Below are 57671 nucleotides of genomic sequence, written 5' to 3' on the forward strand. Positions count from 1 at the left end.
CTCAGGTCGGCTACGCATCGTCGCCTTGGTGGGCCGTTACCCCACCAACTAGCTAATGCGCCGCAGGCCCATCCTCTAGTAGCAGATTGCTCCGCCTTTCATCCTTCCTTCAGGAGAAGGAAGGAATTATCCGGTATTAGCTACCGTTTCCGGTAGTTATCCCAGTCTACAGGGTAGGTTGCCTACGTGTTACTCACCCGTCCGCCGCTAAGCTTACCCCGAAGGATAAGCTCCGCTCGACTTGCATGTATTAGGCACGCCGCCAGCGTTCGTCCTGAGCCAGGATCAAACTCTCCAAATTGGTATTTAGAAAGAGCGATTCGCTCATTTTGAAACATCTGACGAGAATTTGCATTCTCTTGACTAGATTCCAAAAGCGTGAAACACGCTGTGAAATTCATCGTTTTTGGACTTCACTTTCGTGAAATCCCACTCACTCGTTGTTCAGTTTTCAAAGATCAAGTTCTCGTTTTTCTTCGTCGTCGCTTGTCAGCGGCGACCTTTATAATATATCATAGCGCCGGTGCATTTGGCAAGAGTTTTTTTGAAAAAAGTTTTTTTCATTTCTTCTTGCCTTCAGCAACTCTTCAAAACATTGAAAAGGAGCGCGAGATATAATGTATCACAGCGACTCCCTTTTAGTCAACCTATTTAATTAAAAACAAATTGCTCAGTGTTTGAACTGCGAATAACGTCCTCCCCACGCATACTTGGAAAGCTCCTTCTGAGGTGCGAAACGCGCGTACATACGGAATACCGTTTTATATCGGTTGGCGATGGCATGCCTGATATTTTGGTCCAAGCGTTGATCACTTAAATCAAGGAGCATTTCATCAAGTTCTTTACGCAAAACATAGTCCAGCTCCTTGCACTCCTTCTCGTTGAACAACATTCCCAACATATGCTTGGCCTCCTTCATTAAATTGAAAATAAACAAGATCCTCAAATGCCGCCGCAATAGAAGATAGTCCATTTGATGGGGAAAGCTGTGTGCATATCCACTTACACTAGATTAACCGGAGCACAGTATCTGTAACCATAATTATAAAAAACTCTTTATGGCCTCGCCCGAAGTCATACGCAAACTTGCCTCACAATCCCTGAAACTGACGGCTTTACTGTTATGCTCATTTCTTTGTTTTTTTATGATAAAAGAGAAAATGTAATTGTGCTTTCGATGATCGCTGCTATGAGCAGAAGAATAACTGTCCAGATGGATGCTCTCAATGTCTGACGCATGAAGGCCGGCCATTCGCCGACTCTTTGCTCTCTTGTTGCAGCGGAGCTGAAGAGATCTTTGAGGACCTTCATACCAAACTGCAGACCAAATGCGCAAGCAATGATGATTGCCGGGATTTCAATAATTCCATGCGGCAGCAGTCCCTTCACGATAAGGTCAAATAAATCCAGTCCCTGCAGTGACGACACATGAATCAGATAGCCGATCACTGCACCATTAATCAACAGGAATAACGCAGGCAATACGCCAAATAAAGCGCCAAGAAAAATAATTAGAACGCCTTTAATGCTGTTGTTCAAAAATATAAATTGAAAAAAGCTCCACTGCGGATGTGCGGATTCTCTGAGGCTGCCGCTGATTTTACTTAATCCCTCGAGCTGCCCGGACAACAGCTTTTGCAGACTGCCGGTGCCAATCCAGCCGATCACCCCTCCCGCCACAAATAATATGAGAGCGAGCAGTAAAGCTTTGCGTATCGTGGTTAAATCTTTGGCGAAAGCGAAAAACGACAAGATAAAAACCTCCTAAAAATAGGGTTGGACATATATAAGGTCATAAGCGCCCTGTCCCAGCATACATTTAGAACAAACAAGCATTTCGCATGGGAGAGGAGCGCTGTCATTATGAATTCTTTTTATGTATTCAGCGGCAAAAAGATAAAACGGTTCATCTATATCTTTGCCGCCGCGCTTCTTGCCGCCGGTGTCATCTATGTCGAGAGGGGCAACATTACCGTTTTTTCCCAAACGGCCCCTTCCGCCATTTACAGTGTGCCGACGGAGAAGAAGCTCATCGCTTTAACGTTTGATATTAGCTGGGGAGAAAAAAGGCCTGAACCGATTCTGAAGGTGCTCGAAGACAAAAAAGTCGATAAGGCAACATTTTTCCTGTCTTCTCCCTGGAGCAAAACGCATCCGGAAATCGTTACGAGCATTAAAGACGCAGGGTACGAAATCGGCAGTCATGGCCACAAGCATGTGAACTACAGTACGCTCAGCAATGAGGAAATACGCAACCAGATCTCAACTGCACATACCGTGCTGACCGAGTTAACCGGCAAAGAGCCGAAATTGATCCGCATGCCTAATGGCGATTTTGACAAAAGAGTGCTGCAGGTCGCAACTGATCTCGGCTATAAGGTGATCCAATGGGATACCGACTCGCTGGATTGGAAGAATATCGGTGTGGATAACATCGTAAACCGCGTGACAAGCAAAGCGCATCCCGGTGATATTGTGCTTTTGCATGCCAGCGATTCCTGTAAGCAGACTCATGAGGCACTTCCGATTATTATTGATAAATTGCGCGCTCAGGGCTACGAATTCGTCACTGTATCCGAGCTGATCAGCCAAAGCAGCGCCGAAGGCAAAGAGGTCCGGGATTCCGCTTCCCTGAATGAAAGCCTGGAGGATGCTGCAGGAATGTAACAACCCGCTCCAGGCCGCAAAAGGAACATTTAATAGCGTGGTGAGATAAGCTTAGAAATGTCAGGTGTAGGGGTGTCCAGCTTCGGATAGCTGAGATCAAGACCCTCAAGCGTCTTTACAACGATAGCTAAGGCCAGGTAATTACGGTACCACCGATGATTGGCCGGAATCCAGTACCAAGGAGCGTTCTCAATGCTGGTCTCTTGAAAAACATCTTCATACGCAGCCTGATAGTCATCCCAGTATTCCCGTTCCTGCAAATCGCTCGCATCAAATTTCCAGTGCTTGGTCGGGTCCTGCAACCGTTCCTGTATCTTTTCAAGCTGCTTTTTCTTGGAGATATGCAAGAACAGCTTGACGATCGTAGTTCCTTCTTCCGCCAGCATTTCCTCAAATTCGCGGATATAGCGGAAGCGGCGCTTCAACTCTTCTTTCTCCAAGCTGCCATGCACACGGGGCACCAGGACATCCTCATAATGCGAACGGTTAAAAGCGGCAATATAGCCCTTCGGCGGTGTTTTCATGTGAACTCTCCACAGGAAATCATGAGCTTCTTCCTCCAGGGAAGGCTTCTTGAAGCTGGTCACCATAAATCCCTGAGGATTAATCCCGGAAAAAATATGTTTTACCGTGCCATCCTTTCCGCTGGAGTCCATGCCTTGGAGAATAACCAGCAGTGAGTGCTTCTTCTGAGCGAAAAGAATATCCTGCAGCTCGGCAAGCCGTTCCTTAAGTTTTACCATTTTGGCTTCGGCTTCTTCCTTGGATTCAAAGTCGCCGCTATCATCGGGGTCGAGCTTTTTCAGGACAGTTTCGCTTGTGTCTTTTATCATATAACGCTTGATGTTCATATATTCCCCTCCTGTTCGGATTGCTTCCGGATTATGTAGGCTGTTCTTAAAGATTAACCCGCTGCTTCTGGTTTTAATCGTAAAATTGAGGCAAAACCCCGTCTTCTGTTCCACCAGAGGAGCGGGGTTTTTCGTTGTCAAGATGATGCAGGCTTCAGGATACGGTGCAGCATCAGAATTTGGAATGCATTGCAAGCAATAAGTGGAATTACAATAAATACTGTGGCACTGTCCACACCAATTCGGAGGACGCCTATAATTTCTGCTATGGTGATGGCTGTCATAAAGAAAAATGTCGGAATCCAGGCTGAGGCGTTCGTGCTGCGCACTTTGAAGTAAGCTACGATAATGGCGGTAAGCAAAATTCCAATGCCCAGAAGCAAATCGGAAATTACGTTTCTGCCGTTCCCTACAAAGGTACGCAGGAAAATAAGTTCAAGCAAGGCGAGTACGGAAAGCACCAGTTGAATGTATTGCCAGATCTTCCGTTGAAAAACACCCGTTCCCATGTAATTCAGAATTAGGTAAGCGAAAAATCCAAGCTGAGCGTACACACTTACAAGCATACCGTAGCCAAAAAGAATCAGCGGGTAGAGCAAGAGATCGGCTGTGCTTTTGAAATCAATCTGCCCATTAACTGTCTGCAGCGCCAGGCCGGCAATGACGGCCCCTCCCGCCCCGATCAAAAGCGTGGTCCAGAATAAATAAAACCATTTTCTTAAATTCAGCCATTTCACCTCCCCGTGTCATATTTATTTTACCAAGCTTACCGTTAAAAAACCATTGTACTGCAACATAAATGCCTTCCCGTGCGGCATACTACAATCAGGAATCCTATAAAGGAGGGCAGCGCCAATGAAATGGAGGACTTTGTGGACTGGAATCCTGGTGCTCTGCATGATTACGGCCTTAACAGCCTGCGGAGGCGAACAGAGCAGCTCCTCTTCCGGACAAGTCAGCTATAAGGAAATGAAGACCATGGTTGTAGATATATTAAAGAGTGACGAAGGAAAAAAGGCGGTTGAGGAGGCTTTGCAATCTCCCAGTTCGGGCTCTGGCTCTGGAGGAAGCAGTGCAAGCGGAATTAGCATGAAAATGATGCCGATGCAAACCGCAGAGCAAATCCGCATCGCTGTAAAGAATACCATCACTGCACCGGAGTACCAGAAAGAAATCGAAAAAATCATGACCGACCCGCAATTCGCCGGAGACTTCGCAAAGGCCATCAATTCGCAGAGCAAAGAGCTGCATCTTCAACTGATCAAGGACCCTGCATATCAGAAGTCTGTTGAAGAAATTATGAAATCACCGGAAATGATGAAAATGTTCCTTGATCTTACGAAAACATCCGATTACCGCAAGCAATCAATGACGATTATGCAGGAAGCGATGCAAAATCCTTTATTTCGTATGGAGGTACTCGATCTCCTGAAGACCGTGGTGCAAGATGAGCTTCAACCGAAGGTTCAGAAAAAAGGGGGAGGAAAAGAAGGCGGCAGCAAGAGTGGCGGAGGCGGAGGCGGCGGCCAGAAGCAAGGCGGCGATGAGTCAAGCTCCTAATTAGCTGAAAATACCAAAAAAAGAGGCCGATCCCGGTGAAGGGAAGGCCTCTTTGGAGTTTTTACTCCTGCTCATATTTAGCGATCAGCTTGTCAGCAATTTCGGCGAACAGCTTCGCGGTTCCTGTCTCAGCCTTATATACCGACGGTGAGAAATCCGGCTCGGAAATATGGTTGTCTGGAGCGCCCAGGGGGACTTGGGCCAGCAGTTCGGTATGCAGCGTCTCCGCTAATCTTGCTCCGCCGCCGCGGCCGAAGATGTAGTCCTTTTTGCCGCATGAGGAGCATTCATAATAAGCCATATTCTCGATAACCCCCAGAATCTCATGATCCGTTTGCAGCGCCATCGAGCCAGCTCTTGCCGCCACAAAGGCTGCTGTTGCATGCGGGGTAGTAACTATGATCTCTTTGCTGTGCGGCAGCATTTGGTGCACGTCCAGCGCCACATCACCTGTTCCCGGCGGCAGATCAAGCAGCATGTAATCCATCTCTCCCCAGCCGACATCGCTGAAGAATTGGCGCAGCATTTTGCCAAGCATTGGCCCTCTCCAGATCACAGGGCTATTCTCACGGATAAAGAAGCCCATAGACATGACTTTCACTCCGAACCGTTCTACAGGTATAATGGTTCCCTCTTCAACAATAGGACCTTCTTCGATTCCCATCATATCCGGGATGCTGAAGCCATAGATGTCGGCATCAATAAGCCCGACTTTTTTGCCTTTCCTTGCCAGTGCTACTGCCAAATTGACTGTTACTGTTGACTTGCCCACACCGCCTTTGCCGCTGGCAATCGCGATGAAGTTCACACCCGAGTTCTCACTGATCAGCTCGTGCCCCTCAAGGCCTGCTGCGTGCCCTTTTAGCTTCTCCCCTTGATCTGCCTGCGGCTTGTCCTCAGTGCTCTCTCCGCGAAGGATAGCGCGTTCATAGTCGGTAGCATCCCGCAGCCGGATGTGGATATCGTCCACTCCTCCTTCATTCAGCAGGGTGCGCACCTTCTGCTCCAGCTCCATGCGGCTTTTCTCTTCTTGATCCAGACATACGATGGAAAGCGAAACCTTGTTTTCCTTGACCATGATATCGCGAATTAACTGTAAATCAATAAGGCTTTTTCCGGATTCCGAGTCTGTGAGCGGCTGCAATAGTTCCTGAATTTGTTCCCTGGTCAGCATGGAAAACACCTCTTTATCTTCTCCGGACGGGTAAGGTCCTGGTATTTTTTTGTCTATTATAGCATTACAGGTTACCTTCCGCGAATGGGTTATCCTTACTCAAGGCTGCTCCGAGGCGTACCGCAGAATTCCACGGTATATGCTGGTGGCCACTTTCCGCTGATAGACATCATCTCCGAGCAGGGCCGCTTCCTGAGGATGGGACAAGAAACCAACCTCCACAAGCGCAGCAGGGATTTTCAGTGCTTTTAGCAAATAAACGGTATTCACGGTTTTGGCAACGCGGTCGGTGTTCTCAAGTGTGGCCTTTAGCTCCTCCTGCACAAAACCTGCTAACGCTTTATTCCCCTCGTTATTCGGGTAATAGAAGGTCTGCGCTCCGCTCCAGCGTCTTGAAGGCACACTATTCATATGAATGCTTATGAACAAGTCCGCCCGCTTCTCTTCAATGCTTCTCACTCTCATCTTCAAATCCTCCGTCTTGCGTTTGGAATAGCTTTTCGTATCCCGCTGGGCCAGATCATAATCCCCTTCACGGGTCATAACTACAATCGCGCCTGCTTGCTGCAAGTAATCCCGCAGATATAAAGAAACCGACAGGTTAATGTCCTTCTCGATCAGGCCGCCCCGGCTGACCGCGCCCCCGTCAGGACCTCCATGACCGGCATCAATGGCAATAACTTTGCCGGACAGCGGCAGACTCCAATAATTCAATGTTTTGGCGGTTGGCATATCATAGGCGATAATGCCGATCATCACCGCCAGCAGAATGGCGCCCAGCATACTTTTTTTAATGCTGCCCCACGAGATCCAGACCGAGACTTTACCCTGCTTTCGGCCAGACATAATAAAGACCCCCTCGTCCCGATAGATTCTACTCATCTATATGGGACAAGAGGGCCGAATAGTACTGGCTCTTTATTAGGCGGTGACTTCCGCAGACATACCTTCGATAAGAATCTCCGCTACCTCAGGACGCGTAAATTCAGGAGGCGGACACTTGCCTTCGCGCAGCAGCGCACGCACCTTTGTGCCGGACAATGTCAAATGCTGATCGCCCGGATGCGGACAGGTTTTGCTGGAAGCCATATTCCCGCATTTTACGCAGAAAAAACTGTGTTCAAAAAATAATGGAGTAATTCCGAGTTCCTCGGCTGTAAAATTCGAGAATATCTCCTGAGCTTCATACGTTCCGTAATAATCGCCCACTCCGGCATGATCGCGGCCGACTATAAAATGCGTGCAGCCGTAATTCTTCCGCACCATTGCATGGAATATCGCTTCTCTCGGGCCAGCATAACGCATCGCCGCCGGAAAAACGCCAAGAAACGTACGATCTGACGGATAATAGTTCTCCAGCAGCGCCAAATAGCTCTTCATCCGCACATTGGCCGGAACATCATCGGATTTGGTCTCACCAACCAAGGGATTGAGGAACAGCGCGTCCACAATCTCCATAGCACATTTCTGAATATACTCATGCGCACGATGGACCGGATTGCGTGTCTGAAAGCCTACGACGGTTCTCCAGCCTTTATCAGCGAAAATTCGCCGTGTCTCCGCCGGATCAAAGTAAAACTCTCCGAATTTCTCCGGCTGCGGACGATTCAGTACCGTAATTGGTCCTCCGACATAGGTTGCCGGCCGGGCCAGCAATTTGCTCACCCCAGGGTGTGCAGGATCGGTCGTTTTGAAGACATTCTGCGCTTCAAGCTGTTGATCGACGCTATAAATGCTCTCAATATCGAGCAGCCCATAAATTACTCCATCTTCCTCACCGATCAGCGAAACTCTGTCACCCACAGCAAGACCAGAGGCTACTTCGTCTTCCACAGCCAATGTAATGGGGATGCTCCAAACAGTGCCATCCGAGAGACGCATGCTTTTGACCACAGAGTGGTAATCTTCTTCATTCATAAAGCCGGAAAGCGGAGAAAACGCCCCCACCCCGATCAGATCCAGATCCGATAATGTCCATGTATTCACAGCAATTGATTTATAGCCGGAAGCCTGCTGCAGGAGCTGTTCTCTCTCTGCACCCTCTGCTACGCGCTGAACAAGTGTTCCTCCATGAGGAAGTATTGAAGTCATCTATGCTCTCTCTCCTTCTGGGCTTGACGGATTATGTCTTATTTATGCAGTCCACATTCTGTTTTGTCCGATCCGGACCATCTGCCCGCACGCGGATCTTCGCCTGGCATAACTGCCCGTGTGCATTGCTCACAGCCGATACTTGGGAAATTGCGGTCATGCAGCGGGTTGTACACTACATCATTCTCGCGAATATAGTTCCATACATCCTCGGAGGTCCAACCGGCAATCGGATTAAACTTTACAAGGCCGAACTTATTATCATATTCGACTTTTTTGGCATTAGCGCGAGTTGGCGCCTGATCACGGCGGATTCCTGTAATCCAGGCTTCATATTGCGATAGAATCCGGGTAAGCGGCTCTACCTTGCGGATCGCGCAGCACTGATTGGGATCGGTGCTCCACAGTGCCTCACCGTACTGAGCCGCCTGTTCCTCCGGGGTAATCTGCGGCGATACGCGAACAAATTCCATACCGTATTTATCAGCCATCGCATCTCTCGTCTCATAGGTTTCCTTGAAATGGAAATCAGTATCCAGATAGAAAACGTCAGTGGAAGGACTGACTTTCTGAAGCATATCGACAAGCACTACATCTTCGGCGCCAAAGCTGCAAGCAAAGGTGATATTAGGGAAGGTCTCAACAGCCCAGCGGATAATCTCCTCAGGTGATGCATTTTCTAATTCCTCAGCTTTAACTTTGATCAAATCCTCTTTTTCAAGCAGATTCATCTTCTTCTTCCTCCATCCTGGTATCTCATAAATCTAATAAACCATTTAAAAATCCGTTAATTCCAACTAATCTTATATGGAATAGTATAAGGCATTCAGGGCCGAAGTCAATGGGTTTTATCCATTTTGGAAGAAAGTATTGCCGGCAAGTAAAACAAAAGCCCCTGCCTATAAAGGCCAGAGGCTTGATTTCCTTGCACTGCAAGGAATATTAACGTTTCGAGAACTGTGGAGCGCGACGAGCGGCTTTGAGGCCATATTTTTTACGCTCAGCTTATGATGGCTAATTATACACAAAAAGGTACAACCTCTCCTAAAAAAAAGGCTCCATGTAAAGCCTTAAGGCTTTACATGGAGCACTTGCTGTCAACTGCTTACGCCCTCAGCCTTTTCCTGTCACAAAGGCCAGAATCGCCTTAACATCCGCCTCATCCACAACCCCATCATTATTAAAGTCCGCTGCCTTCAGTTGATCCGGCCCTAATGTGATTGTGCCCTTGAGATACTTCACCAGCAATTGGGCGTCCGCAGACGATACGCCGCCAGTGCCATCAAGGTCCCCTTTAATAAGCTGGACATAATACGCTGTATACGTGATCGGCCCGGTAATGACCTTCGCCTTCAACTGGTCGCTGCTCAGCTTCGTTATACCACCATCGCTGCTCCAGCCCATGAAGCGGTAGCCGTTATCCGGTGTAACGATCGGCACAGCTACCGGCTTGGTTCCGGCCTCGACATCCTCGCTTGCCACGCTGATTGTCCCGTGTTCGCCAGACAGGTAGCTCACCTTCACCTTAGGAATATTGACGGAAAGGGTAGCTTTTTCGGAAATCATTTGTTCCCCGGAGGCATCGGTAATGATGACGCGATACAGGTAGCCGTTCATGTCCTTTGATCCCGCATGAATAGTCAGACTGGTGCTTGTTGCGCCAGCTATATTCGTGAAGCTGCTGCCTGTACCCGTCATATCAACCTGCCATTGATAGGCAAGGTCATTGCCGCTGGCATTAACAGAAAAGGCAGCAGATGTATCAACATTCACTTGCGCATCCTGCGGCTGCTTAGTAATAACCGAGTTAGTTACTACCTGGTACAGGCCTTTATCCGTGCCGACAAGCAGCTTCCCGTCACCATACTCCATTGCACCAAAATAAGTTGAAGTATTATCGCTGCCTTTAGCAACGATTGGTGACCAGGTCGCTCCGGTATTGGATGACATGAGCACTGTCCCATCAGATCGTAAGGCATATACATTATTGTGTTCATCAACAGCTACAGCGTTGTAATTGCTGCCAGAGGGCAATAGCCTGCTTGCTATAGTCCCTACCAGCTTCCATACACCGTCCCTCCCGGAAATATAAGTTGTCCCTCCAGTCTGAACAAGGTCAGTTATGGCTGCCGAAGAAGAGGAATCCACCACGATTTTATTCCAATTAATTCCATCATCTTTGGAGTAGACAATATTATTCGCATCATCTGCTAATATCAATCTATTGTTAACCTCATCATATACAGCATTTTCATAACGGGAGCCGCTGGTCATGTTCTTGCTTGTAGTCCATGCTTTCTCCTGTATTCCCCCGGAAGATGAAGCTTGCCGGTAAATAACATTGTCATTGCCAGCTCCCATTACATAATTGCTTCCATCGGTAACAATGGGGCCAAGCAACAAGAATCCTGAAGGAAATGAGGATTGAGTCCAGCTGGAGCTGGTATTGGATGTATCATTCATATAGCCTAAAAATGAAGTAGTAGTATAATTTGGGAACGTAGTTGTAGACACAGTATGTCCTGTCGCATAGACTCTGCCACCAATGAAGGAGAGGGAATGCAAGTCAAATCTTTTGCTTGAACCAAAGGTGTTCGAGTCAATGATTCTGGTCCATGTCTTCAGATCCGTTGATTGGTTTGCGATGTTTAGGCCACCATTCAACTGAGACTTATAGTAAAAAACCCCATTATTGTAGTAGAGTTTCATCCCAGTGCCCATATTATCCTTGAGCAGCTTGTATTTATACGGCAGAGCCGCTGTTGAATTATCCGCCTGCGCCTCGTCCTTCGGAAGCACAAAGCTGCTGAGCAAGATGGAGATCAGTGCCAGGCATGAAGCAATTTTTCCTGCTTTTTTGAGCATCGGTTTTTCTTTCCCCTCTCGAAAATATGAAGTACACGAACACAGGGGGGCGAATAACGCCCCCTAGCTGATCAAATCAGACCGGATTGCTGCAAAAGTCTTTGAATAATCGTAGCTACCTCGGCGCGGGTCATATACTGCTTCGGTGCCAGCTCGGCAGCGCTTCTACCGGATACAATGCCTGCCTGCACGCTGTCGGCTACACTGCCTTGCGCCCAAGTCGATACGGCCGCTGCATCCTTGAATGAACCGAGCGCGGCAGCTGCGGATGCAGTAGACTGCTTGTCCTTCAGTCCAGTCAGCTTCATCGCTTTCGCAAGCATTACCATTGCCTGCTCACGTGTAATCTTGTCGTTCGGACGGAATGTGCCATCCTCATATCCATCAATCAGCCCGTATGCTTGCGCTGTGCTGACTGCCTTGTTGAACCAGTCCGCCTGCTTCATATCCGAGAACGTCGCGTCTCCTTGCCCGGAAGCAAGTCCCAGTCCCCGTACCAGGATAGCTGCAAATTCTGCACGGGTAATATCACGATTCGGACTGAACTGCTCATTACCAGTTCCCTCGATAATCATTCGTGAGCCCATATCATTCACAGCAGCCTTCGACCAATGTGAAGCGACATCACCAAACTCCACCGGATGCCATACCACCGAGTAGATACTGTTGGTCAGACTGTTGATCTGCGCATAATAGGTTCCACCATTATTCACGACCTTGGTCGGTACGTGCCGCACACTTCCGTCTGAAGCTACCACGACACCTGTCGTGATCTTGTTCGGATCTATTCCCCCCGGAATCACGATGTTACGCTGCACATAAGCATTGAACTTTGATAATTCGACAGTAGAATTCTCATACAAAGCTTTCACTGTAAAATCAAGCGGCGGCACGACAAGCGTGAACGTGCCTTTCACAGCCGCGTCCTCCAATACCTTCAACGTATTCGCTGTCGGCGCAGCGATCTCAACGCGCACCTTGATATCCTCCAGTGCGACTGACTTGCCCACCTTGTCTGCAATGGCGTCAATCTGGATTTGACGTGCAGGGAGCGTATATGTCGCCTGCGCTGTCTTGAGCTCGATCAGCGCTTGCTTGCTTTCCATGTTCTTGACCATTCGCCCGTTCAATTCACCAACAATCACATCCGCACCTGATCTGACAAGAATGGTAATGACCGCTCCTTGGCCTTCTGCTGCAAGCCGCTGTTCCAGCTTCTGCGGATCGACCTGAATCGTCGTTACCTTCTGACCATTGCGCTCGCCTGTGACAAGCGTACCCGCTTGCTCAGCCTTGCCATTGACTAAAATCTCTACGCCGCTGGCAGCCTGGGATGCCGTTGGCGTTGAAGCCGCACCGCTGCCATCTGTACCACTGCTGCTGGAAGAACCTCTTGGCACCACTGCATTGGATGCAGCAGAAGCTGCGCTCGCACCAATCTTATTCAGGGCCTTCACCGTGAACGTATAGCTTGTTTCGTTGCTCAAGCCAGTCACAACGATCGGACTTGCTGTTCCTTTCACAACCACTCCCCCCGGCTCAGCAATCACCTCGTAGCTAGTGATTGGGCTGCCGCCGTCGCTTGCCGGTGCTGTGAAGCGAACCGTTGCTTGTTTATCCCCTGCTATAGCGGTCACGTTCGTTGGAGCTGTCGGAACGGTTGCAGGCGGCGTGCTAGGTTCCGAAGTGCCTCCAGCACTCGGAGTTGCGTTCGCCTCATTCGAGGCACCGCTCATCCCCTGAGCATTGCCTGCTTTCACCGTAAAGTAATAGGCTTGACCATTGTTCAGATTCTCAACAGTGTAGGTAGACGCAGTTACGCTTGCGATTTTCTGCTCACCGTACGCCTGCGACTCTGTGGTCATATAAATGTTATAGTATGTCGCTCCTGTTACCGTATTCCAGCTCAGGTTAACCTGCCGGTCTCCTCCAGCTGCTGCAAGACCTTGCGGAGCAGCAGGGATGTCTGGCGTCGGAATATTCGGCAAGACTGTTAACGTCGCTGTGCCTTGCTTACTCGAATCTGCTGTTGAAGTAGCTGTGACAGTATACGTTCCCAACGGAGCATTTGCCGCAACAGCAACCTTGCCTGTATCGTCAATAGTTACTTTGTCGTTAGTGCCGCTAATGGTCCAGGTCACAGTCGTAGCCGCCCCTCCTGACGCATCGACTGTAGCATTGAACTGCTGACTGCCTCCAAGCTGTACGCCAATATTGGCCGGACTGACGCTCACACTGTTGACGGCCCCTGCAGCGCTGACAGTAATTTTCCCAGCCTTCAGTGTCTTCTCCATTTCAACCGCAGAAGCATCTGTGACAGTAAAGTGATTCAAGTCTGACGTCTGCACAGTCAAATCCTTGTCCCCGGTTGTCGCCCCGCTCTTGATGCGGAAGGTCACGGTGAACAGCTTGTCTCCGGCAGCAATCGGCGTATCTCCGCCGTCACTGTCTGCCCAGGCTGCCTTGAGCCAGCCTGCCGTATTAACATAGTTGAAGTCGAAGTAGTCGCCCGCTTCACCTTTAATTCCTGTCACTTCCAGCGCAGCGGCATCAAAGTCGATCTGCAGCTCATAGGAGCCGATGCCAGATATCGCACTAACTGCCGTTACCGGGACCTCGACCGTCGCTCCCGGTGCCCCTGTTACGCTGCCAATGGCAATCGTTGCAGCATGACGCAGCCATTTGGCGTAAAGTGTCGTATTTGCCATAACTCCTGCTGAGGAGAAATCCCATGCGGATGTCCCAGCCGAATCGGTGAACCAGCCCGCGAAGCTGTAGCCTGCTCTGGTTGGAGCCGGCGGCTCGCTGATGGTCGCTCCACCGCTTACACCCGTGATGCTCTCTACCGCGCTTCCGCCTTGCGAGTCGAAGGCCACTGTATATTGCGCTGCTTTGACAGTGATCTTGCCGCTTGAGGCATAGGACGGATCTGACGGATCGTCACCTTCATATATTACATGCTTGGTGACGCTTACCGTCACATCACCAGGCAGCACACCTTCCTTAATTTTGAAATTCAGTGTAGCGATCTTGGTTTTGCTAAAGAAAACTGTATTCGTAAGAACCGCATTGAGATTGACGGTTCCTGCCGTACTTGTATCTATGGTGTAGTTCTCCGTATCGGTTACATGAAGCTCGTCATTCGCTGATGCCAATTCAAGTGAACTGGCGTCGTATTGGAGCGAGATTTCAAATTTATGAATAAGATCCTGGGGCTCAGCGTACACCGGCATACTTACTGTATCTCCTGGATTACCCTCCGCACTCGTCAGCTCAACTGCGGGCAGTTCAACCGCAGGCTGGGAAGATTCAGCTTGAATCGTCGGACTGATGGAGAGCACCAGACAGATCACCAGCAATAACGACAACCATCTTCTCCATCCAGCTATTTGCTTCTTCATTACATTAATATTCATTTGCTCAACCCTTTCCTGTAAGCATAGCAAGAATCGCCTTGACATCCTTCTCATCCACAACTCCATCACCATTGACATCCGCTGCTTCCAGCTCCTCAGGCGACAATTGAATGCTGCCCTTCAGGTACTTCGTCAACAGCAGCGCGTCAGCCGCTGTCAGGATCCCGTCGCCATTGGCATCACCCTTCACAATCCGGGCGTAGTACACTGTGTAGGTGATCGCCCCGGTAACGACAGTTGCCTTCAGCTCGTCGCCGCTTAGCTTCGTCACACCGCCATCGCTGCTCCAGCCTATGAACCGGTAGCCGCTGTTGGGAGTGACGCTTGGCACCGCCGCCGGATGACCGCCACTTGCGACCGTCTCGCTCGCTGCACTGATCGTTCCGTGCTCCCCTGGCGCATAGTTCACTGTCACATTCAGTGATGTCCACTTCGCATACAAGGTGACTTTGGAATTACTGATGGTGAAGATGTCTCCCTCCTTGTAATCCGTACCGCTGCCATCCGCTGAAGTGTTCCAGCCGGCAAAAGCATAACCGGGCTTCTCCAGATTCCCTGTATTACCCGCTACCGGCACACTGGCCTGATTATCATACAAATTGCTGTCCACAGGCACACTGCCAGAGGATGCGCCATTGCCGTCGTAGGACACCGTATATGCTTCAGAAAGCTTCATGACAGTCATTTTTTGACCATAAACACTATCCTGATAAGCAATGTAAGGAGTACCATGGTCTATCGCAAGTGAGGTTTTGTTGATCAACCCTTCGGAAAAGCCCGCATTGCCCACGAATTGCCATACCCCGTCATTGCCGTATTTCATCACAGTAGCTTTTGCAGAAGCACCATCGCGGAAAGCGATAAATGGTGTGCCCTCCCCATCAAAAGCCAGACTTGTAAAAAAGGCACCGGCAGGCGAGAAGCCTTCCTTACCTACAGGTTTCCAACCGTTCAGCTCACTATAGGTGACAACTGTTGCCTTATAGCTTTGGGTTTTATCTCCGAATGCGAGGTAAGGCTGACCATCATAGACTGCAAAAGAAGAAAGATAATTTCCGTTGTTGTTAAAATTCCCATCCCCCAACTTCTGCCAGTTGGTTGATTCCGTATATCTCATGACAACTGTTTTGTAACCATTAAAGTTATACTGGTAGGCGAGAAAGAGGACGCCATTATCCATCTTCAGCTCTATATCCGAAGGGCTGCTTGACGAGTAGATGGTGCTGCCCACGAACTTCCAATTGCCATCAGCCGGATCAAGCTTCATGACAAATACCTTGAAATTATTTGTAAAAGCGATATAAGGCGTTCCTGCCTGGTCTATTTCCAGCGCAGCATTATAGCCCATTGGCGGCAGTGAATCCGGATTCCCGACAGGTGTCCAGCCGTTTCCCTCGCTATACTTCATGACAGTTGCCCTGCCATCGTGCGCTGAATCAGGATAGACAATATAGGGAACCCCATTACGAGCCACAATCGGGGTAGTGTACACAGTCTGTTGTGTGAGCCCTGTGTTGGCAAGTGTCTTCCAGCCATCCGTACTCGTGTATTTCATGACACTCAATCTGCCACTGTTGGTTGTATCCTGAAAAGTCACATAGGGCGTACCATTCTCCACTGCCAGTCTGAGGTAATCCATATATCCGTCCGAAAAGCCTGCGCTGCCTACCGTCGTCCATTTCCCGGAAGCTGCATAGGCGCGGTCCACCTTCCATGTCTGGAATTCAGGGATATACCCAACCGTCAGCATACACACTAATAACATTAAAACTACCTTTCTTGCCGTCATGAAGTTCCTGTTCGCCGTCAGGATGCCTCTGTTCATTGTTCTGTTCACTCCTCTCTTCCTCATGTTGATCCATGTTGTTTATCCCTCCCGGCAATCCGAATCTGCCACCCCACAACTTTTAATACTTTTGTTCCATTTCTTCTAGCCCAGTATAAAAAATCGCACCTTAAAAAAACCTTAAAAAACGACATTACACCTTAACAAAACCTTAAATACGACATACCCCACAACACTATACCTTCACAAAAACGCATATCTACCCAGTTACACGAATCATTACACGAACAATGACCTTGATCAGCAAAATTTTTCCTGAAAAGTAAAAAAACAGGCCCCCTCATCATGGATGAGACCTGTTGTGAGAGCCAGCTTATGGGAGCCAACGCTAATCAGCCCACAGAATTACACCGCCAGCGGCGAAGCAGGGATACGCACAGTTATTTTTGTTCCGTGGCCCGGCTTGCTCTCCATTTGCAGTGATATACCGTATTCATAGGTCAGCCGCTTGTTGATATTCAGCAAGCCAACCCCTTGTGACTCATCGGCCTCAACACGGTCAAGCAGCGTCTGCAATCGTTCCGGAGGTATGCCAACACCGTCGTCAGCTACAATAAATCGCCAATATCCATCCGACTCATCCGCTGTTAAAGTGACCAGCCCTCCTTCAAGGCGGTCGCCAATGCCGTGCCGAATGGCATTCTCTACTAACGGCTGTAACAGCAGCGGTGGAATACGCAAGCCCAGCGCATCCGTTGCAATGTACGATTCAAAGCGGATACGATCTCGAAAACGAGCTTGCTCAATATCGACATACGTGCGAATGAGCTTGAACTCCTCTTCGAAGGCAATTCTCTTTTCCGTATTGCTGAACCGGAAGCTGCCGCGCAAGTAATCAGCCAGATTGACAATCATCCCCCGCGCCCGTTCTATATCCGTGTAGCTTGATGCCACAATGCTATTGAGCACGTTGAACAGAAAATGCGGCTTGATCTGCGATTGCAGGAACGCCACCTCAAGATGAACTGCCCGGCCGAGCGATTCCTTCATGGCGAGCAGGCTGCCGATTCTGGCCTTGAGCTCCTCCATGTCAAAAGGCTTGGGCAAATAATCGTTCGCACCTGCCTGGAAGGCCGCTACCTTGTCCTGCGGTTGTATAGCCGCCGTCACCATCAGCACAGGAAGCTCCAGCAGCGAGAATCGCTCGCGAATCTCTTGGCACACCTCATAGCCCGATATGCCCGGCATCATCAGATCCAGAATGACCAGATCAATCTTGCCCGCTTGCTGGAGCTGCTCCAGCGCTTCGTACCCGTTCTTCACTGCAATTACCCGATAGTCTAGTGCTTGAAGCGCGTCGATCAACACCTTCAGATTCTCATACTGATCGTCAGCGATGAGTACCGTGTGCTTGCCCTCCCATTTCGAATAATATGGCGTAGCGAAGGAATACTCGCTTTGCTTGGGAACGACCTGGGTGCTTGATGGGAGTATAACCGCCTGACTGCCTTGATCCGCAACAGGAAGCGTAATCGTGAATATCGAGCCAACTCCAAGGGTGGAAGAGACCGTAAGCGTGCCGTTTTGCAGCTCCACCAATTGCCTCGCGATCGAGAGTCCTAATCCGAAGCCCCCTCGCTGTGCTCCATGAAGCGATTTGAACGGTTCGAAGATCAGCGCGAGGTCCTGTGGCTCGATGCCCCTTCCTGAATCCTGAACCGCAATCTCAAGCTTGCCGCCGCGCATCGTCCCCGTCACCACAATACTTCCGTGCTCGGTGTGCTTGATCGCATTGTCCAGCAAATTACCGATTACTTGGCTCAGGCGGCCCTCATCGGCCAGTGCAAAAGGCAAATGCGCCGGGACCTGGTTCACCAGTTGAACCTGCCGCTCGGTAGCCAGATAGGAATAGATGCGCACTTGCATCTCAGCCACGGCGCGAATGTCAATCGGCGTCAGAGCAATCCTGAGTTCACCCTGTCTCAGCTTGGACAAGTCCAGAATATCGTACACCAGCTGTGACAGCCTCTTCGTCATGTCCGTCATCAGTTGCAGCTTTTCCTGCTGCTCAGCCGTTGGCGGATGCGCGGCATCATTCAGCATGGACCGTGAAATATTCATGACAACATGCAGCGGTGTCTTGAATTCATGCGAGGTCCGGGCCAGGAAATCATCCTTCATCTTGTCCGCTTGCAGCAGCTGCTCCGACAGCTCCTCGATTTTACGGAAAGCATTCGAGAAGTGGACCGACATTAGCATGGCCAGCATCAAGAGCATCAGGAAGGGCTCGATGGGCGCCAGCTCAAAAATTTTCATCCCAAAGTAAATATTCATATTCTGCTTCAGCGCCAGTGCATTCGAGGCCATGGCCGCTACAGCCAAATACAGGCTGCCCGGGAATCTATGTAGAGCCGCCAATATGAATACATATGTTGCGTACAGCAACGAAAAGCTGGCGTAAAACGTTGACATTTCGCGATATGGCCACATCGAAAGCTGGGCTCCAAACAGAACATGCAACGCAAGCAATATCCATCCGAAGCTCAGCGCACCGCGAATGAACCATTTGAAGCAATAAGGCCGGAAGGCTGTATAGACATAATAGAAAAATCCAAGACCTACACCTACAGCCGACACCATCTGAATACGGTAATATAGCCAGAATGGCAGCGGGCCGACCGCTCCGAACAGCACTCTTTCACCGCTTACGCTTGTGAACAAGGCGATACACACGCAAACGATGCCAAATATGACAATGGAAAAGTCTTTTCTGCGTCGAGAGAATAAGCCGAGAAAGTGTAAGCCCATAACGAGAAATGCCGTTATTGAAATCCAATCATAAACTATTGCCCGATCATGCAGGCGGGAAATTTGCGCAGCTGTACCCAGGAAGACCGACTCATTGATTCCGCTGCTTGCGCGAAAATCATAGTTGGCTACCTGTAGCAGAATCTCATTCCAGCCAGGCTGCAACGTGAAGTAGCTGACATATGGCTTGTTCAAGGCTACATAATTCTGCTGCTCGGCCGGATTCCCACTGAAGCCAACAACCTGGCCATTCACCATCAGTCGATTCGATACCTGAATAGATGCTGTTTTGAGCCCATACACCATACCAGCAGTCACGTCGCCGATCTCAAACCGTAATCTGTAGGTTGCCATGCCACTCGTATGCATCAGCTTCGACCATGATCCCGGCACCCGAATCATTGCTGACGTTAATTCCCCCTCGGCAGCAGCAGAGACAAAGTCCTGCTGAGTTAACAGCTTGTCCGGATACAGTTCCCACTCACCATCCAGCGGGATGACTCCGTCCTCTGCGAACTTCCATGAGGTCAGATCCAGTACTCCGCTCGCCGCGATGGGCATCTGCTTTTTTTGCATAGAGAAATAAGTCAGTAAAACCCCGTAGGCAGTAATCAGCACAAGTATCGTTATAAGTGCAGCAACAGCTTTTTTTCTCATCGGTTTTTCCACTCAGTCTTTTCCTTCGTTCGCTGAATCAGCAGCAAGGTCTCTTCCTCCAGTTCAGCTCCCAACTGAAGGCACACCGTCTGTTCCAGTTGAGAGCCGACACGATACGCCTCATGCCGATTGCCCATCTCCAGATGCAGTCCGATCAGCTCGCGTCCATCCTGTTCGGAATCAGGTAACACCCTCAATATGCGCTGCATGCTGTCCACAGCAAGGGCGGTATTACCCTGAGTGCGGAAATACACATACCATGTACGAAGCGCGCGAATATAGGCTCCTCTAATCTCCATCTGTCTGGCTTCCGCCCATCTAAAATCACAGGCGTCCATATAATCGCCTTTATACATCAGATTCATGTGGTCATACAGCCGTAGATCCATCTCTTCAGCAGACAACATGCTGCCAGGCAGGTGACCTGACAGGCTACTTGGCATCTTGCTCAACAATTGCTCAAATTCGGCTACATCGACCGTCATCCCGTCACATTCAGCCACAAAGCCCTGATCAGCCTTGTGTATACGGATCGGAATATCATTTTCCGCTAGGCTTCTACGCAAATAAGACAGGCATGTGTACAAATATGTCTTCGCCTTATTCAGATCATATCCCGGCCAGATAGCTTCAAGAATCGAAGCGGTGCTTAAGGATTTGCCTGCAAAATGGATCAGCAGAGCACACAGTTCCTTTTCCTTCTTCGTCTTCCAGGACAACACCCTGCTCCTGCTGCCCGGCAGCCTGATCTGGAACCCGCCCAGACATTGAATGGCAGCAGACGAATTCCCGCTATGTCCAGCCCGGAGCGCGGAATCGGACAGGGCACTCGGTGGGACGTTGGACAAGAAATGCTGGACGCGAGCGACCGCATTATGCAATCGGTCCGGCGTAAAGGGCTTCAGCAGATAGTCGATGGACTGAATCTCAAACGCTTCAACTGCATATTCAGCATGGGCTGTTGTGAAGACGATGGGCATCTGCGGAATCATTTGCCTGATTACTCGCGCTGCCTCCATCCCATTCATGCCCTGCATCTGATGATCCAGGAAGACTGCATCGACAGAGCATTGGCCTCCATCCTGAAGCGCCTGAATCACCTGAATGGCCTCGACCGGATTTATATACCGTCCGATCACCTGCACATTTCCAAGCTGTCCCAGCAAAATCTCAAGCAAATCGAGCGCATCTTCTTCATCATCAATCAGCATCACACGAATCATCAGGGTGTTCTCCTTAGCAGCTATAGTAATACATAATAGTCAAAAGGCGGGGTATGTATTGTTATTTTTTTACATTGTTTCATATCATTTATCATACTTCGTCATACCTTGTTATCCATTGTCATGGCAGAGATCATTTTCAGTATTCATCTGACCAGTTCGGGGTCCATATGAACGAGTGTAACCTGCCTGGCTTTTAACGTCCATACCAACCCAAGCACAAATACCGCAGCTAAGCCCGTAGAGCAATACTCAACCGCATGCTTGGTGATATTTATCCCTTTTACTGCGTGTCCTTAAGCGGCCATCCGCTAACAAGCCGTTCCATGGTCAAAACCGCTCTGAATCTTCGGTTCACCACCCAGCAAGAGAATAGGGCAATCATCCATTTTCATAAAAAAAGACACAGCTCATGATCATCACTCGATCACGCTGCGTCTTGGTTACTGGTGTGGCTTGTAGTTCAAAGCGAATCGGTTGAAAAATTCATGGAATCAGCTACAGCGATCACCGGCTCAAATGTGGTCACGTTCAATCAAGATTGAATAAATCTGGTCAAAATATGGTCACGGACAATTCTGAGGGCAAAATTAAAGCCCCTGACCATGAAGGCCAGAGGCTTGATTTCCTTGCACTGCAAGGGATATTAACGTTTCGAGAACTGTGGAGCGCGACGAGCGGCTTTGAGGCCGTATTTCTTACGCTCTTTCATACGTGGGTCACGAGTCAGGAATCCGGCTTTCTTCAGCGGTCCGCGGTACTCAGGATCAACTTTCAGAAGTGCACGAGAGATCCCGTGACGGATTGCTCCGGCTTGACCAGAAATACCGCCACCGTGTGCGATAACGAGCACATCATAGTTGCCCAGAGTTTCAGTCAATGTCAAAGGTTGTTTGACGATCAGCTTAAGTGTTTCCAGACCGAAATATTCGTCCATCTCGCGTTTGTTAATGACAATGCGTCCTTCACCCGGTACAAGGCGAACACGTGCTACCGAATGTTTACGACGACCTGTCCCATAGTATTGTACTTGTGCCATGAAACTGTCCTCCTCTATTCTTATCCGCGAAGTTCGTAAACTTCAGGTTTTTGTGCTGCATGTGGATGCTCGGCGCCTGCATATACTTTGAGTCTCAGCTTCATTTGATTTCCTTGGCGAGTCTTAGGAATCATGCCGTGTACGGCGGATTCAATGACACGTTCAGGTTTAGTTTTCAGCAGATCCTCAGCAACAGTAACTTTCAAGCCGCCTGGGTGCATCGAGTGACGGTAGTATTTCTTGTTTTGCAATTTCTTGCCTGTCAAATGAATCTTCTCTGCGTTGATAACAATTACGAAATCTCCAGTATCAACGTGTGGAGTGAATTGCGGTTTGTGTTTGCCACGGATCAAAGCAGCGGCTTCGCTCGCCAAACGACCAAGTGTTTTGCCTTCGGCATCAATAATATGCCAATTGCGTTCAACTTCGTTCGGCTTCGCCATATAGGTGGTACGCATGAAAGTTTCCTCCTTGTTCTCGTACGAAAATCATATGTTTCGTATATCTAATTTCTCATTGAATTACGATTATGTGAGTTAAAAAAAGCTTGTTTGTTGGCATTTTCTTGATCGGGGCTGTGGGATAGCCATCAAGAAAACACAACTTTTATATTACAGCATAATCGCGGCTAGCGCAAGTGATTTCTAGTATTCAGTGCATATTTTTTTGATAATAAAGATGCACAGCGATTAGCTTTCCGCCTTGTCATACTCTACACTCCACAGCGCTAACCCTTTTGCCACCGCAGTGGGTCCCGCTGCCGCACGGTCGCATGCTGCCAGTATACCTGCAACTGCTTCCGCGCGAATCTTGCCTTCGCCCACATGAATCAGCGTGCCCATGATTATGCGGACCATGTGCTGCAGAAAGCCGCTGCCTGTAATATAGGTATGAATAACTCCCTGGTCTGCAGACCCGCTGCGGCACATACTGCGGTCAATCTCCATATGTGCCTCAAAAATCGTCCGGACATGAGAAGCCTTCGTCGACTTCCTGGATGCAAACGATGTGAAGTCATAAGTCCCCACAATATGAGCCAGCCCCTGCTCCATAGCTGCAATGTCGAGCTTCACCGGATGATGATGCTGCCAGCGCCGCTGGAACGGGTCCGGAAACCGATTACCGTTAATTGTATACCGGTAGGTCTTACGCTTCGCTCCTCTGCGGGAGTGGAAGGAAAGAGGAACCTCAGTTGCCTCAGTAACCACGATATCCTGCGGCAGCCGGGCATTCAGGGCCAGACACCAGCGTTCCGTTGGAATTTGCGAGGAAGTCACGAAGTTAAAAGGTTGACCATAAGCATGAACACCTGCATCTGTACGGCCTGAGGCTGTAATCTTGATCCCCTCACCGGTAAGATGAAGAATGGCTCGCTCCAAATGGTCCTGAATCGTATTGCCCTGAGGTTGGGTCTGAAAGCCATCATAATCGGTGCCGTCATAATTGACTTTCATCAATAGATTGCGCATTACGTTCTTCCTTTCACTCGAATTCCAACCAGCAGAGTCCAGAGGTCCTCAAAAAAAAAGAGCCCCGGCGGGAGCTCCTTCTACTCTATACAAGGTGATTCCCGCGGTAATTGTACGGCAGGGCTTAAATGCCCCTGCAGCACAATAACGTTCATACATCTCTGCACATACTGCTTACAGCATATGCGTAAAGGGTACATCCGGAAATCATGGCTTGTGATACTACGCGCGGTCTACCAGTTCAAGATAAACCATAGGCGCAGCGTCGCCACGGCGAGGTCCCAGCTTCAGGATACGAGTGTATCCGCCTGGACGCTCTGTGTAACGAGGAGCAATATCAGAGAACAATTTTTGGATAGCGTCTTGTTCACCGTCTACAGTCTCACGGCGGACAAATGCTGCTACTTGACGGCGAGCATGAAGATCGCCTTTTTTTGCTTTAGTAATCAGCTTTTCAGCGATGGAACGAACTTCCTTCGCTTTAGCTTCCGTTGTCTGGATACGCTCATAAAGAAACAGATCCGTCACCATGTCGCGAAACAACGCTTTACGCGCACTGGAATCACGGCCCAATTTTTGGTATGCCATTTGTTTTCCCTCCTTTACTCAAGCAATCTGTCAGCTATTCTTCTGTGCGGAGTCCTAAACCAAGTTCCTCGAGCTTTTCTTGTACTTCTTCCAAAGATTTGCGGCCCAGGTTACGAACCTTCATCATATCTTCTTCAGTTTTTGTAGTCAGCTCTTGTACGGTATTAATACCGGCACGTTTGAGGCAATTGTAAGAACGAACAGAAAGATCAAGCTCTTCGATTGTCATCTCAAGCACTTTTTCTTTTTTGTCTTCTTCTTTTTCTACCATAATTTCGGCGTCTTTCGCTTCATCCGTAAGTCCTACGAACAAAACGAGGTGCTCGTTCAAAATTTTGGCTCCGAGGCTAACAGCCTCTTCCGGTCTGATACTGCCATCCGTCCAAATTTCCATCGTCAGCTTATCGTAGTTGGTCACTTGACCGACACGAGTGTTGTCGATGCCGTAATTCACACGGGAGATAGGCGTATAGATGGAATCCACCGGAATAACGCCGATGGGCTGATCCTCGCGTTTGTTGCGGTCCGCTTGGACATAACCGCGGCCACGGCCTGCAAAAATACGCATGTGAAGTCTCGCGCCAGGTCCCAGCGTTGCAATATGAAGATCCGGGTTCAGGATCTCAACATCGCTATCCGCACGGATATCACCTGCGGTAACGATGCCTTCACCTTCAGCATCAATCTCGAACACTTTCTCTTCGTCTGAATGAATCTTCAGGGAAAGAGCTTTGAGGTTCAGAATGATCTCCGTCACATCTTCCATTACGCCAGGAACGGTCGAGAACTCATGCAGAACGCCGTCAATTTGGACCGAAGTCACTGCGGCTCCCGGAAGGGAGGAAAGCAAGATCCGGCGAAGCGAGTTCCCCAGAGTCGTGCCATATCCACGTTCCAGCGGTTCAACTACGAATTTCCCATAGGTTCCTTCATCATTGGCTTCTACGGTCTCAATCTTCGGCTTTTCGATTTCTATCACGAGTGTACCCCTCCTTCAAACGTCGCTCCTATATGAAACTGTCACCCCATCAGGTGTATCATGTAGTATGCCTAAACACCTATTATTAGCAGATGCGTCAGAATTATACCACAATCACAATTCTGATTTCACTATACGCGGCGACGTTTCGGCGGACGGCATCCATTGTGAGGAACCGGAGTTACGTCTTTAATGAGGTTTACTTCAAGACCTGCGGCCTGAAGGGAACGGATGGCTGCTTCGCGGCCCGCGCCCGGTCCTTTAACCATAACTTCAACGGACTTCATGCCGTGTTCCATAGCTGCTTTAGCTGCAGTTTCGGCTGCCATCTGCGCTGCAAATGGAGTCGATTTACGGGAACCTTTAAATCCTTGACCGCCGGAGCTTGCCCAGGAAATTGCATTTCCGTGAGGATCCGTGATCGTAACGATAGTGTTGTTGAACGTGGAACGGATATGTGCCACGCCACTCTCGATATTTTTACGGTCGCGACGTTTGGTACGTACGACTTTTTTCGGTTTAGCCATTGTCTCTTTTCACCCCTTCTTATTTCTTTTTGTTTGCTACCGTACGACGCGGGCCTTTCCGGGTACGGGCATTCGTTTTAGTACGTTGACCGCGAACAGGCAATCCACGACGGTGACGAACACCGCGGTAGCAGCCGATCTCAGTTAGACGTTTAATATTCAAGGAAATTTCACGACGCAGGTCACCTTCAACCTTAACTGACTTGTCGATCATTTCACGCAGTTTGCTGACTTCATCTTCCGTCAAATCACGGACACGTGTGTTAACGTTAATGCCTGTTTCATTAAGAATTTTCTGGGAAGTCGTTTTACCGATTCCGAAAATATAAGTCAAGGCGATCTCAACGCGTTTATCACGTGGCAAATCCACTCCAGCTATACGAGCCATTTTACGCTACACCCCCTTCTTAACCTTGTTTTTGTTTGTGTTTCGGATTTTCGCAAATTACCATAACAGTCCCTTTGCGGCGGATGACTTTGCATTTCTCGCAAATGGGCTTTACAGAAGGTCTTACCTTCATGTTAATTACCTCCTCAAAGTTTTGCGAAGCAAAACTTTTGTTGTAGTTCCCATCTATTTACGGTAAGTTATACGGCCTTTAGATAAATCATAAGGCGATAACTGCACGACCACTTTGTCTCCGGTTAGGATACGGATAAAGTGCATCCGCAATTTCCCGGACACATGGGCAAGTATTTGATGACCGTTCTCAAGCTCAACCTTAAATGTTGCATTCGGCAACGGCTCAATGACCGTACCTTCCACTTCAATGACATCCTCTTTAGCCACAGTTAGTCTCCTTTCTCATTCGCACTTTTTCCGGCTGCCGCACCGTACTTCATGACTGCAAACCGCAGCTTTCCGTTCGTTACCCGGCCGGTTTCTTCCAAACTGTCCACAATCTCACTGCTGATGAATGGTATGAGCTCCAGATGCCCGATATTCTTCTTCTTAGGCCCATCAAACTTACGTTTGTCTCCATCAGCAATATATACAAATCTGCTATCAACAACTGCGATAACAACGGCAGCCTCTCCGGCATCTTTGCCTTTGAGAATTCTCACTAATTGACCAATCTGCGGGCTGCTCCCAGTATTCACGTGAAGATCACCTACGCATTCAGTTTTGTGAAAATTTCCATGCCCTCCGGCGTTACAGCTACTGTATGCTCAAAATGAGCGCACAGTGAACCGTCTACCGTGACGACCGTCCAGTTATCTTCCAGCGTTCTGACATATCTGTCCCCTGCGTTCACCATCGGCTCAATCGCGAGTACCATACCCGGTTTCAGACGTGGTCCGCGGTCCGCTATGCCATAATTCGGAATTTGCGGTTCTTCATGCAGTTCTGCCCCAATGCCATGACCAACATACTCGCGCACGACGGAGAATCCGGCATCCTCGATATACTGTTGAATTGCATGGGAGATTGTAAACAAGCGCACATCCGGTTTGACTAACGCCAGTCCTGCGTACAAGGAGCCTTCCGTGACGTCCAGCAAACGCTGAGCCTCTTCGGAAATGCTGCCCACCCCGTAGGTCCAGGCGGAATCACCGTGATAACCGCGGTACTCTGCACCGATGTCCAGCGTAACAATATCGCCTTCAACCAGTTTTCGCTTACCCGGAAATCCGTGCACCAATTGTTCGTTGACTGAAGCGCAAATGCTGGCAGGAAAACCGTTGTAACCTTTGAAAGACGGCACAGCACCTTGACTGCGAATGTATTGATCGGCAATTCTGTCGAGCTCCCCCGTCGTAATGCCAGGCTGGATAGCCTCAGCAATCAGACGGTGACTCTCGGCAACTATTCGACCAGCTTCCCTCATAAAGGCAAGTTCCTGTTCGGATTTACAAATGATCATTACATTAACCTCGCAGCATAGATACGATTTCGGAAGAAACGACATTGATTTCGTTTTCCCCGTTCACCTGACGCAAAAGACCTTTATTGTCATAAAACGCAAGCAACGGCGCTGTCTTGTTGTCATACTCATCCAGACGCTTGCCTACACTTTCTTCGTTGTCATCCGGACGTTGATACAATTCACCGCCATCAATATCGCAAATGCCTTCTTGCTTCGGCGGGTTGAAAATCAAATGGTAGGATGCACCGCAAACTTTGCAGATCCGGCGTCCGGTAAGACGCGCCATCAGCAGTCCACGGTCCACATTCAAGTTGATTACATGATCCAAGGAACGATTCAGACGGCTAAGAATATCTTCCAGCGCTTCCGCTTGCGAAAGGGTTCTTGGAAAACCATCCAATAAGAAACCTTTTTCGCAATCGGACTGCTGCAGCCGTTCTTCAACGATTCCAATGGTCACATCATCAGGTACAAGCAAGCCTTGGTCGATATAAGATTTGGCCTTAAGTCCAACCGGCGTACCTTGCTTGATTGCCAAGCGGAAGGCATCACCAGTCGAGATATGAGGAATATCCAGTTCTTTCACAACTACCGCTGCTTGTGTCCCCTTGCCTGCCCCAGGAGGGCCCATGAATAAAATGTTCACGATTTCTCTTCTCCCCCCAAAAGTTCGCCACCAAGCAAGAAACAGCACAATAGGTGCCGGGAAGTCTGTGAGTCTTATGCTTCGCCGGAACCTATCGCCTATTTATTGATGAAGCCTTTGTAATGGCGTTTGATCAATTGGCTCTCGATCTGCTTCATCGTATCCAGGGCTACACCGATGACGATCAGCAGTGAGGTACCACCAATCTTCACGGAACGGGGCAGACCGGATAAGTTACCAAAGAATACCGGCAGGACAGAAATCAGAGCCAGGAAGATCGCACCTGACATAGTCAGACGGGACATTACCCGAGTCAAGTATTTCTCTGTCGCTTTACCTGGGCGAATGCCTGGAATGTAGCCGCCGTTCTTCTTCATATTGTCAGCCATTTGCTGCGGATTCATCTGGACGAACGTATAGAAGAACGTAAATCCGATGATCATGATCACGTAGAGGACCATACCGAGCGGCTTATCATAGTAAAGATTGGCAGTGACCCATTTAGCCCATTCATGACTTGCCCAGAAGCTGGAGATTACAATTGGAAATTGAAGCAGTGATACGGCGAAGATAACCGGAATTACACCTGCCGCATTGATTTTAAGCGGAATGTGCGTATTCTGTCCACCGTACATTTTGTTACCGACCACTCGCTTAGCGTATTGTACAGGAATTTTACGAATACCTTGTTGTACGAAGATAACCCCTGTAATAATCGCTACAATCACGATCAGTACAATAACGACTTTAAGAATATTCAGGAACACCTGATCCGGCTGAATAAAGCTTGATTGCGCCGTAGTCGTGATATATCCCGGGATGGCGGCGACGATTCCCGCAAAAATCAGGATCGAAATCCCGTTTCCTATTCCCTTTTCTGTGATCTGCTCACCAAGCCACATCAAGAACGATGTACCTGCAGTCAGTATGATCGCAATCAGCAGGTAATCCGCAAAGGTTGCATTTGGAATCATCTCAGTGCCATAAATCCGGTTAAACCCGATTGAAGTGGCAAACGCTTGAATCAGACCGAGCACGACCGTGCCGTACCGGGTGATTTGCGCCAGTTGCTTTTTCCCGTGCTCCCCTTGTTTGGCCCATTCGGCAAACTTGGGGATAACATCCATCGAGAGCAATTGCACAATGATGGATGCTGTAATGTACGGGTAAATACTAATCGCAAATATTGAGAAGTTTTTGAGCGCTCCGCCCGAGAAGGTGTTCAAAAGACCCATCAAAGCGTCACCGCTTTGATTTGTTGATTCCAGTACTGCTTTGTTCACACCGGGAACCGGTACAAACGAACCGATGCGGTAAATGATCAGAACGAACAGGGTAAACAGGATCTTTTTGCGCAAATCTTCAACATGCCATATATTCTTAAGCGTCTTGAACATTAGATCACCTCGGTTTTACCGCCGGCAGCCTCGATTTTCTCTACCGCAGATTGAGAGAACTTATTTGCTTGTACAGTCAATTTAACGGCCAGTTCACCATTACCGAGAATCTTGATGCCGCTTTTGGAATTCTTGACAACACCAGTTTCGAGCAACAACTGTGGAGTCACTTCAGTTCCTTCAGCAAAGCTGTTCAGATCTTCCAGGTTCACAATCGCATACTCTTTACGGGTAGGATTGATGAAACCACGTTTAGGCAGACGACGATAGAGTGGGTTCTGTCCACCCTCGAAGCCTGGACGAACACCGCCGCCGGAACGGGAGTTTTGCCCTTTATGACCGCGGCCGGAAGTCTTACCGTTCCCGCTACTAGGACCACGACCAACGCGGTTGCGTTCTTTACGTGATCCAGGAGCTGGAGCAAGTTCATGTAACTTCATCGTTTGCACCTCCTTATATTTGTTAATTTATGCGAGGCGATTAGCCTTCAATTTCAGTAACAGACAACAGATGGCTCACTTTGTTGATCATCCCGCGAATTGCAGGAGTGTCATTGTGAACCACGGACGAGTTGGTTTTACGCAGGCCGAGCGTCTTAACAGTAACACGTTGTGTTTCTGGACGTCCAATCACGCTGCGTACGAGGGTGATTTGCAATTTTGCCATTGACGTTCCCCTCCTTAACCGCGTAATTCTTCGACAGATTTGCCACGAAGCTTCGCGACCTCTTCAATGCGTTTCAGACGGGAAAGACCCTCCAAAGTTGCATTGACCATGTTCATGGAATTCGAAGAACCCAAAGATTTTGTCAAGATGTCGCCAACGCCTGCCAATTCCAATACCGCACGAACAGGACCGCCGGCAATAACGCCAGTACCTTCCGATGCTGGTTTCAGCAGCACACGTCCTGCGCCGAAATGTCCAGTAACGAGATGGGGAATCGAAGTTCCTACGATTGGAATGTGAATCAGGTTTTTCTTGGCGTCTTCAATGCCTTTACGGATGGCATCCGGAACTTCACCGGCTTTACCGATACCTGCACCGACATAGCCGTTGCCGTCGCCCACAACAACAAGTGCACTAAAGCTGAAACGGCGTCCGCCTTTTACAACTTTTGCAACACGGTTAATGTGTACAACTCTTTCTGTCAGCTCTAAACTGTTCGGATCTATACGCAAGTCGTTAACCTCCTTTTAGAAATATCTAGAATTCAAGACCAGCTTCGCGAGCTGCAGTAGCCAGAGCTTGAATCCGTCCATGGTACAAGTATCCACCGCGGTCAAATACAACCACAGTATGTCCTTTTGCTTTAGCGCGCTCAGCGATCAATTGACCCACTTTGCTAGCAGCTTCTACGCTGCCGCCATTTCCGATTGTAGCGCTCAGATCTTTGTCCAGTGTGGAGGCAGCTACGATAGTAACGCCTGTCACGTCATCGATCAATTGAGCATAGATGTGTTTCGAAGAACGGAACACATTCAAACGTGGACGCTCAGTAGTACCCTGAATTTTCTTACGAACACGCAGGTGTCTTTTGAGACGAGCCTTGTTTTTATCTTCTTTTGTAATCATGACTTCCCTTTCACTCCCTTCAGTTTGCCGTAAACAGCTTCACTTTAAGATGCACGGGGTATCTTACGAAGAAAAGCAAGCCGATTATTTCTTCTTACCGGCTTTACCTTCCTTACGGATGATACGCTCGCCTTCATATTTGATACCTTTACCTTTGTATGGCTCAGGTTCACGTACGGAACGAATTTTGGCAGCATATGCGCCAACGCGTTCTTTGTCGATACCTTTAACGATGATTTTCGTGTTCGCAGGAACCTCGAACTCGATGCCCGCTTCCGGTGTAATTTCAACCGGGTGGGAGTAACCAACGTTCAAAACGAGTTTATCTCCGGATTTGTTTGCACGATATCCGACCCCAACCAGTTCCAGAGATTTCGAGAAACCTTCAGTCACACCGCTAACCATGTTGTTGACAACGGAGCGGGTTGTGCCGTGAAGTGAACGATGTAATTTGTTATCCGATGGGCGAACAACAGTGATTTCGTTGTTTTCAACTGTAACCTTCATGTCTTTATGAAGCTCACGAGTTAAAGTGCCTTTAGGACCCTTTACTGTAATAACGGCGTTGTCCAAAGTGACATTCACACCGCTAGGTACTGCGATTGGTTTGCGACCAATACGAGACATGTGTTGCACCTCCTTATCTTGTGACGTTTATTACCAAATGTAGCAGACAACTTCTCCGCCCGATTTTGATTGACGAGCTTCTTTGTCGGTCATAACTCCCTTAGATGTGGAGATAATCGCGATACCAAGGCCGCCGAGTACACGAGGCACTTCATTGCTCTTCGTGTAAACGCGAAGACCTGGTTTACTGATTCTTTTCAGACCAGAGATAACGCGCTCTTGGTTAGGGCCGTATTTCAAGAAGATACGGATAATCCCTTGTTTGCTGTCTTCAACGAATTCCGCATCACGGATGAAACCTTCACGCTTCAAGATGTCCGCGATTTGTTTTTTCATAGTAGAAGCAGGCATTTCTACTGTCTCGTGACGCACAGTGTTGGCGTTACGAATACGAGTAAGCATATCTGCAATAGGATCAGACATAGTCATGTGTGTAAACCTCCTTCCCGTTTATAAACTTCTTACCAACTTGCTTTTTTCACGCCAGGAATCTGGCCTTTATAAGCTAACTCACGGAAACAAATTCTGCAAATTTTGAACTTTTGCAGTACCGAATGTGGACGACCGCAACGCTCGCAACGTGTGTATGCACGCACTTTGAACTTAGGTTCGCGTTGTTGTTTAACTTTCATTGAAGTTTTTGCCACTTAGCCTGACACCTCCTAAACATTTTCGGAGAAATGGATGAACCGTCCTTATTTCGTGAAAGGCATTCCCAGTTGAGCGAGCAGCTCACGGGATTCCTCGTCCGTTCTAGCAGTCGTTACAATAACGATGTCCATACCGCGTGCTTTGTCAACTTTATCATATTCGATTTCGGGGAAGATCAACTGATCCTTAAGACCAAGTGTGTAGTTACCGCGACCGTCAAATGATTTAGTTGAAACCCCACGGAAGTCACGTACGCGTGGAAGTGTTACATTAAGCAACTTATCCAGGAAGTAATACATGCGATCTCCGCGCAGTGTTACTTTAACCCCGATTGGCATGTTTTCGCGCAGTTTGAAGCCGGCGATGGATTTCTTTGCTTTGGTGATTACCGGCTTTTGACCAGCGATCAGTTGCATATCGTTAACTGCGGAATCAAGTACTTTGGAGTTTTGAACAGCGTCACCCACACCCATGTTGATAACGATCTTCTCGATCTTAGGTACTTGCATAACAGTTGTATAGTTGAACTTCTGCATCAAAGCAGGTGTGATTTCATTCAGAAAACGTTCTTTCATTCTTGCTGCCATGAAGATTTACCTCCTTTCTTTAGGACTGTATTAGTCGATAATCTCTCCGGATCTCTTCGCTACCCGAACCTTCTTACCGTTATCGAGCACTTTGTAACCAATACGAGTAACTTTACCACTCTTCGGATCAATGTGCATTACGTTAGACACATGAATCGAAGCTTCTTGCTCGATGATTCCACCTTGTGGATTGAGCTGGTTCGGCTTTTGGTGTTTTTTCACCATATTCACGCCTTCTACCAGAACGCGGTTTTCGCGAGGATAAGCAGCGATGACACGGCCTTTTTTACCTTTGTCTTTCCCGCTGATCACAAGCACCACATCATCTTTTTTCACGTGCAGTTTATTGTTATGGGATTCCAGAACTTTTTTCACTCTAGGCATTTATTACACCTCCTATGACACTTTTTGGGGCATGATCAAATCTTTATTTAGATTACTTCCGGTGCCAAGGAAACGATCTTCATGTAGTCTTTATCGCGAAGCTCGCGAGCAACTGGTCCGAAGATACGTGTTCCGCGTGGGCTTCTGTCGTCTTTAACAACAACAGCTGCGTTTTCGTCGAATGCGATGTAAGATCCATCTTTACGGCGAACGGAACGTTTCGTACGTACAACTACCGCTTTAACAACATCACCTTTTTTGACAACGCCGCCTGGTGTTGCTTGTTTAACGGAACAAACGATCAGATCACCGATTGCTGCTGTACGGCGTCCAGTACCACCCAGTACGCGGATACACATCAGTTCCTTCGCACCAGAGTTGTCAGCCACATGCAAACGTGTAAATGGTTGAATCATTATTAATTTCCTCCTTCCGATCAAGCTTCATAGGTCGTCTTAGATGATAACCGCTGCTTCTACCACTTCAACAAGTCTCCAGCGTTTGTCCTTGGACAATGGACGAGTTTCCATGACTTTGACAATATCACCGATCTTAGCAACATTTTCTTCATCATGTGCTTTGAATTTCTTCGTAGACTTGATGCGTTTGTGATACAGGTTGTGCTTTTTATAGGTTTCAACAGCAATTACGATGGTTTTATCCATTTTGTCGCTGACTACTTTACCGATCAGCACCTTACGTGCATTACGTTCTTCGCTCATAGTTAGCCTCCTTCCTGATTACGGATGATACATCCGCCGTCACTTAACTGATGCCAAGTACTCTTTGATGGATAACGGTTTTAGCACGAGCTATTTCCTTACGCACATCACGAATCCGAGTCGGGTTGTCCAGTTGGCCAGTTGCCAATTGAAAACGGAGATTGAAGAGTTCTTCTTTGAATCCAGCGATCTTCTGTTCAATCTCGGCAGTGGTTAAGTTGCGAAGTTCATTAGCTTTCATTTGCTTCACCACCCAATTCTTCACGTTTCACAAACTTAGTCTTCACAGGCAGCTTGTGAGCGGCAAGACGCATCGCTTCACGAGCGATTTCTTCCGACACGCCTCCGAGTTCGAACATAATCTTGCCCGGTTTTACCACTGCTACCCATTTCTCAACGTTACCTTTACCACTACCCATACGAACCTCAAGAGGCTTTTGAGTAATTGGCTTATCTGGGAAAATCTTAATCCAAACTTGACCGCCACGTTTGATATAACGTGTCATTGCAATACGGGCAGCTTCGATCTGACGGTTAGTAACCCAAGATGGTTCCAAAGCTTGCAGACCATATTGGCCGAAGTTCAGCTCAGTACCGCCTTTTGCCATACCCTTCATGTGACCGCGTTGTTGCTTGCGGTGTTTAACGCGTTTTGGTACCAACATGATTAGTTGCCTCCTTCCTGAGCAGCTTGTTTCTTAGCTGGGGGAAGAACTTCTCCACGGTAGATCCATACTTTTACGCCGATACGGCCATAAGTTGTATGTGCTTCAGCCGTTCCGTAGTCGATATCGGCACGAAGCGTATGAAGTGGAACTGTTCCTTCGCTATAACCTTCTGAACGGGCAATCTCAGCGCCGCCAAGACGTCCGCCAACTTGTGTTTTGATTCCCTTTGCGCCGGAACGCATAGTTCTTTGAATCGCTTGTTTCAGAGCACGACGGAACGATACGCGACGTTCCAATTGTTGTGCAATGCTTTCAGCAACCAGAATTGCATCCAGTTCAGGGTGTTTGATTTCATTGATGTTGATGTGCACTTTTTTGCCGCCAGCAATAGTTGTAACTGCGCTGCGAAGTACTTCTACTTCCGCTCCGCCTTTACCAATTACCATACCTGGTTTAGCAGTGTGAATTGTTACGTTCACGCGGCTTGCCGCTCTTTCAATCTCAATGCGGGAAACAGAGGAATCCTTCAATTTACCTTTAAGGTATTCCCGGATTTTGACGTCTTCCATTAAAAGAGTACCGAAATCTTTGCCTGCATACCATTTAGATTCCCAATCGCGAATAATACCGATTCGGAGTCCGACTGGATTTACCTTTTGACCCACGTGTTATACCTCCTTATTTCTCAGATACCACCAAAGTAATGTGGCTGGTACGTTTATTGATCCGGCTTGCGCGGCCCATTGCCCGCGGACGGAAACGTTTCATTGTAGGACCCTGGTTAACGAATACTTCGCTAACGAACAAGCTGTTCACGTCCATGGAGTAGTTGTGCTCAGCATTGGCAATCGCCGAGTTAAGCAATTTCTCAACTACAGGAGAAGCGGATTTTGGAGTGTGGCGAAGAATTGCAATTGCTTCCCCCACTTGCTTGCCGCGAATCAAGTCAACAACCAGTTTCGCTTTGCGAGCAGAAATCCGCACCGATCTTGCATGTGCTTTTGCTTCCATTGTTTTCCCTCCTCTCAAACGAAGAACTTAATTATCTTCTAGTTTTCTTATCGTCACCCGCGTGGCCTTTGTAAGTACGTGTTGGCGCGAACTCGCCCAACTTGTGACCTACCATATCTTCCGTAACGTATACAGGCACGTGTTTGCGGCCATCATATACACCAAACGTATGTCCGATAAACTGAGGGAAAATAGTTGAGCGACGGGACCAAGTCTTAACAACGACCTTCTTATCTGCCGCGTTCAATTCCTCAACTTTTTTCAGCAGGTAGCCATCGATAAACGGCCCCTTCTTTAAACTGCGACCCATGTATGAATCCTCCCTTCATCCGGTTCTTCAAACCGCGAATCGACGCTTCGCGCTAATCTAACTTGCCAGAAGCGTCTTATTTTGTGCGGCGGCGAACGATATATTTATCAGATGCCTTGTTTTTCTTACGCGTTTTGTAGCCGAGGGTTGGTTTGCCCCAAGGAGACATAGGCGATTTCCGTCCGATTGGAGCGCGGCCTTCACCACCACCGTGTGGGTGATCGTTAGGGTTCATAACAACCCCGCGCACTTCAGGACGTTGGCCAAGCCAGCGACTGCGTCCGGCTTTACCGATTTTGATCAACTCATGATCTTCGTTACCTACGGAACCGATTGTCGCACGGCATACGCTAAGAATTCTGCGTACTTCACCGGAGTTCAGACGAACGGATACGTATTTTTCTTCCTTACCAAGCAATTGAGCCTCTGTACCAGCAGCGCGAACGAGCTGTCCGCCTTTACCTGGTTTCAACTCAATGTTGTGGATAACTGTACCTACTGGAATGTTTTCCAGAGGAAGGCTGTTACCAATTTTGATGTCGGCTGTAGGGCCGGACTCGATCTTATCCCCAACTTTGAGGCCTTTAGGAGCGATAATGTAACGTTTCTCTCCATCAGCATAGTGGATCAAAGCAATGTTGGATGTACGGTTCGGGTCATACTCAATCGTAGCAACGCTACCTGGTATGCCGTCTTTAGTCCGCTTAAAGTCGATGATACGGTATTTACGCTTGTGTCCGCCGCCTTGGTGACGAACCGTAATTTTACCTTGGTTGTTACGTCCCGCTTTTTTGCTCAGCGGCGCAAGCAACGATTTCTCAGGCTGGTTTGTTGTAATTTCTTCAAACGTAGACACGGACATGCTGCGTCTTGCCGGAGAGGTCGGTTTGTACTTTTTGATTGGCACTATAGTTCCCTCCTTACTTCACAGAGTTATTATTCTACCGCTTCAAAGAATTCGAGCGGTTTGCTGTCCTGGCTAAGCTTAACGATGGCTTTCTTCCACTCTGGAGTATAACCAGAATATTTGCCATAGCGTTTCAGTTTACCAGGTACGCGCATTGTGTTCACACTAACTACTTTTACTTTAAAAATAGCCTCGACAGCTTTTTTGATTTCGGTCTTGTTAGCACGGATATCCACTTCAAAAGCGTACTTCAATTCGCTCATGTATTCGGATGTGCGTTCCGTAATCACCGGACGTTTGATAATATCACGAGGATCTTTCATTACGCGAACACCTCCTCTACCTTCTGAACTGCTTCTTTAGTGATAATCAGTTTGTCGTACGTCAGTACGTCAAGAACATTGATGCCGTCAGCCGCCAGGAATTTCACCCCAGGGATGTTACGAGCGGAAAGAGCTACATTGTCGTCATAGCTAGGAGCTACGATCAGAGCTTTGCTGCCCACTTTCAGGTTGTTCAAAATTGCTGCGAATTCTTTTGTCTTCGGAGCATTCATTGTCAGGCTATCCAATACGATGATGTCATTTCCTACAACCTTGGAAGACAACGCGGATTTGATGGCCAGACGGCGAACCTTCTTAGGCAGTTTCCAGGAGTAGCTGCGTGGAGTTGGTCCGAAGACAACACCGCCGCCTTTCCATTGTGGAGAACGAATGGAGCCTTGACGAGCACGACCTGTACCTTTTTGTTTCCAAGGTTTACGTCCACCGCCACGCACTTCAGAACGTCCTTTTACTTTGTGTGTTCCGCGACGAAGGGAAGCTCTTTGCATAAGTACAGCTTCATGCAGGACATGCACGTTCGGTTCAATCCCGAATACTGTATCGCTCAGTTCAACTTCGCCAACTTCGTTACCACTGGTATTAAAAAGTGTTACTTTTGGCATTTCATGTTCCTCCTTTCTTCAATAATTATTTCTTTACGGTTTCTTTAACTTTCACGAAGCTGTTCTTAGGACCTGGAATCGCGCCCTTAACCAGCAACACATTACGTTCTACGTCAACCTTGATGATTTCAAGCTTCTGAACCGTTACAGTTGTATGACCCATATGTCCTGGCAGGCGTTTGCCCTTAGGAACGCGGTTAGCTTGAATGGAACCCATGGAACCCGGTCTTCTGTGGTAACGCGATCCGTGTGCCATTGGTCCGCGGCTTTGGCCCCAACGTTTGATAACGCCTTGGAAACCTTTACCTTTAGTTGTACCAGTTACGTCAACAAATTCGCCTTCAGTGAAGATATCAGCCTTCAGCTCTTGTCCAACCTCGAGTGTCCCGAGGTCAACACCGCGAATTTCGCGAACGTAGCGCTTAGGTGTTGCATTTGCCTTTTTGGCGTGACCCTGTTCAGGCTTGTTGGAGCGGCTTTCTTTCTTATCGGAAAAGCCCAACTGCACTGCTTCATATCCGTCGATATTCAGGTCTTTCTTTTGCAGTACCACACAAGGTCCAGCTTCGATAACCGAAACGGCAATTACATTACCTTCTGGAGTAAACACTTGAGTCATACCGAGTTTTTTTCCCAAGATACCTTTCATGTTGACACCTCTTTTCTTTTCCTAGTTGCTTAATAGTAGTATTACAATTTGATTTCGATATCTACACCGGACGGTAGATCCAAGCGCATCAAGGCATCCACAGTTTGTGGTGTTGGATTCACAATGTCAATCAGACGTTTGTGAGTACGCATTTCAAACTGTTCACGGGAATCCTTGTACTTGTGTACCGCACGGAGAATAGTAACAACTTGTTTCTCAGTTGGCAACGGAATCGGCCCGGATACACCAGCACCCGAACGTTTTGCTGTTTCAACGATTTTCTCTGCGGATTGATCAAGAATTCTGTGGTCGTATGCTTTCAAGCGGATACGAATTTTTTGCTTTGCCATTTTAGTCCCTCCTTCTATCGCCCAATTTATTATCGGACATACTCCGTGAAAATTTTCTGACGTCGACCTCATGGCAAAGGGGCCGGGTGTGTCAGTAACCTCTCACATCATCGCAACGTCTCAGAACAACATTTATTATTATATATAATAGGCAGGAACATTGCAAGCAAAAATGCAAAAACAGCGCATGATTTTTTCATACGCTGTTTGCCCGCTCAAAGATTTTCCGTCGCCGACTTAAAATACTCTGCAGAAGCTGCAGTCTGCGCTGTTGTTGTCCCTATTCCTTCAATGGTCTGAATCAATACTTTTATCTCTTCTTCGACGGCCACGATCTCCTGTGTGCTGGACTGCATGGAATTCACTATATCACTGAACAACCGGCTGGTCTCAATGGATTGAACTTTGCCGCTCTTCGTCAACTCCTGAACCTTTCGGATCTCTCCTACAACCTGTAAAGTGAGACTTCCCGATTGATGAGTCAGCTCTCCTATCCGCACAACCGTATTTTTGGTGTCCTCCGCCAGGCGGCTGATCTCCCCGGCAACTACGCTGAACCCTTTGCCGTGCGCACCAGCTCTTGCAGCTTCTATAGTAGCATTAAGTGATAATATTTTCGTCTGATCAGCTATATCCTGCACGGCGGCAACAATTTTCTGAATTTGCTTGGAAGAACTGCTCAATTCATTCACCGAGCGTTCCATTGCGTGCGTGCTTTCATAAATGAGACTGATTTGGTCAGTAAGACTATCGAGATGCCCATGCCCCTCTGTGGCCATCCCCTGCGACTCCAGAGCAGACGCGGCAGTTCTCCTGAAAGTATTGTTCACTTCATTGCTGCTCGCCACCAGCTGCTCTACTGCTGCATTAGTATCAATGCTCAGATCTACAAGCTCACCGCTGAACTCGGCAATTTTCTGCTTCAGTTCATTTTTCACAGCCAAATACTGTTCTTCTTTCTCACGAATGTTTTCTTTCTCATAAGCCTCGAGCACTAGCTGTTGCTCCAGATTCAGCAGCTTTATCACCGTCTGAACAACCTTTAGCCGCTCGCTGTCCTCGTTCGTTTCATTATATATGACTGTAATAAACACGTTTTGCAGGTTTTGAAAAGCAGACAAGTACCACTTGGGCTCCAAGCCTACCCGTTTATGGATTTTGGCAATAGCCAGGCGTTTGGCGATATATTCTTCATTTAAGTTCCCGTTAAAAATCTCGATAATATGTCCGCGAAGAGTCCTTTTGAGGCGTTCTATACTGCTGTGCTCCAGAATGATTGCTTCCAATTTGCTCACACCGAGTACAGTATTATAGAACTGATCGGTTATGTAGTCGATTTTCTTCTCTACAATGGGCTTCATTTGGCGTAATAAACTCAAGTCTTCTTCAGACAAGTCTATCATCCGCATCTGTTCGTTCAACTCATCATGGCCCTCAAGGGTATGATATGAAGCTTCAACCGTGTGGTTATAATCGTGACGGTCTATCGAGTGATTGGCTGGAGCTTCCTTGCTTGCATTACGCGAAGTCAAACCATGTAAAAAAGAAAAAGGACGCTTCCCCATGCTAACCTCCCTTAAATTCCTAATAATTAACATCAGTGTATAGAAATATTCTACTTTAAGAATGTGATAAATGCAAAGAATTTTAAGTAGTTTTTTGTAGAATATTGTTGAAAAATAAAAGTTATATAAGGAATATTGTCGTTTTATGTCGAAAAACACGAATAGAAATCAGTTTCTACAGAATATCTAGAGTTCCATAATCATCGACTTCAGCTAAATGGAGGAGTGCTTCCATATCTTTAATTTCTACTGTGATAATGTTATCGGACTCCATTGCTCCAGCTTTTTGAAGCATAAAAATCGGGGTTCCCCGTATTGTTCGTTCTGATGACCACAAAATCAATATCTTTAGTAGTTGCTTTTGTAAGGGATGTCCACCCTTGAAGAGGAGAAGATGATCTGTGAGTTGGAAGGAACTCTATCCAATATAATGGGACGCAAAGTATCTGTAAAAGAAATTAAATGTAATGCTACGGGGCATGATTGCTGTGAGTACGAGGTTAAACTGTAATAGTCATACTGATTACCGCAAAAAAAAAGCAGGGATTCTTCGAATGAAGAGTCCCTGCTTTTATAGTTCAGATCTATCCTAATGGATAGAGCCAAATTATTTTTGGATAGATGCTACAGTACCGGCGCCAACTGTACGGCCACCTTCGCGGATGGAGAATTTAGTACCCTCTTCAATAGCGATAGGGGAGATCAGTTGTACGGTTACAGTGATGTTGTCACCAGGCATAACCATTTCAGTACCTTCTGGCAGGTTGATGATACCAGTTACGTCAGTTGTACGGAAGTAGAACTGTGGACGGTAACCAGTGAAGAAAGGTTTGTGACGTCCGCCTTCTTCTTTAGTCAGAACGTAGATCTGAGCAGTGAACTCAGTGTGTGGGTTAACGGAGTTCGGCTTAGCCAATACTTGGCCGCGCTCGATCATGTTACGGTCAACACCACGCAAGAGTGCGCCGATGTTGTCGCCCGCTTGAGCGGAATCCAGCAATTTACGGAACATTTCAACGCCCGTAACAACGGATTTTTTCTTATCTTCGTGAATACCAACGATTTCAACTTCTTCCCCAACTTTAACTGTTCCGCGTTCTACACGGCCAGTTGCCACGGTACCGCGGCCAGTGATGGAGAATACGTCTTCGACTGGCATCAAGAAAGGCTTGTCAGTGTCGCGTTCTGGCAGTGGGATGTAAGTGTCGATAGTTTCGAACATTTCAACGATCTTAGCAGCCCAGTCGCCATCAGGGTTCTGCAGAGCTTCACGAGCGGAACCACGAACGATTGGAGTGTCATCGCCTGGGAATTCGTATTCGTTCAGCAGATCGCGTACTTCCATTTCAACCAGTTCAAGCAACTCTTCGTCTTCAACCATGTCGCATTTGTTCAGGAATACAACGATGTAAGGAACGCCTACCTGACGGGACAACAGGATGTGTTCGCGAGTCTGTGGCATTGGGCCGTCAGCTGCGGATACAACCAGGATAGCTCCGTCCATTTGCGCTGCGCCAGTGATCATGTTTTTAACATAGTCGGCGTGTCCAGGGCAGTCTACGTGTGCGTAGTGACGGTTAGGAGTTTCATATTCAACGTGAGCTGTGGAGATAGTGATACCACGTTCGCGTTCTTCTGGAGCTTTGTCGATTTGGTCGAATGCTACAGCAGCACCGCCGTATTTCTTGGACAGTACAGTTGTGATTGCAGCAGTCAGAGTTGTTTTACCATGGTCAACGTGACCGATTGTACCGATGTTAACGTGCGGTTTAGTACGTTCAAACTTTGCCTTTGCCATTTGAACAGTTCCTCCTTATAATGGGGTTCCTTTATTTTAGAGCCACACCGGTACTTAAATTCTAGGGTGACTGAGTGTTAGAGGCCCGGGTGGCAAGTTAAAACAGTTTGATTACTCTGCGCCTTTGTTCTTGGAGACGATTTCTTCTGCGATAGTCTTAGGCACTTCTTCGTAGTGAGAAAGTTCCATCGAGAATACGCCGCGTCCTTGAGTACCGGAACGGAGTGTTGTGGAGTATCCGAACATTTCGGAAAGAGGTACCTTAGCACGGATAATTTGCGCACCACCACGGGAATCCATACCTTCGATTCTACCGCGACGGGAGTTCAGCATACCCATAACATCGCCCATGTATTCCTCAGGAACAGTTACTTCCACTTTCATGATTGGCTCAAGCAGGACAGGCTTACACTTGTCTTTAGCTGCTTTGAGTGCCATCGAGCCGGCGATTTTGAACGCCATTTCGTTGGAGTCTACATCATGGTAAGAACCATCAACGATGGTTGCCTTAACGTCTACAAGCGGGAAGCCTGCAAGTACGCCGTTTTTCATTTGCTCTTCAATACCGGCAAGTGCAGGAGCGATGTATTCTCTAGGAACGGAACCACCGACAACTTTACTTTCGAATTGGCTGCCAGTACCTGGCTCGAGAGGTTCAAATTCAACCCATACGTGACCGTACTGACCGCGACCGCCGGATTGGCGAACGAATTTACCTTCGACGCGTGCTGGTGCCTTGAATGTTTCGCGGTAAGCAACCTGTGGTTTACCCACGTTGGTTTCTACTTTGAATTCACGGCGCATACGGTCGATGATAATGTCAAGGTGAAGCTCACCCATACCTGCCAGGATGGTTTGGCCAGTTTCTTCATCAGTATGCGCACGAAGAGTTGGATCTTCTTCAGTCAGCTTACCGAGAGCAACGCCCAATTTATCTTGGTCGGCTTTGGTTTTTGGTTCAACTGCGATTTCGATAACCGGATCAGGGAAGTTCATCGACTCCAGGATGACCGGATGTTTCTCGTCGCAAAGAGTATCGCCTGTACTTGTGTCTTTCAGACCAACTGCTGCTGCGATATCACCAGCGTAAACGATGGAGATTTCTTGACGGCTGTTAGCATGCATCTGCAGAATACGGCCGATACGCTCGCGTTTGTTCTTAGTAGCGTTCACTACGTAAGAACCGGATTCCAGGATACCGGAATACACGCGGAAGAACGTAAGTTTACCAACATAAGGGTCTGTCATGATTTTAAATGCCAGTGCGGAGAATGGCTCTTCATCCGAAGAATGGCGAACCGCTTCAGAACCGTCGTCCAGATGACCTTGAATAGCAGGTACATCCAGCGGGGATGGCAAGTAATCAACAACAGCGTCCAGCATAAGCTGAACCCCTTTGTTGCGGTAGGAGGATCCAACGATTACAGGGAAGATCTTAACTTCGCATACGCCTTTGCGCAGCGCGCCTTTGATCTCTTCGACTGTAATTTCTTCACCTTCAAGGTACTTCATAGTCAGATCTTCGTCGAGTTCTGCAACCTTCTCGATCAGCTCGAGACGCAGTTCCTCAACTTGTTCCAGAAATTCCGCCGGAATATCTGTAACTTCGATGTTTTGACCCAGATCGTCTTTGAACATATGAGCTTTTTGCTCAACCAGGTCAATGATACCAACGAAATCATTTTCTGCACCGATTGGCAGTTGGATTGCAACTGCGTTCGCTTGCAGACGATCACGCATGTCCTTAACAACGTTAAGGAAGTCCGCGCCGATGATATCCATCTTGTTAACATAAGCGATACGGGGAACGCCATACCGGTCAGCCTGTCTCCATACGGTTTCAGACTGAGGCTCTACGCCCTCTTTCGCACTGAAAACGCCTACTGCCCCATCCAATACACGCAGGGAACGTTCAACTTCAACAGTGAAGTCAACGTGTCCTGGGGTATCAATGATATTGATGCGGTGACCTTTCCATGCAGCGGTTGTAGCAGCGGAAGTAATAGTGATCCCGCGCTCTTGTTCTTGTTCCATCCAGTCCATTGTAGCAGCGCCTTCGTGAACTTCACCGATTTTGTGCGTACGGCCTGTGTAGAAAAGAATCCGCTCTGTGGTAGTAGTCTTACCAGCATCAATATGTGCCATGATCCCGATATTACGTGTATTTTTTAAGGAGAACTCTCTTGCCATGAATTGGGTCTCCCTTCAAAATATAGATTAGTTGAATGACCTTAATCCTACCAGCGGTAGTGAGCAAACGCTTTGTTCGCTTCAGCCATTTTGTGCGTGTCTTCGCGTTTCTTAACGGAAGCGCCTGTGTTGTTGGAAGCGTCGATAATCTCAGCCGCCAAACGCTCTTCCATAGTTTTCTCACCGCGGTTGCGAGAGTAGTTCACGAGCCAACGTAATCCCAAAGCAGTACGTCTTTCAGGTTTAACCTCGATAGGTACTTGGTAGTTAGCACCGCCGACACGACGAGCTTTGACTTCCAAAACCGGCATGATATTCTTGATGGCAGCTTCGAAAACTTCCATCGGTTCTTTACCCGTACGTTCTTGAATCAGCTTGAACGAATTGTACAGAATGCTTTGAGCGACACCTCTCTTACCATCCAGCATAATGCGGTTGATCAAACGAGTAACCAACTTGCTATTATACAATGGATCCGGCAGTACGTCTCTCTTAGTAACTGGACCTTTGCGTGGCATGGATATCCCCCTTTCTTAAATGGTTATTATTCGGATTCTGATCTTATTTCTTAGCCTTAGGACGTTTCGCGCCATATTTGGAGCGAGCTTGCATCCGGTTAGCTACACCTGCTGTATCCAGAGCCCCACGTACGATGTGGTAACGAACCCCTGCAAGGTCTTTTACTTTACCTCCGCGCAGCAATACAACACTGTGCTCTTGAAGGTTATGTCCGATCCCCGGGATGTAAGCAGTCACCTCAAGACGGTTCGTCAAACGAACACGGGCATACTTACGAAGTGCAGAGTTTGGTTTACGTGGAGTCATTGTGCCTACACGAGTGCATACACCGCGTTTTTGCGGAGCGCTCAAATTCGTAGCCTCACGCTTCAGGGCGTTGAACCCTTTTTGAAGAGCAGGAGATTTGGATTTGTCGATTTTGGCTTGACGGCCTTTACGAACCAATTGGTTAATAGTTGGCATTGTTGTGCCACCCCCTTCCTGAAGTAGTAATCTATTTATGAACGTTAAGTCCACAGACCCAGGTGGTTCATAAAAAGACAAATGAAAAGTTCTTGCCACCGAAGTGTACCCCCGGTACAAAAACGTTTCTCTTGCTATTGTTTTAAGACGGCTGCCATAGCAGCACCAACTTCTATACCGCAGGCTTTGCCCAAGTTCAGCATGGTATCCACATAGGTGACCTTCACGCCTTGTTTGTTGCAAAGCAATACAATTCTGGAAGTAAGCCGTTGATCTCCGTCCTCCGCCACATAGACTTCTGCAGCTTGGCCCAACTCTACCGCCTTAACGGTTTGTTTGGAACCGATCTTGACCTGAGCATCCTGCAGTCCCATATCATCAGTCATAATAAAAGCTTACCTCCAATGATTAAGAATAACAAGGCTACTCACGCACCTTAGACATATTAGCATTATCATCAGTTGATGTCAAGAAAATCAGCAATAAATTTATTAATATTCACAGCAGTCAGCCGCGCCACGATTTATTGGGAACCGTGACGCGGAATCTGCCAACTGTGATTATTCAATTATTCAGCCGGAACCGTTTCTAGAGCTTCTTCTACGCTCTCTTCATTCGGATCTGTCAGCTTGACGTTGCGGTAACGATTCATGCCAGTACCAGCAGGAATCAGCTTACCAATGATAACATTTTCTTTGAGACCGAGCAGCTTATCCACTTTACCCTTAATTGCAGCATCTGTCAGGACGCGTGTTGTTTCCTGGAAAGATGCAGCAGACAGGAATGAATCTGTCTCAAGGGAAGCTTTGGTAATACCGAGCAGTACCGGTTTGGCAACAGCTGGCTCATTACCGGAAAGGATTGCTTCCTTGTTAGCTGTTTCATATTCGTAAATATCCGCAAATGCGCCAGGCAGGAGGTTAGTATCTCCAGCGTCGATAATACGGATCTTACGCAGCATCTGCTTGATCATAACTTCAATGTGCTTATCATTGATTTCAACGCCCTGGTTACGGTATACACGCTGCACTTCTTGCAGAATGTAGTTCTGTACCCCGCGGATCCCTTTGATGCGCAGCATTTCTTTAGGGTCAATCGAACCGTCTGTCAGCTCATCGCCGGCTTCAATCTCCTGGCCTTCACTGACACGCAGGCGTGAACCATAAGTGATGGAATAAGTCTTGGATTCAGCTTCACCTTGAACCTCGATTTCACGGCGGTCCTTAGTTTCGCGGATTTCCTTGATTACCCCGTCAATCTCACTGATTGTAGCCTGACCTTTAGGGTTACGGGCTTCAAACAGCTCTTGGATACGCGGCAAACCTTGCGTGATGTCATCACCGGCAACCCCCCCGGTATGGAACGTACGCATGGTAAGCTGTGTTCCTGGTTCACCGATGGATTGGGCGGCGATAATGCCGACTGCTTCCCCGATTTCCACGAACTTGCCTGTTGCCAGGTTGCGTCCGTAGCACTTCTTGCAGACTCCGTGACGGGCACGGCAGCTCAGTACAGAGCGGATCTGCAGCTTGGTAACACCGGCATTGACAATTTCCTCTGCCTTGTCGGAGTCAATCAGATCATTCCGGTGAACGATAATTTCCTTCGTTTCCGGATGACGGACAGTTTCAAAGGAGTAACGGCCTTCAATACGGTCGTACAGGTCCTCGATAACTTCCTTGCCATCCTGGATGCGGCTAACCGTGAAGCCTTTATCGGTTCCGCAATCCTCTTCACGGACGATAACGTCCTGTGCCACGTCAACGAGACGGCGGGTCAGGTAACCTGAATCCGCTGTACGCAGCGCTGTATCCGCCAGACCTTTACGCGCGCCGTGAGTAGAGATAAAGTACTCGAGGACTGTCAGGCCTTCACGGAAGTTCGCCTTGATTGGCAATTCAAAGATTCGTCCTGAAGGTGTAGCCATCAGACCGCGCATACCACCAAGCTGGGTGATCTGCGATTTGTTACCGCGCGCCTTGGAGTCGACCATGAGCATGATGGAGTTGAAGCGGTCCATCGACTTCAGCAGGATATTGGTCAAGTCATCCTTCGTCTTGGACCAAATCTCGATAACACGGTCATACCGTTCATCGTTAGTAATCAGACCGCGGCGGTATTGATTAGCAACCACATCAACCTTGGCCTCAGACTCTTTAAGAATGGTGGCTTTTTCTTCAGGCACAACGACGTCGGAAACAGCAACCGTAACACCGGAGCGTGTGGAATAAGTAAAGCCGAGTTGTTTGATTCTATCCAGAATCATAGAGGTTTTGGTTGTGTGATAGGTTTCGAAGCAGCGGGCAATAATGAGCCCCAGATATTCCTTACCCACCGCACTTGCATCCGGAGCAGCCATGATCAGTTCGCGGATATCCGCACCTTTTTCATAGATGAAATACTTTTCCGGTGTGCCTTGCAGCAGATTTGCTTTGGTTGCTTCGTTGATATATGGGAAACTGCTCGGATAGATTTCGTTGAAGATAATCTTACCGATTGTTGTGATCAGCATTGCTCCTTGCTGCGCCTCAGTGAAGCTGGTCTTGCCGAGCGCTTTAGCAGGAATAGCCACACGGGCATGCAAGCCTGCGGTTCCGCGCTGATAAGCCGAAACAGCTTCGTTCACGGTACGCAAAATCATGCCTGTTCCCTTTTCTTCCTTGTTGTCCATGGTCAGGTAGAATGTACCAAGGACCATATCCTGGGAAGGGGTAACTACCGGTTTACCATCCTTAGGGTTCAGGATGTTACCGGATGCCAGCATGAGAATACGTGCTTCTGCTTGAGCTTCTGCTGACAAAGGAACGTGCACCGCCATCTGGTCACCGTCAAAGTCGGCGTTATAAGCCGTACATACGAGCGGGTGAAGACGGATTGCATGACCTTCCACCAGAATCGGTTCGAAAGCTTGAATACCAAGTCTGTGAAGCGTAGGAGCACGGTTTAGCAGAACCGGATGCTCTCTGATTACTTCCTCAAGCACATCCCATACCTCAGGGCTTACGCGCTCAACCTTGCGTTTTGCGCTCTTGATATTATGGGCAAGTCCTTTGTTAACAAGTTCTTTCATGACGAACGGCTTGAACAATTCAAGCGCCATTTTTTTCGGAAGACCGCATTGATACATCTTCAGGTAAGGTCCTACGACGATAACGGAACGACCGGAATAGTCAACGCGTTTACCGAGCAAGTTCTGGCGGAAACGTCCTTGTTTACCTTTCAGCATATGGCTGAGAGATTTGAGCGGACGGTTACCAGGACCTGTTACTGGACGACCACGGCGGCCGTTGTCGATCAATGCATCGACAGCTTCCTGTAGCATGCGCTTTTCATTCTGCACAATAATATCAGGAGCGCCGAGATCCAGCAGTCTCTTGAGACGGTTGTTCCGGTTAATTACACGGCGGTACAGATCATTGAGGTCAGACGTAGCAAAACGTCCGCCATCGAGCTGAACCATTGGACGAAGCTCTGGAGGGATAACCGGAAGCACATCCATGATCATCCAATCAGGCTTGTTGCCGGAGTTGCGGAAAGCCTCGATAACTTCCAGACGCTTAATCGCCCGATTGCGCCGCTGGCCTTGGGCCGTACGCAGCTCTTCTTTGAGGAATTCCAGTTCTTTATCAATGTCGATATCCTGAAGCAGCTTTTTGACAGCCTCAGCACCCATGCCGGCTTGGAATCCGTAGCCATATTTTTCACGGTAGCTGCGGTATTCTTTCTCGGACAATAGTTGCTTTTTCTCAAGAGGAGTTTCACCTGGATCAGTTACAACATACGATGCGAAGTAGATGATCTCTTCAAGTGATCTTGGGGACATGTCAAGCGCCAGACCCATACGGCTCGGAATCCCTTTGAAATACCAGATATGAGAAACAGGAGCTGCCAGCTCAATGTGGCCCATACGTTCGCGGCGAACTTTAGCGCGGGTAACTTCAACGCCGCAGCGATCGCACACAACGCCTTTGTAACGGACGCGTTTGTATTTACCGCAATGACATTCCCAGTCCTTTTGCGGTCCGAAAATACGTTCGCAGAAAAGACCTTCCTTCTCCGGTTTTAACGTACGATAGTTAATGGTTTCCGGTTTTTTAACTTCTCCGCGGGACCAAGAACGAATTTTTTCCGGAGAAGCGAGCCCGATTTTCATAAATTCAAAATTGTTAACGTCCAACAAGGAGCAACCCTCCTTAACCTATATCCTGATTTAGTACCGCACAGCCCTCTGTTGACGGTGAAGTCGACAGAGGGCGCGGTCCATTTTTAGATGAAATTAATGTCCTGCTGGCTAACTACTCTATTCCGACCTCTGCGCCTTCCAAATTAAGGCTCAGCTTGTCGCCTGACGTCTCGTCCTCATCGTCCAGTTCCTTCATCTCAATTTCCTGCTCGTCGCCGCTGAGGATTTTCACATCCATACCCAGTGACTGCAGCTCCTTGATCAATACTTTGAACGATTCCGGAACACCCGGTTCTGGAACATTTTCACCTTTGACGATGGACTCATACGTCTTCACGCGGCCAACCACGTCATCGGATTTCACGGTCAAGATTTCTTGCAGTGTATAGGCAGCGCCATAAGCTTCAAGCGCCCAAACTTCCATTTCCCCGAAACGCTGTCCACCGAACTGGGCTTTACCGCCGAGTGGCTGCTGGGTAACGAGAGAGTAAGGACCCGTGGAGCGGGCATGAATCTTATCGTCAACCATGTGCGCCAGTTTGATCATGTGCATGACACCGACCGTAACTTCACGCTCGAAGCGTTCACCTGTGCGCCCGTCATAAAGCACGGTTTTACCATTACGCTGCATACCTGCTTCTTCCATCGTATCAAATACGTCATACTCGCGCGCACCGTCGAATACCGGCGTTGCTACGTGAATACCGAGACGAAGTGCAGCCATACCGAGATGGACTTCGAGCACCTGCCCGATGTTCATACGCGAAGGTACACCCAGCGGGTTCAGGACAACCTGTACCGGCGTACCGTCAGGAAGGAAAGGCATATCTTCTTCTGGCAGGATACGGGCAACGACACCCTTGTTACCGTGACGTCCGGCCATCTTGTCACCTTCAGAAATCTTACGTTTCTGAGCGATGTAGACACGAACCAGTTGGTTAACACCCGGAGGCAGCTCATCGCCGTTCTCGCGTGTGAATACTTTTACGTCAACGATAATACCATCACTACCATGAGGAACGCGCAAAGAGGTATCACGAACTTCACGTGCCTTCTCACCAAAGATAGCATGGAGCAGGCGTTCTTCAGCAGTCAGCTCAGTTACACCCTTAGGAGTTACTTTACCAACAAGAATATCGCCGGCGTTGATTTCCGCACCGATGCGGATGATACCGCGCTCGTCGAGATTGCGCAGCGCTTCTTCACCCACGTTCGGAATGTCACGTGTAATTTCTTCAGGTCCGAGCTTCGTATCGCGGGCTTCGGATTCGTATTCCTCGATATGGATCGAAGTGTATACATCTTCCTTAACCAGCTTCTCACTCAGCAGGATCGCATCCTCGTAGTTGTAGCCTTCCCAAGTCATGAACGCAACGACTACGTTGCGGCCCAGAGCCAATTCGCCCATTTCTGTAGAAGGACCATCTGCCAGGATATCACCTTTCTTCACAATATCGCCCCGTTTAGCAAGCGGGCGTTGATTGATGCAGGTACCCTGGTTCGAACGCATGAATTTATGCAATTTATACTTAACGATATCGCCTTTAACTTCCTTGCCGTCAACAGTTTCAACACGGCGCAGCCAAATTTCATTGGCAGAGGAGCGTTCGATAATACCGTCATATTTGGAAACAATACATACACCGGAATCCTTAGCGGATTTATGCTCCATCCCTGTACCAACCAGCGGTGCCTTCGGAATCAACAACGGAACAGCTTGGCGCTGCATGTTCGATCCCATCAGTGCGCGGTTGGAGTCATCGTTCTCCAGGAACGGGATGAGCGCCGTAGCGACGGATACGACCTGTTTTGGCGATACGTCCATGTAGTCAACACGACTGCTGGCCATAGTGGTAATGTTATCTGAATCCTTGTTGTAACGAACGATAACCATGTCCTCTTTAAAGGTTCCATCTTCATCGATCTGTACATTTGCCTGGGCAACTACATAGTTATCTTCTTCATCGGCGGTCAGATAATCAATATGCTCCGTTACCTTGCCGGTCTTCGGGTCCACCCAACGATACGGAGCTTCAATAAAGCCGTATTCATTGATGCGGGCAAAGGTGGACAAGGAGTTGATCAGACCGATGTTCGGACCTTCTGGCGTTTCAATTGGACACATCCGGCCGTAGTGACTGTGATGGACGTCACGAACCTCAAAGCCCGCGCGTTCACGAGTCAGACCGCCTGGTCCGAGTGCAGACAGACGACGTTTATGCGTAAGTTCTGCCAGCGGGTTCGTCTGGTCCATAAACTGTGACAGCTGGGAGCTGCCGAAGAACTCTTTAATAGATGCGATAACCGGACGAATATTGATCAGAGCCTGCGGTGTAATTGCGTTCGCATCCTGAATCGACATTCTCTCACGCACCACGCGCTCCATACGGGACAGCCCGATACGGAATTGGTTCTGCAGCAATTCACCAACGGAACGCAGACGACGGTTACCCAAGTGGTCAATGTCATCCGTGTTGCCGATACCGTGCAGCAAATTAATAAAGTAGCTGATTGAGGAGATAATATCAGCCTGGGTAATATGCTTAACGGATTTGTCGATATTGCCGTTGGCAATCAGCTTGATAACCCGGCCTTCCTCGATCGGAGAGAACACGTCGATCGTTTGCAGCGGAATATCTTCACTGTCCAGCACCCCGCCGGTTACACGGTAGGTTTTGGCAGCGACATCCTTCTCGAAATAAGGAATCAGCTCATCAAGAAGTCTGCGGTCAACCATTTGTCCGGATTCCGCCAGAATTTCTCCTGTGGCTTCATCAACCAGTGGTTGCGCCAGACGCTGATTAAACAGCCGGTTCTTAATGTGCAGCTTCTTGTTGATTTTGTAACGGCCTACATTGGCCAAGTCATAGCGTTTTGGATCGAAGAAACGCGCAACCAAAAGGCTCTTGGCGTTATCCAGTGTCGGCGGTTCGCCCGGACGCAGACGCTCGTAGATTTCGATAAGCGCCTTCTCCGTAGAGTCCGTATTGTCTTTATCCAGCGTATTGCGAATATATTCATCATTGCCCAGCAGTTCCAGAATTTCGGCATCACTGCCGAACCCGAGAGCACGCAGAAGCACGGTAACCGGAATTTTACGCGTCCGGTCGATGCGGACGTACATGATGTCCTTAGCATCGGTTTCCAGCTCAAGCCAGGCTCCGCGGTTTGGAATTACTGTGGCGGTGTAGGTTTTTTTGCCGTTCTTATCTACTTTCGTGCTGAAATAGACGCTTGGAGAGCGAACCAACTGGCTGACAATAACCCGTTCCGCACCATTGATAATAAAAGTGCCGGTCTCCGTCATCAGCGGGAAATCTCCCATGAACACTTCCTGCTCTTTGACCTCACCGGTCTCCTTATTAATGAGCCGCACTTTCACACGTAGAGGAGCCGCATATGTTACGTCCCGCTCTTTAGCGTCGTCAACCGTATACTTCGGTTCGCCTAGGCTGTAATCAATGAACTCAAGTACCAAATTACCCGTGAAATCCTGGATCGGCGAGATATCCTGAAACATTTCCCGCAATCCTTCCTCCAAAAACCAATCATAAGATTTTTGTTGGATCTCGATCAGGTTAGGGACCTCGAGTACCTCTTTAATTCTCGCATAGCTCCGCCGAGTGCGTCGACCATACTGAACAAGATGTCCTGCCAACTTTACTCACCCCTCATGTCTACTCACTTAAAAATTGATTGCGAACCCTTGTTTGGACCCGTATAATGGAACCATAACATAAGGATTCAGCCATAAATGAAGAAAAGCCCTTATCGAAATCTTCGAAAAAAGAGCGCATCTTTCCACGGCCAAAATACTCCTTATCCAGTAGATTTGCCTAAAACGTAAGTATTATACGTCACCAAGCAACAGTTTATGCGCTATTATCTATTGCCCCGGCGACCTTCGCCGTGACAGGAACATAGAGAACTGAATTCGCAAAAACTTGCCGTACGGCATGCGCTTACCGGCGACAATATATCACTTGACATTTCAGCAAACTAAAGACATGGAGCCTAGCTTAATACTGACATTTTATAATAATAACACTATCGACATCGCCTGTCAACAGGTTATATATTTTATTTTTGCGCCTTAATGATTCGATACCCTTTGTCTTTCCCCACTTCTTCCACATCCGGGAACAAGCTCTCAAGCTTAGCCACAGCCGATGGAGCCCCTTGTTTCTTCTGAATCACAATCCACAGCGTTCCACCATCATTCAGATGCTCATGTGCTTCTTCAAAAATTTGATGCACTACCGCCTTGCCGGCACGGATCGGAGGGTTCGTCAGTATCACATCAAATTTCTGTCCGCTCACTGCGGAGAGCACATCACTCTCCATAACCGTTACATTGCCCACTCCGTTGTTTCGGGCATTCTCACGGGCAAGCTCCACTGCACGGCTGTTGATATCAATCATAGTCACATGTCCTTTGGGTGTCAGATAAGCTGCACTAATCCCAATAGGCCCATAACCACACCCTACATCAAGCACAAACGATCCATCCGGAATATCCATTGCTTCAATCAGAACACGGCTGCCGAAATCAATGTCTCCTTTGGAAAAAACACCGGCGTCACTGGTAAAGCGGAGGCTTCTTCCTCTCAGCACCGTATCTATGGTACGTCTGTCATGACGTGCATCGGGCTGCTGCGAGTAATAATGCTGCGACATAAAATCCTCCCTTTCGTTGTACTCTTTCTAGCAAGCTCGCATCTTCCTTATAGAGCAACCCCCTTGAACAAGTTCAAGGGGGTTGCTGGAACCGGAATGCGCGTTGCGCATTCCGGGAGAAAACCTAATTACCTTATATTACTTCAGTTCTACAGCTGCGCCTGCTTCTTCCAATTTCGCTTTTACAGCTTCTGCATCTTCTTTGCTTACTTTTTCTTTGATTGGCTTAGGTGCGTTGTCTACGAGGTCTTTAGCTTCTTTCAAGCCCAGACCTGTGATTTCGCGAACGATTTTGATAACATTGATTTTGGAAGCACCAGCGTTAGTCAAAACTACATCAAATTCGGATTGTTCTTCAACAACTGCAGCAGCAGCGCCGCCACCTACTGCAACTGGAGCTGCAGCAGTTACGCCGAATTCTTCTTCGATTGCTTTAACCAGGTCGTTCAGTTCCAATACGCTCATGCCTTTAATTGCTTCCAAGATTGCTTCTTTACTCATGGTTGAACCTCCATTTTATAATTAAATTTGTTTGTGTTTTGTTACGAGACTAGAGTCAAAGGCTTACGCGCTTTGCTCTTCTTTCTCAGCGACAGCTTTAACTGCAAGCGCGAAGTTGCGCATTGGAGCTTGAAGCACGCTAAGCAGCATGGACAGCAAACCTTCGCGGGAAGGAAGCTCAGCCAGTGCTTTCAGTTGTTCCGCATCAATGACACGGCCTTCTACAACGCCGCCTTTAAGTTTCAGAGCGTCGTTCTTCTTAGCGAAATCGTTCAGAATCTTAGCTGCTACTACTGCGTCAGTTTCGCTGAAAGCGACCGCTGTAGGACCAGTCAGAACTGCATCGAGTTCAGTCAGTTCAGCCGCAGCTGTTGCGCGACGAACCAATGTATTCTTCAGGACTTGAAAATCAACCCCAGCTTCACGAAGCTGCTTACGCAGTTCGGTTACTTGGGCAACGTTCAATCCGCGGTAGTCCGCAACAACAGTGGAAACACTGTTCTGCAGTTTGCCAGTAACAACATCAACCGCATCCTGTTTAGCTTGGATTACTTTTGCATTTGCCAATTGTATACACCTCCTGAAAAATTATGTCACGACGATTCTTCCCGAAGAATCCGCGTCGTTCCTACGCAGGCATTAGAAAAGCCTCCGCAGATTCACGAAGGCTTGATAAAACGAAAGTGGATCAGGCATAAGCCAGGCACTTCTTGTTTCTATCACAACACCTCGGTAGGAAATTAAGCCCTGCGGCACCTACTGTCTACGGTAAGCATATTCAAGTTCAAGAATGATCACCTTAAAGTTTACAACTGTTATAGATTATCAAAGATGACTGCGAGAGTCAACCTTTATTTATCTGAAAGCAGCTGTGTTCACACGAGCGCTAGGTCCCATAGTGGACGAAATTGCAACGCCTTTAAGGTATACACCTTTGGCAGCAGCCGGTTTCGCACGGTTCAGAGCGTCGATCAGAGCTTTGAGGTTATCGTTCAGTTGTGCAGCATCGAAAGACACTTTACCGATAGGCGCGTGAATTTGACCTGCTTTATCGAGACGGTATTCGATTTTACCGGCTTTAATTTCTTGAACAGCCTTGGTAACGTCGAAAGTAACTGTGCCGGCTTTAGGGTTAGGCATGAGACCTTTACCACCAAGCAGACGACCTAGTTTACCGACTTCACTCATCATATCAGGTGTAGCTACGCAGACGTCGAATTCAAACCAGCCCTGTTGGATTTTGTTGATCATATCCTGATCGCCTACATAATCCGCGCCAGCAGCTTCCGCTTCTTTCGCTTTTTCACCTTTTGCAAAAACAAGCACGCGTTGTGTTTTACCTGTGCCGTGAGGCAGTACAACCACACCACGAACTGCTTGGTCTTGTTTACGCGGGTCTACACCCAGACGAACTGCTGCTTCAACGGTTTCGTCGAACTTGGCAGTTGCCGCCTTTTTCACAAGCTCTACAGCTTCTGAAGGCTCGTAAGTAGCTTCGCTGTTGATCAGCTTAGCTGATTCTTGGTACTTCTTACCATGTTTAGCCATGAAAATGTTCCTCCTTTGTGGTATTAGCGGAAATTCCTCCCACATATTACGGTCATAAATGACCGGTTCATCGAATACTAATTAGTCTTCGATTGTGATCCCCATACTGCGGGCAGTACCTTCAACCATACGCATTGCAGCTTCAACAGATGCAGCGTTCAGGTCAGGCATTTTTGTTTCAGCGATTTCACGAACCGCTGCGCGGCCCAGCTTCGCTACTTTTTTCTTGTTTGGTTCACCGGATCCTTTTTCTACTTTAGCAGCGATGCGAAGCAGAACGGCAGCCGGAGGAGTTTTGGTGATGAAGGTAAAGGAACGGTCTTCAAATACTGTAATTTCAACCGGAATGATCAGGCCAGCCTGGTCGGCAGTACGAGCGTTGAATTCCTTACAGAATGCCATGATGTTGACACCTGCTTGACCTAACGCCGGACCTACTGGAGGCGCTGGGTTCGCTTTCCCTGCAGGAATCTGCAGTTTCACCATTTTAATAACTTTTTTAGCCATGAGTGACACCTCCTTGCGTGAATAGTGGTATTCGAACGCTAAAACGCGTTCTCCCACAAGAAACCCTTGCGACTGTTATATTTTCTCCACTTGAGTGAAATCCAACTCCAGCGGGGTTTCCCGTCCAAACATGTTAACATGCACTTTGATCTTGCTCTTGTCAGCCAAAATTTCTTCCACGGAGCCCACAAAATTCGCAAAGGGACCAACCATAATACGTACGGATTCCTTAATTTCGAAATCAATCTTCGCTTTAGGTTCAACCATGCCCATATGCTTCAGAATTTGTTCAACTTCTTCCGGAAGCAGAGCAGTAGGCTTGGACCCGGAACCTGTCGAACCGACAAAACCGGTAACGCCCGGCGTATTGCGGACCACATACCAAGAATCATCAGTCTGAATCATTTCGACCAAAACATAACCAGGGTAAACTTTACGCATGACGGTTTTTTTCTTGCCGTCCTTGTTTACCAGTTCTTCTTCCATAGGAACAAGAACACGGAATATTTTGTCTTCCATGCCCATGGACTCAACGCGCTTTTCCAAATTGGCCTTAACCTTATTCTCATACCCGGAATAGGTATGAACAACATACCATCTTTTTTCCATACCAAGCCACCTGGGACCTCTCTAAATAATCCTTTCGATCACAGCGGAAATACCGATGTCCAGAACCCAGAAGTAAAGAGCGATCACTACAATTGTACCGAGAACGATCAATGTGTA

At 48.2% G+C, this 57671-nt stretch carries 65 protein-coding genes, 1 rRNA gene, 1 pseudogene and 1 other annotated feature (1 of these 68 running past the window's edge); of the genes and pseudogenes, 3 read left to right on the forward strand and 64 right to left on the reverse strand.

Features of this window, described 5'->3' with window-relative positions; genetic code table 11:
- The 3 genes from ACX1DY_RS27655 to ACX1DY_RS27665 all read right to left on the reverse strand — a co-directional run.
- Positions 1-301: ribosomal RNA gene (locus tag ACX1DY_RS27655) — 16S ribosomal RNA — on the reverse strand; the annotation flags it as partial.
- Between the two features lie 369 nt (positions 302-670).
- Positions 671-901 carry a hypothetical protein gene (locus ACX1DY_RS27660; RefSeq protein WP_019908273.1) on the reverse strand — a complete coding sequence of 77 codons (231 nt, stop codon included), beginning with the start codon at positions 899-901 and terminating at the stop codon, positions 671-673.
- Positions 902-1143: 242 nt separating this feature from the next.
- Positions 1144-1752, reverse strand: a complete 609-nt coding sequence (locus tag ACX1DY_RS27665; RefSeq protein ID WP_458967375.1) for a stage II sporulation protein M — start codon at positions 1750-1752, stop codon at positions 1144-1146.
- 111 nt (positions 1753-1863) lie between these two features.
- Between ACX1DY_RS27665 and pdaB the strand changes: the two genes are divergently transcribed.
- Positions 1864-2667, forward strand: a complete 804-nt coding sequence (gene pdaB, locus ACX1DY_RS27670; protein WP_458967376.1) for a polysaccharide deacetylase family sporulation protein PdaB — start codon at positions 1864-1866, stop codon at positions 2665-2667.
- Between the two features lie 29 nt (positions 2668-2696).
- Here pdaB and ACX1DY_RS27675 read toward each other — a convergent pair whose 3' ends face one another.
- Together ACX1DY_RS27675 and ACX1DY_RS27680 are read right to left on the reverse strand one after the other, a co-directional pair.
- The gene (locus ACX1DY_RS27675; RefSeq protein ID WP_458967377.1) at positions 2697-3518 is read right to left on the reverse strand and encodes a PPK2 family polyphosphate kinase; all 822 of its coding nucleotides are present in this window, start codon (positions 3516-3518) and stop codon (positions 2697-2699) included.
- 137 nt (positions 3519-3655) lie between these two features.
- Complete coding sequence (locus tag ACX1DY_RS27680; protein WP_458967426.1) at positions 3656-4246, reverse strand: KinB-signaling pathway activation protein; 591 nt, start codon at positions 4244-4246, stop codon at positions 3656-3658.
- Positions 4247-4373: 127 nt separating this feature from the next.
- On the opposite strand from ACX1DY_RS27680, the gene gerD reads away from it, so the two are divergent.
- Entirely contained in the window at positions 4374-5078 is a 705-nt protein-coding gene (gene gerD, locus ACX1DY_RS27685; protein ID WP_458967378.1) for a spore germination lipoprotein GerD, read from the forward strand.
- Between the two features lie 61 nt (positions 5079-5139).
- On the opposite strand, the gene ACX1DY_RS27690 is transcribed toward gerD, so the two are convergent.
- From ACX1DY_RS27690 to ACX1DY_RS27910, 45 genes and pseudogenes are all read right to left on the reverse strand, one after another.
- Positions 5140-6252 (reverse strand): Mrp/NBP35 family ATP-binding protein, encoded by a 1113-nt coding sequence (locus tag ACX1DY_RS27690; RefSeq protein WP_458967379.1) that lies wholly within the window; start codon positions 6250-6252, stop codon positions 5140-5142.
- 99 nt (positions 6253-6351) lie between these two features.
- The gene (cwlD, locus tag ACX1DY_RS27695; RefSeq protein WP_458967380.1) at positions 6352-7098 is read right to left on the reverse strand and encodes an N-acetylmuramoyl-L-alanine amidase CwlD; all 747 of its coding nucleotides are present in this window, start codon (positions 7096-7098) and stop codon (positions 6352-6354) included.
- Between the two features lie 75 nt (positions 7099-7173).
- Positions 7174-8343: a sulfate adenylyltransferase gene (sat, locus tag ACX1DY_RS27700; RefSeq protein ID WP_458967381.1), complete on the reverse strand. Its 1170-nt coding sequence runs from the start codon at positions 8341-8343 to the stop codon at positions 7174-7176.
- 38 nt (positions 8344-8381) lie between these two features.
- Positions 8382-9074 carry a phosphoadenylyl-sulfate reductase gene (locus ACX1DY_RS27705; protein ID WP_458967382.1) on the reverse strand — a complete coding sequence of 231 codons (693 nt, stop codon included), beginning with the start codon at positions 9072-9074 and terminating at the stop codon, positions 8382-8384.
- Between the two features lie 211 nt (positions 9075-9285).
- Positions 9286-9345 (reverse strand): annotated as a pseudogene (gene rpsI / locus ACX1DY_RS27710) (30S ribosomal protein S9); the annotation flags it as partial.
- Positions 9346-9456: 111 nt separating this feature from the next.
- Positions 9457-11208: a dockerin type I domain-containing protein gene (locus tag ACX1DY_RS27715; RefSeq protein WP_458967383.1), complete on the reverse strand. Its 1752-nt coding sequence runs from the start codon at positions 11206-11208 to the stop codon at positions 9457-9459.
- A gap of 71 nt (positions 11209-11279) precedes the next feature.
- The gene (locus ACX1DY_RS27720; protein ID WP_458967384.1) at positions 11280-14624 is read right to left on the reverse strand and encodes an S-layer homology domain-containing protein; all 3345 of its coding nucleotides are present in this window, start codon (positions 14622-14624) and stop codon (positions 11280-11282) included.
- Between the two features lie 4 nt (positions 14625-14628).
- The gene (locus ACX1DY_RS27725; RefSeq protein ID WP_458967385.1) at positions 14629-16449 is read right to left on the reverse strand and encodes an InlB B-repeat-containing protein; all 1821 of its coding nucleotides are present in this window, start codon (positions 16447-16449) and stop codon (positions 14629-14631) included.
- A 366-nt stretch (positions 16450-16815) separates the two neighbouring features.
- On the reverse strand, positions 16816-19875 hold the full coding sequence (locus ACX1DY_RS27730; protein ID WP_458967386.1) for an ATP-binding protein: 3060 nt from the start codon (positions 19873-19875) through the stop codon (positions 16816-16818).
- A complete protein-coding gene (locus ACX1DY_RS27735; protein WP_458967387.1) occupies positions 19872-21098 on the reverse strand; it encodes a response regulator in 1227 nt (408 codons plus the stop codon). The genes ACX1DY_RS27730 and ACX1DY_RS27735 overlap by 4 nt, the downstream gene beginning before the upstream one ends.
- Positions 21099-21744: 646 nt before the next feature.
- Positions 21745-22137 (reverse strand): 30S ribosomal protein S9, encoded by a 393-nt coding sequence (gene rpsI / locus ACX1DY_RS27740; protein ID WP_458967388.1) that lies wholly within the window; start codon positions 22135-22137, stop codon positions 21745-21747.
- 20 nt (positions 22138-22157) lie between these two features.
- On the reverse strand, positions 22158-22595 hold the full coding sequence (gene rplM, locus ACX1DY_RS27745; RefSeq protein WP_019908257.1) for a 50S ribosomal protein L13: 438 nt from the start codon (positions 22593-22595) through the stop codon (positions 22158-22160).
- A 231-nt stretch (positions 22596-22826) separates the two neighbouring features.
- The gene (gene truA, locus ACX1DY_RS27750) at positions 22827-23606 is read right to left on the reverse strand and encodes a tRNA pseudouridine(38-40) synthase TruA (RefSeq protein WP_458967389.1); all 780 of its coding nucleotides are present in this window, start codon (positions 23604-23606) and stop codon (positions 22827-22829) included.
- A 222-nt stretch (positions 23607-23828) separates the two neighbouring features.
- On the reverse strand, positions 23829-24194 hold the full coding sequence (gene rplQ / locus ACX1DY_RS27755) for a 50S ribosomal protein L17 (protein WP_019908254.1): 366 nt from the start codon (positions 24192-24194) through the stop codon (positions 23829-23831).
- A 34-nt stretch (positions 24195-24228) separates the two neighbouring features.
- Positions 24229-25173: a DNA-directed RNA polymerase subunit alpha gene (locus ACX1DY_RS27760; protein WP_019908253.1), complete on the reverse strand. Its 945-nt coding sequence runs from the start codon at positions 25171-25173 to the stop codon at positions 24229-24231.
- Positions 25174-25304: 131 nt separating this feature from the next.
- Positions 25305-25700 (reverse strand): 30S ribosomal protein S11, encoded by a 396-nt coding sequence (rpsK, locus tag ACX1DY_RS27765; RefSeq protein WP_020427052.1) that lies wholly within the window; start codon positions 25698-25700, stop codon positions 25305-25307.
- A 19-nt stretch (positions 25701-25719) separates the two neighbouring features.
- Complete coding sequence (gene rpsM, locus ACX1DY_RS27770) at positions 25720-26088, reverse strand: 30S ribosomal protein S13 (RefSeq protein ID WP_019908250.1); 369 nt, start codon at positions 26086-26088, stop codon at positions 25720-25722.
- A 19-nt stretch (positions 26089-26107) separates the two neighbouring features.
- Entirely contained in the window at positions 26108-26221 is a 114-nt protein-coding gene (gene rpmJ, locus ACX1DY_RS27775; RefSeq protein ID WP_003322638.1) for a 50S ribosomal protein L36, read from the reverse strand.
- 53 nt (positions 26222-26274) lie between these two features.
- Entirely contained in the window at positions 26275-26490 is a 216-nt protein-coding gene (gene infA / locus ACX1DY_RS27780) for a translation initiation factor IF-1 (RefSeq protein ID WP_018753971.1), read from the reverse strand.
- A 2-nt stretch (positions 26491-26492) separates the two neighbouring features.
- Positions 26493-26801, reverse strand: a complete 309-nt coding sequence (locus ACX1DY_RS27785) for a hypothetical protein (protein WP_458967390.1) — start codon at positions 26799-26801, stop codon at positions 26493-26495.
- An 11-nt stretch (positions 26802-26812) separates the two neighbouring features.
- A complete protein-coding gene (gene map, locus ACX1DY_RS27790) occupies positions 26813-27565 on the reverse strand; it encodes a type I methionyl aminopeptidase (RefSeq protein WP_458967391.1) in 753 nt (250 codons plus the stop codon).
- Between the two features lie 4 nt (positions 27566-27569).
- Positions 27570-28214, reverse strand: a complete 645-nt coding sequence (locus ACX1DY_RS27795; protein ID WP_458967392.1) for an adenylate kinase — start codon at positions 28212-28214, stop codon at positions 27570-27572.
- Between the two features lie 98 nt (positions 28215-28312).
- Positions 28313-29611 (reverse strand): preprotein translocase subunit SecY, encoded by a 1299-nt coding sequence (gene secY, locus ACX1DY_RS27800; RefSeq protein WP_458967393.1) that lies wholly within the window; start codon positions 29609-29611, stop codon positions 28313-28315.
- Complete coding sequence (gene rplO / locus ACX1DY_RS27805; RefSeq protein ID WP_019908244.1) at positions 29611-30051, reverse strand: 50S ribosomal protein L15; 441 nt, start codon at positions 30049-30051, stop codon at positions 29611-29613. The genes secY and rplO overlap by 1 nt, the downstream gene beginning before the upstream one ends.
- A 40-nt stretch (positions 30052-30091) precedes the next feature.
- Entirely contained in the window at positions 30092-30277 is a 186-nt protein-coding gene (gene rpmD / locus ACX1DY_RS27810; protein WP_019908243.1) for a 50S ribosomal protein L30, read from the reverse strand.
- 14 nt (positions 30278-30291) lie between these two features.
- Positions 30292-30789, reverse strand: coding sequence for a 30S ribosomal protein S5 (gene rpsE / locus ACX1DY_RS27815; protein ID WP_019908242.1), 498 nt, complete (start codon positions 30787-30789; stop codon positions 30292-30294).
- 25 nt (positions 30790-30814) lie between these two features.
- Positions 30815-31183: a 50S ribosomal protein L18 gene (gene rplR, locus ACX1DY_RS27820; protein ID WP_458967394.1), complete on the reverse strand. Its 369-nt coding sequence runs from the start codon at positions 31181-31183 to the stop codon at positions 30815-30817.
- 84 nt (positions 31184-31267) lie between these two features.
- A complete protein-coding gene (gene rplF, locus ACX1DY_RS27825; protein WP_458967395.1) occupies positions 31268-31810 on the reverse strand; it encodes a 50S ribosomal protein L6 in 543 nt (180 codons plus the stop codon).
- A 30-nt stretch (positions 31811-31840) separates the two neighbouring features.
- Positions 31841-32239: a 30S ribosomal protein S8 gene (gene rpsH / locus ACX1DY_RS27830; protein WP_019908239.1), complete on the reverse strand. Its 399-nt coding sequence runs from the start codon at positions 32237-32239 to the stop codon at positions 31841-31843.
- 32 nt (positions 32240-32271) lie between these two features.
- Positions 32272-32457, reverse strand: coding sequence for a type Z 30S ribosomal protein S14 (locus ACX1DY_RS27835; protein WP_036589425.1), 186 nt, complete (start codon positions 32455-32457; stop codon positions 32272-32274).
- A gap of 48 nt (positions 32458-32505) precedes the next feature.
- A complete protein-coding gene (rplE, locus tag ACX1DY_RS27840) occupies positions 32506-33048 on the reverse strand; it encodes a 50S ribosomal protein L5 (protein WP_019908238.1) in 543 nt (180 codons plus the stop codon).
- A 30-nt stretch (positions 33049-33078) separates the two neighbouring features.
- A complete protein-coding gene (gene rplX, locus ACX1DY_RS27845; RefSeq protein ID WP_019908235.1) occupies positions 33079-33432 on the reverse strand; it encodes a 50S ribosomal protein L24 in 354 nt (117 codons plus the stop codon).
- A gap of 47 nt (positions 33433-33479) precedes the next feature.
- The gene (gene rplN / locus ACX1DY_RS27850; RefSeq protein ID WP_019908234.1) at positions 33480-33848 is read right to left on the reverse strand and encodes a 50S ribosomal protein L14; all 369 of its coding nucleotides are present in this window, start codon (positions 33846-33848) and stop codon (positions 33480-33482) included.
- Between the two features lie 39 nt (positions 33849-33887).
- A complete protein-coding gene (gene rpsQ, locus ACX1DY_RS27855; RefSeq protein ID WP_020427063.1) occupies positions 33888-34154 on the reverse strand; it encodes a 30S ribosomal protein S17 in 267 nt (88 codons plus the stop codon).
- A gap of 43 nt (positions 34155-34197) precedes the next feature.
- Positions 34198-34395 carry a 50S ribosomal protein L29 gene (rpmC, locus tag ACX1DY_RS27860; RefSeq protein ID WP_019908232.1) on the reverse strand — a complete coding sequence of 66 codons (198 nt, stop codon included), beginning with the start codon at positions 34393-34395 and terminating at the stop codon, positions 34198-34200.
- Positions 34385-34819, reverse strand: a complete 435-nt coding sequence (gene rplP / locus ACX1DY_RS27865; RefSeq protein ID WP_019908231.1) for a 50S ribosomal protein L16 — start codon at positions 34817-34819, stop codon at positions 34385-34387. The genes rpmC and rplP overlap by 11 nt, the downstream gene beginning before the upstream one ends.
- A 2-nt stretch (positions 34820-34821) precedes the next feature.
- Positions 34822-35487 carry a 30S ribosomal protein S3 gene (gene rpsC, locus ACX1DY_RS27870; RefSeq protein WP_019908229.1) on the reverse strand — a complete coding sequence of 222 codons (666 nt, stop codon included), beginning with the start codon at positions 35485-35487 and terminating at the stop codon, positions 34822-34824.
- 13 nt (positions 35488-35500) lie between these two features.
- Positions 35501-35833: a 50S ribosomal protein L22 gene (gene rplV, locus ACX1DY_RS27875; protein WP_019908228.1), complete on the reverse strand. Its 333-nt coding sequence runs from the start codon at positions 35831-35833 to the stop codon at positions 35501-35503.
- Between the two features lie 31 nt (positions 35834-35864).
- Positions 35865-36143, reverse strand: a complete 279-nt coding sequence (gene rpsS, locus ACX1DY_RS27880) for a 30S ribosomal protein S19 (RefSeq protein WP_019908227.1) — start codon at positions 36141-36143, stop codon at positions 35865-35867.
- A gap of 76 nt (positions 36144-36219) precedes the next feature.
- A complete protein-coding gene (rplB, locus tag ACX1DY_RS27885; protein ID WP_458967396.1) occupies positions 36220-37050 on the reverse strand; it encodes a 50S ribosomal protein L2 in 831 nt (276 codons plus the stop codon).
- A gap of 29 nt (positions 37051-37079) precedes the next feature.
- Positions 37080-37373 carry a 50S ribosomal protein L23 gene (gene rplW, locus ACX1DY_RS27890; RefSeq protein WP_020427066.1) on the reverse strand — a complete coding sequence of 98 codons (294 nt, stop codon included), beginning with the start codon at positions 37371-37373 and terminating at the stop codon, positions 37080-37082.
- The gene (rplD, locus tag ACX1DY_RS27895; RefSeq protein WP_458967397.1) at positions 37373-37996 is read right to left on the reverse strand and encodes a 50S ribosomal protein L4; all 624 of its coding nucleotides are present in this window, start codon (positions 37994-37996) and stop codon (positions 37373-37375) included. Before rplD ends, rplW begins: the two co-directional genes overlap by 1 nt.
- A gap of 25 nt (positions 37997-38021) precedes the next feature.
- On the reverse strand, positions 38022-38645 hold the full coding sequence (gene rplC / locus ACX1DY_RS27900; protein WP_458967398.1) for a 50S ribosomal protein L3: 624 nt from the start codon (positions 38643-38645) through the stop codon (positions 38022-38024).
- A 41-nt stretch (positions 38646-38686) separates the two neighbouring features.
- Positions 38687-38995: a 30S ribosomal protein S10 gene (rpsJ, locus tag ACX1DY_RS27905; RefSeq protein WP_091072734.1), complete on the reverse strand. Its 309-nt coding sequence runs from the start codon at positions 38993-38995 to the stop codon at positions 38687-38689.
- Between the two features lie 215 nt (positions 38996-39210).
- On the reverse strand, positions 39211-40560 hold the full coding sequence (locus ACX1DY_RS27910; protein ID WP_458967399.1) for a protoglobin domain-containing protein: 1350 nt from the start codon (positions 40558-40560) through the stop codon (positions 39211-39213).
- Positions 40561-40954: 394 nt separating this feature from the next.
- Between ACX1DY_RS27910 and ACX1DY_RS27915 the strand changes: the two genes are divergently transcribed.
- A complete protein-coding gene (locus ACX1DY_RS27915) occupies positions 40955-41071 on the forward strand; it encodes a V4R domain-containing protein (RefSeq protein ID WP_458967400.1) in 117 nt (38 codons plus the stop codon).
- 96 nt (positions 41072-41167) lie between these two features.
- Here ACX1DY_RS27915 and tuf read toward each other — a convergent pair whose 3' ends face one another.
- From tuf to secE, 14 genes are all read right to left on the reverse strand, one after another.
- The gene (gene tuf / locus ACX1DY_RS27920; protein ID WP_458967401.1) at positions 41168-42358 is read right to left on the reverse strand and encodes an elongation factor Tu; all 1191 of its coding nucleotides are present in this window, start codon (positions 42356-42358) and stop codon (positions 41168-41170) included.
- 111 nt (positions 42359-42469) lie between these two features.
- On the reverse strand, positions 42470-44548 hold the full coding sequence (gene fusA, locus ACX1DY_RS27925; RefSeq protein WP_458967402.1) for an elongation factor G: 2079 nt from the start codon (positions 44546-44548) through the stop codon (positions 42470-42472).
- A 47-nt stretch (positions 44549-44595) separates the two neighbouring features.
- Positions 44596-45066, reverse strand: coding sequence for a 30S ribosomal protein S7 (gene rpsG / locus ACX1DY_RS27930; RefSeq protein ID WP_019908219.1), 471 nt, complete (start codon positions 45064-45066; stop codon positions 44596-44598).
- Positions 45067-45109: 43 nt separating this feature from the next.
- Positions 45110-45529, reverse strand: a complete 420-nt coding sequence (gene rpsL, locus ACX1DY_RS27935) for a 30S ribosomal protein S12 (RefSeq protein ID WP_019908218.1) — start codon at positions 45527-45529, stop codon at positions 45110-45112.
- A gap of 134 nt (positions 45530-45663) precedes the next feature.
- Positions 45664-45915, reverse strand: a complete 252-nt coding sequence (locus tag ACX1DY_RS27940; RefSeq protein WP_019908216.1) for a ribosomal L7Ae/L30e/S12e/Gadd45 family protein — start codon at positions 45913-45915, stop codon at positions 45664-45666.
- Between the two features lie 182 nt (positions 45916-46097).
- Positions 46098-49709: a DNA-directed RNA polymerase subunit beta' gene (gene rpoC, locus ACX1DY_RS27945; RefSeq protein WP_458967403.1), complete on the reverse strand. Its 3612-nt coding sequence runs from the start codon at positions 49707-49709 to the stop codon at positions 46098-46100.
- 115 nt (positions 49710-49824) lie between these two features.
- On the reverse strand, positions 49825-53370 hold the full coding sequence (rpoB, locus tag ACX1DY_RS27950) for a DNA-directed RNA polymerase subunit beta (RefSeq protein ID WP_458967404.1): 3546 nt from the start codon (positions 53368-53370) through the stop codon (positions 49825-49827).
- Between the two features lie 422 nt (positions 53371-53792).
- A complete protein-coding gene (locus ACX1DY_RS27955; protein ID WP_458967405.1) occupies positions 53793-54389 on the reverse strand; it encodes a class I SAM-dependent methyltransferase in 597 nt (198 codons plus the stop codon).
- A 138-nt stretch (positions 54390-54527) separates the two neighbouring features.
- A complete protein-coding gene (gene rplL, locus ACX1DY_RS27960) occupies positions 54528-54890 on the reverse strand; it encodes a 50S ribosomal protein L7/L12 (protein WP_458967406.1) in 363 nt (120 codons plus the stop codon).
- A gap of 63 nt (positions 54891-54953) precedes the next feature.
- Entirely contained in the window at positions 54954-55457 is a 504-nt protein-coding gene (gene rplJ / locus ACX1DY_RS27965) for a 50S ribosomal protein L10 (RefSeq protein WP_458967407.1), read from the reverse strand.
- 65 nt (positions 55458-55522) lie between these two features.
- Positions 55523-55677 (reverse strand) — a sequence feature (ribosomal protein L10 leader region).
- A gap of 68 nt (positions 55678-55745) precedes the next feature.
- Entirely contained in the window at positions 55746-56438 is a 693-nt protein-coding gene (gene rplA / locus ACX1DY_RS27970) for a 50S ribosomal protein L1 (RefSeq protein WP_458967408.1), read from the reverse strand.
- An 81-nt stretch (positions 56439-56519) separates the two neighbouring features.
- On the reverse strand, positions 56520-56945 hold the full coding sequence (gene rplK, locus ACX1DY_RS27975) for a 50S ribosomal protein L11 (RefSeq protein ID WP_019908208.1): 426 nt from the start codon (positions 56943-56945) through the stop codon (positions 56520-56522).
- A 75-nt stretch (positions 56946-57020) separates the two neighbouring features.
- Positions 57021-57554: a transcription termination/antitermination protein NusG gene (gene nusG, locus ACX1DY_RS27980; RefSeq protein WP_238655642.1), complete on the reverse strand. Its 534-nt coding sequence runs from the start codon at positions 57552-57554 to the stop codon at positions 57021-57023.
- 21 nt (positions 57555-57575) lie between these two features.
- Positions 57576-57671, reverse strand: the 3' end of a protein-coding gene (gene secE / locus ACX1DY_RS27985) for a preprotein translocase subunit SecE (protein ID WP_019908206.1). It continues 96 nt past the right edge of the window; 96 of the gene's 192 nt are visible here — the last part of the coding sequence; its start codon lies beyond the right edge, outside the window; its stop codon occupies positions 57576-57578.

Source organism: Paenibacillus sp. BAC0078 (assembly GCF_054483875.1).

Bases quoted from the DNA above. Each gene is read 5' to 3' on its own strand.
- ACX1DY_RS27660 (WP_019908273.1), bottom strand. From the start codon at position 901: ATGTTGGGAATGTTGTTCAACGAGAAGGAGTGCAAGGAGCTGGACTAT.
- pdaB (WP_458967376.1), top strand. From the start codon at position 1,864: ATGAATTCTTTTTATGTATTCAGCGGCAAAAAGATAAAACGGTTCATC.
- ACX1DY_RS27675 (WP_458967377.1), bottom strand. From the start codon at position 3,518: ATGAACATCAAGCGTTATATGATAAAAGACACAAGCGAAACTGTCCTG.
- gerD (WP_458967378.1), top strand. From the start codon at position 4,374: ATGAAATGGAGGACTTTGTGGACTGGAATCCTGGTGCTCTGCATGATT.
- ACX1DY_RS27690 (WP_458967379.1), bottom strand. From the start codon at position 6,252: ATGCTGACCAGGGAACAAATTCAGGAACTATTGCAGCCGCTCACAGAC.
- cwlD (WP_458967380.1), bottom strand. From the start codon at position 7,098: ATGTCTGGCCGAAAGCAGGGTAAAGTCTCGGTCTGGATCTCGTGGGGC.
- sat (WP_458967381.1), bottom strand. From the start codon at position 8,343: ATGACTTCAATACTTCCTCATGGAGGAACACTTGTTCAGCGCGTAGCA.
- ACX1DY_RS27705 (WP_458967382.1), bottom strand. From the start codon at position 9,074: ATGAATCTGCTTGAAAAAGAGGATTTGATCAAAGTTAAAGCTGAGGAA.
- ACX1DY_RS27715 (WP_458967383.1), bottom strand. From the start codon at position 11,208: ATGCTCAAAAAAGCAGGAAAAATTGCTTCATGCCTGGCACTGATCTCC.
- ACX1DY_RS27720 (WP_458967384.1), bottom strand. From the start codon at position 14,624: ATGAATATTAATGTAATGAAGAAGCAAATAGCTGGATGGAGAAGATGG.
- ACX1DY_RS27725 (WP_458967385.1), bottom strand. From the start codon at position 16,449: ATGAACAGAGGCATCCTGACGGCGAACAGGAACTTCATGACGGCAAGA.
- ACX1DY_RS27730 (WP_458967386.1), bottom strand. From the start codon at position 19,875: ATGAGAAAAAAAGCTGTTGCTGCACTTATAACGATACTTGTGCTGATT.
- ACX1DY_RS27735 (WP_458967387.1), bottom strand. From the start codon at position 21,098: ATGATTCGTGTGATGCTGATTGATGATGAAGAAGATGCGCTCGATTTG.
- rpsI (WP_458967388.1), bottom strand. From the start codon at position 22,137: ATGGCACAAGTACAATACTATGGGACAGGTCGTCGTAAACATTCGGTA.
- rplM (WP_019908257.1), bottom strand. From the start codon at position 22,595: ATGCGTACCACCTATATGGCGAAGCCGAACGAAGTTGAACGCAATTGG.
- truA (WP_458967389.1), bottom strand. From the start codon at position 23,606: ATGCGCAATCTATTGATGAAAGTCAATTATGACGGCACCGATTATGAT.
- rplQ (WP_019908254.1), bottom strand. From the start codon at position 24,194: ATGGCATACCAAAAATTGGGCCGTGATTCCAGTGCGCGTAAAGCGTTG.
- rpsK (WP_020427052.1), bottom strand. From the start codon at position 25,700: ATGGCTAAACCGAAAAAAGTCGTACGTACCAAACGTCGCGACCGTAAA.
- rpsM (WP_019908250.1), bottom strand. From the start codon at position 26,088: ATGGCTCGTATAGCTGGAGTGGATTTGCCACGTGATAAACGCGTTGAG.
- rpmJ (WP_003322638.1), bottom strand. From the start codon at position 26,221: ATGAAGGTAAGACCTTCTGTAAAGCCCATTTGCGAGAAATGCAAAGTC.
- map (WP_458967391.1), bottom strand. From the start codon at position 27,565: ATGATCATTTGTAAATCCGAACAGGAACTTGCCTTTATGAGGGAAGCT.
- secY (WP_458967393.1), bottom strand. From the start codon at position 29,611: ATGTTCAAGACGCTTAAGAATATATGGCATGTTGAAGATTTGCGCAAA.
- rplO (WP_019908244.1), bottom strand. From the start codon at position 30,051: ATGAAGTTACATGAACTTGCTCCAGCTCCTGGATCACGTAAAGAACGC.
- rpmD (WP_019908243.1), bottom strand. From the start codon at position 30,277: ATGGCAAAATTGCAAATCACCCTCGTACGCAGCGTGATTGGACGTCCA.
- rplR (WP_458967394.1), bottom strand. From the start codon at position 31,183: ATGATTACAAAAGAAGATAAAAACAAGGCTCGTCTCAAAAGACACCTG.
- rplF (WP_458967395.1), bottom strand. From the start codon at position 31,810: ATGTCTCGTATTGGTCGCAAACCAATCGCAGTACCTAGCGGTGTGAAT.
- rpsH (WP_019908239.1), bottom strand. From the start codon at position 32,239: ATGACTATGTCTGATCCTATTGCAGATATGCTTACTCGTATTCGTAAC.
- rplE (WP_019908238.1), bottom strand. From the start codon at position 33,048: ATGGCAGCAAGAATGAAAGAACGTTTTCTGAATGAAATCACACCTGCT.
- rplX (WP_019908235.1), bottom strand. From the start codon at position 33,432: ATGCCTAGAGTGAAAAAAGTTCTGGAATCCCATAACAATAAACTGCAC.
- rplN (WP_019908234.1), bottom strand. From the start codon at position 33,848: ATGATTCAACCATTTACACGTTTGCATGTGGCTGACAACTCTGGTGCG.
- rpsQ (WP_020427063.1), bottom strand. From the start codon at position 34,154: ATGAGCGAAGAACGTAATGCACGTAAGGTGCTGATCGGTAAAGTAGTC.
- rpmC (WP_019908232.1), bottom strand. From the start codon at position 34,395: ATGAAAGCTAATGAACTTCGCAACTTAACCACTGCCGAGATTGAACAG.
- rplP (WP_019908231.1), bottom strand. From the start codon at position 34,819: ATGTTGGTACCAAAACGCGTTAAACACCGCAAGCAACAACGCGGTCAC.
- rplV (WP_019908228.1), bottom strand. From the start codon at position 35,833: ATGGAAGCAAAAGCACATGCAAGATCGGTGCGGATTTCTGCTCGCAAA.
- rpsS (WP_019908227.1), bottom strand. From the start codon at position 36,143: ATGGGTCGCAGTTTAAAGAAGGGGCCGTTTATCGATGGCTACCTGCTG.
- rplW (WP_020427066.1), bottom strand. From the start codon at position 37,373: ATGAAAGATCCTCGTGATATTATCAAACGTCCGGTGATTACGGAACGC.
- rplD (WP_458967397.1), bottom strand. From the start codon at position 37,996: ATGCCAAAAGTAACACTTTTTAATACCAGTGGTAACGAAGTTGGCGAA.
- rplC (WP_458967398.1), bottom strand. From the start codon at position 38,645: ATGAAAGGTATCTTGGGAAAAAAACTCGGTATGACTCAAGTGTTTACT.
- rpsJ (WP_091072734.1), bottom strand. From the start codon at position 38,995: ATGGCAAAGCAAAAAATTCGTATCCGCTTGAAAGCATACGACCACAGA.
- ACX1DY_RS27910 (WP_458967399.1), bottom strand. From the start codon at position 40,560: ATGGGGAAGCGTCCTTTTTCTTTTTTACATGGTTTGACTTCGCGTAAT.
- ACX1DY_RS27915 (WP_458967400.1), top strand. From the start codon at position 40,955: ATGATCTGTGAGTTGGAAGGAACTCTATCCAATATAATGGGACGCAAA.
- tuf (WP_458967401.1), bottom strand. From the start codon at position 42,358: ATGGCAAAGGCAAAGTTTGAACGTACTAAACCGCACGTTAACATCGGT.
- fusA (WP_458967402.1), bottom strand. From the start codon at position 44,548: ATGGCAAGAGAGTTCTCCTTAAAAAATACACGTAATATCGGGATCATG.
- rpsG (WP_019908219.1), bottom strand. From the start codon at position 45,066: ATGCCACGCAAAGGTCCAGTTACTAAGAGAGACGTACTGCCGGATCCA.
- rpsL (WP_019908218.1), bottom strand. From the start codon at position 45,529: ATGCCAACTATTAACCAATTGGTTCGTAAAGGCCGTCAAGCCAAAATC.
- ACX1DY_RS27940 (WP_019908216.1), bottom strand. From the start codon at position 45,915: ATGACTGATGATATGGGACTGCAGGATGCTCAGGTCAAGATCGGTTCC.
- ACX1DY_RS27955 (WP_458967405.1), bottom strand. From the start codon at position 54,389: ATGTCGCAGCATTATTACTCGCAGCAGCCCGATGCACGTCATGACAGA.
- rplL (WP_458967406.1), bottom strand. From the start codon at position 54,890: ATGAGTAAAGAAGCAATCTTGGAAGCAATTAAAGGCATGAGCGTATTG.
- rplA (WP_458967408.1), bottom strand. From the start codon at position 56,438: ATGGCTAAACATGGTAAGAAGTACCAAGAATCAGCTAAGCTGATCAAC.
- rplK (WP_019908208.1), bottom strand. From the start codon at position 56,945: ATGGCTAAAAAAGTTATTAAAATGGTGAAACTGCAGATTCCTGCAGGG.
- nusG (WP_238655642.1), bottom strand. From the start codon at position 57,554: ATGGAAAAAAGATGGTATGTTGTTCATACCTATTCCGGGTATGAGAAT.